A 57,671-nucleotide genomic window follows, 5' to 3' on the forward strand; every position below is an offset into this window, starting at 1 on the left:
CCGGCCGGGATTACGGTGCCGAAGTACTCCTTGAAAAGTTCAGGGTAGTCACGCAGTGCGGTATCAGTATCGACGAAGATGACGCCCTGGCTTTCCAGGTCCTCACGGATCTGGTGGTAGACAACCTCGGACTCGTACTGGGCTGCCACACCGGCAACGAGGCGCTGCTTCTCAGCCTCTGGAATGCCCAACTTATCGTAGGTGGCCTTGATGTCGTCCGGGAGGTCTTCCCAGGTCTGGGCCTGCTCCTCAGTGGACTTCACGTAGTACTTAATCTGGTCGAAGTCGATGCCAGACAGATCCGCACCCCAGGTGGGAACGGGCTTCTTATCAAAGATGTTGAGTGCCTTCAGGCGCTGGTTAAGCATCCATTCCGGCTCGCCCTTCTTGGCGGAAATATCGCGTACTACATCTTCGTTCAAGCCGCGGCGAGCAGAAGCACCAGCCGCGTCCGAGTCGTGCCAGCCGTACTCATATGCACCAATGGAATCAATAATTTCATCATCGGTCATCTTGTTCTCGGGTGCCGATTGTGCCTGGGTCATGACTCGCTCCTTTCAGTATTTGTATTAACGGGTGTCAAGGGGATGTTCGTGGTACAGATCCCGTGACCGCCAGCAATGGAGGCCAAAGGCTGTACGTGTTTGCCTAATAGAGCAGAAAAGACTTCTTGTTCCGCCTCACACAGCTCCGGATGCTCGGCCGCCACATGGGAGACCGGACAATGATGCTGACAGATTTGCACTCCCTGACCAGCGCGGTCCACCGTGGCGGCATACCCGTGCCCGTCCAAGACCTCAGCCAGCTTACGGGCCACGCCCTCTACAGATTCGCCCTCTTCTATCAAGGGACGCACGTCTGCAACGAGTCGCTCGAAGCGGACCTTGGCAAAGCGCTTAACAGCCTCAGACCCGCCGACGGCGCGTAGCGCCGTCAAGGCATCAGAGGCCAAATCATCGTAGGCGTGGCCGAATTGCGCTCGGCCACGATCAGTGAGGCGGAAGTGTTTGGCTGGTCGCCCGCGACCAGAGCCGCTACCCGCTGAATTGCGGGTAACTGGGCGGCGGCGCACAACCTCAGTCAGTTCCTCTTCCACCAAATTGTCTAAGTGCCGGCGGATTCCGGCAGCAGAAAGGCCAAGGCGTTCACCCAAGTGGGAAGCGGTAACGGGCCCGTCCTTCAGCAGCAACAGCATCACTTGCCGGCGGGTATCGCCATCCGTAGTGCGGGATTCCTTAGCCGCCTTGTGCGTAGTTTCTACGCGCTGAGGTGTGCTCATGCCGGGACCTCCCTTCGTACTTCGCTCACTTACAGCCGCCCTGCAACCGACTCCCGTAATTCCGCGAGTCGCACCGCAGTCCAACTGTGCCTCCTTTATTAGACAACACTAGTGTTCCTTAATTCATTCCGGAATGCCACCATTGGCCATTCTTCGGCGTGGCACGGGGGTGGCTAGCTCCCCTCATCGCCGCAACCGGCAGTGCTGCGCGCGCTAAAAGGGCGGGCCTGCTGGGGTTGGGGCGGAGGATTCGCGTAAGGTCTTATCCCATGACAGGCAAATTCCGCGGCTTTCTTTCCGGCGTCAAGGCCGAGCTGCCGCAGCTGGGCACCGCTGGTTCTCGGTCTGCGCAACTACACGCCGAGGACACCGGAGCCGCGGAACCTGATTCTCGTTTTGATTTTGTCCCTGCCAATGCGGATGGCCTAAAGCGCACCACCACCGCACAATGGCGGACATTTTTTATCCTGCGCTGGGTGGGCACAGTGGGTTCTCTGCTTATCGCCTTCGGCGCGTTGGGAGCCGGCGCTCTCCCAGTAGTGGGAAACCCTTATGACAACGTACCTTTTGGCTCCCTCATGTCTCGCATGCTGCAGACCTCTTCTGCCATAGTCATGGTGGGAGTGGGCCTGTTGGTGGCCGCCTGGGTTTTCCTGGCCCCTTTTGTAGGCACTCCGCTGCGCCAACCCCAGGAAGGTGCCCTCACCCCAACGCGCGCCCGCCGGCTCGTCACCACACACCAGCTGTGGCGCACGTGGGCCGGCTGGGTCATCCCGCTGATATTTACCGCCCCGCTCTTTACCCAGGACATCTACTCCTACTTGGCCAACGGTTCCATCGTGATGCAGGGCATGGATCCGTATTCTGCAGGACCAGTGCAATTGCTTGGCGCGGGTGATGAGCTCGCCCGATCCGTACCGTTCATCTGGGCTAACTCCCCCTCCCCTTATGGCCCCGTAGCGCTCGGGCTCGCTGGAGTGGTGAGCGCAGTTACCTCAAATTCCATCCTCTTGGGAGTAATCGCCCACCGGCTCTTATCCATCGCCGGCATAATGGTTGCTGGGTGGGCAATTAGCTGTCTCGCGCGGCGCTGCCGGGTATCTCCAGAATCTGCCCTATGGCTCGGCATTCTCAACCCACTCACTATCTTGCATCTGGTGGGCGGAATCCATAATGAGTCCATCATGTTGGGCCTGCTCCTAGTGGGTATGGAGCTGGGCCTGCGGGGCGTCGACAAGCTGGAAAAGTCTACGCGCGGTGCCTACCTAGCACTAATAGCTTCTGGATTTTGTCTGTCCTGCGCCGGAATGGTCAAGGTAACCGGCTTTATTGGACTAGGTTTTGTAGGGATGGCCTATGCCCGCCACCTGATAGACAAGGACGGTGCACCACGCTGGAAGGCCTTGGCCTACGCCATTGCCCTGCAGCTAGTTATTTTAATTGCAACCATTGCCCTCATTAGCGCCTTGACCGGCATTGGCCTGGGGTGGATCACGGGACAAGGCGGCGCGGCCTCCATCCGCTCGTGGCTTTCTACCTCCACCGCCGTAGGCGTGGGCACCGGATTCATCGGAATGCTGCTGGGTCTAGGTGACCACACCGAAGCTATTCTCACCGTAACCCGTACCTTTGGCGTGCTGGTGGCAGTAGCTTTCATGGCCCGCATGCTCTTTGCAACGTTGCGCGGCCGCATTCACCCTGTGGGAGGACTCGGCACCGCCTCCTTAGTGCTGGTTATCTTCTTTCCCGTCGTCCATCCGTGGTACATCCTGTGGGCGGTACTGCCTTTGGCCGCATGGGCCAACCGGCTTATATTCCGTTTCTGCGTCGTGGCTTATTCGGCAGCTATGAGCTTCTTTGTACTGCCGCGCGGCCTCGGGTTGCCGCCCAGCACTATCATCGTCATCTACGTGTCGGCAGCCTGCACTTTCGCCGTCATCGCCACCCTGTGGTGGGTTGCAGTGCGGCGCAGCGGAATCCGTGTCCTAAACTAATCCCACGTGAATTCCATTTCAGCCGATCGCCCAGCCCTCACCGTGGACAACGTGGTGAAAAAATATGGCTCCACCACCGCCGTTAACGGTCTAAGCCTTAGCGTTGCCACAGGTGAGGTCTTTTGCCTCCTTGGCCCCAATGGCGCCGGAAAGTCCACGACGATTGAGATGTCAGAGGGTTTTATCCACCCCACCAGCGGCACAATCGACGTCCTCGGGCTAGACCCGAGTTCCGCACCGGACAAGGTGCGCGAAAAGGTCGGCATCATGTTGCAAGGTGGTGGTTCCTACTCCGGCATCCGTGTTCTGGAAATGCTAGAACTTTCCGCTAGCTACAGCACCCATCCCCTCTCCCCGCACTGGCTACTGGAAACGCTCGGGCTTGAAGGAGTAGCCCGGACTCCCTATCGCAGACTCTCCGGCGGGCAGCAGCAGCGGCTTTCCCTCGCCCTAGCAATCATCGGTCGACCCGAGCTAGTTTTTCTCGATGAGCCCACCGCTGGCATGGATGCACAATCCCGTTTGGCGGTCTGGGACCTTGTTCGAGCCCTGAAGCGCGATGGCGTCACCATTGTTCTTACCACCCACCTCATGGATGAAGCGGAGTCACTAGCGGACCGAGTGGCAATCATGGATCATGGCGAGCTGGTAGCCCACGGCTCCCCCGCGGAACTTACCGCCCAGTCGGATTCGGCAGGGCTTAGTTTCAGCACCGATATCGATGTTGATGTGGAAGCTTTGGCTGAGGCTGGAATTCGAGCGACCAAATCCCGGCCCCTGCATTACCGCTTGACCCAGGCCGGCACACCGGAGACGATTGCCGCGCTGAGCACCGAACTTGCCCGCCAAGGAGTCCTGCTGCGGCGTTTAGACGCAGCCCACCGCAACTTAGAGGAGGTCTTCCTTGACCTTACCGGGCGCCATTTGCGCAGCTAGCTGCGCCCTCCGCCAGGATCGAATTCAATCAACTGCGTTGCGGAAAGAAGCCACCACATGAGCACTACCTTTAACCCTGGAACCTTTACCCCCGCCCCCAAACGGGCTAGCGCCGGCGCCATGTTGCTCGCGCAAGGAAAGATGGAAGCAAAACTCATGCTGCGCCACGGCGAACAGCAATTGCTCAGCGTCATCATTCCGCTGGCCCTGCTCATTGGCGCGGCCCACCTAGAGTCGCTCACTGGACATGGCTTGCACGAGGTTTTTCCCATGGTGCTTGCAGTAGCGGCCACCTCCGCAGGCTTTACCGGTCAGGCCATTTCACTTGCCTTTGACCGGCGCTACGGGGCCCTTAAACGTACCGGCGCGTCCGGTGTGCCCGCATGGGCCATTATTGGCGGCAAGATCCTCGGCGTGCTCACCATGGTGGTATTCCAAATCCTCGTTTTGGGCATAGCTGCCTATATCCTGGGGCTCCGTATCAGCCTGGGCGGGGTGCTGCTCATGTTGCTTTCGTTATTTTTTGGCGTTGCGGCTTTTACCGCCATGGGGCTGCTGCTCGGCGGCACCCTCAGCTCTGAGGTGGTACTCGCACTGGCCAATCTCATCTGGTTCCTGCTCCTCGGCGTAGTCGGATGGACCCTCTACTCCCAGGGCCTGGGCGATAATGGCATCCTCAACGCGGTGCCGACCGTCGCCCTAGCAGGCGCGCTTACCGACGCCTCTAATTCCGTCTTCCCCGGCCTCGAGCTCCTATCCTTGTTGGCGTGGCTTGCGGTGGCGTCGTTCGCTGCGGTCCGTTGGTTCCGCTTCGATGGCTAAATGTGACTTTTGTCCGGTTCCTTTCGAAACGAGAGGAATTTTTATGCCCGAAATCTCCCGACTAGTAGGATGCTATGCGTGAATTACTGGACGAAGATCAAGCGCTTCTTTAAGGAAGCCGCCCCTACACTGCAACAACAGCGCCTCATCGCGCTCATCCTCCTCTTGTGCCAGGGTGGCATCACCGTGTCTGGTTCCATTGTCCGCGTGACCGGCTCGGGATTGGGTTGTCCCACCTGGCCGGAATGCCAACCAGGCTCCCTTGTCCCTATGGAAGGCGCTGCGCCTGCTCTCCACCAGGCCATCGAGTTTGGTAACCGCCTGCTTACTTTCGTCGTAACCGCAGCGGCTATCGCCGCCGTCGTTGCCATGCGCATGGCGCGTCGCCGCGCAGAGCTCAAGGTGTACGCATGGCTCAACGTCGCTGGCATCGTACTGCAAGCGGTCATCGGCGGTATCTCTGTCCACCTAGACCTCCGCTGGTGGTCCGTGGCGTTGCACTTCCTACCTTCGATGCTCTTGGTATGGCTGGCGGCAATGCTTTATTCCCGCATTGTGGAACCCGATGACGGAACGCCACGCGCTCGCTTCCCTCAAGCGATTCGCGTCCTCGCAGCGGTCGCTACCGTTGCCTTGAGCATTGTGCTCATCACCGGCACGATGGTTACCGGTTCGGGCGTCCACTCTGGCGATTCCGGGGTGGGAATGGAAGGCCGCCTGCAGGTAGATACCGAAGCCATGGCCGTCACCCACGCCATGTGCATGTACGTCTACCTGGCGCTTACGGTTATTACCGTCTTCCTGCTTTACAAGAACCGCGCTCCTCAAGACGCTAAGAAGGCTGGCTGGGTCCTCGTTGTATGCATCCTCATTCAGTGGGCTGTAGGCGTTTACCAGTTCTACATGAGCATTCCGCGCTGGACTGTCCCCTTCCATATTGGCCTCTCCTCCTTCGTCACCGCGTATACCGCCCTGCTATGGGCACACGGTGTACGCCGCACCGACGGCACCGCGGATCTCATCACCGGCTCTCCCCGCGGCGATGAAAAGTACGCGGCGCGCCAAACCTCTCTTGAACAAGAGCGAGCGACTGCTTAGCCCATAATGCTTACGGCCGGCCGAGGTACTGCACTCGGCCGGCTTTTTGCGCTAGCCTGGCTATATGCACGCAATTCAGGTCACAGAAACCGGCGGGCCAGAAGTACTTCGCTATACCGAAGTTCCCGCCCCCACCCCTAATGACGACGAGGTTTTGGTGGACGTCATTATGGCGGGCGTCAACTACATCGATACCTATTATCGTGAGGGTATCTATAACGCGGCCACCCCGTTCATTCCCGGATTCGAAGGCACCGGACGCGTTGTCCACGACCCCCAGGGGGAAATTGCCGAGGGCACGATGGTGGCCTGGAACCAGGCTTTTGGCTCCTACGCCGAGCAGGTCTGCGTCCCACGCGAGGGACTAGTGGCGGTCCCGGATGATTTCCAGCCAGAAGTCGCTGCCTCTATGTTGCTGCAGGGCATTACCGCACACTATTTGGCGCATGGCGTTTATCAACTGGGTGAAGGCGCTTCCTGCCTGATTACTGCCGGCGCCGGCGGTGTAGGCCAGATCCTCACCCAAATGGCATCGTCGCTCGGCGCTACCGTTTATACGGTGGTCTCCACGGACGAAAAGGAGGAACTCTCCTACGCAGCCGGTGCGGATAAGGTATTTCGCTATAGCGACGGACTCGCCGAGCAGGTCCGTCGCTACAACGGTGATAGGGGTGTTGACGTGGTTTACGACGGCGTCGGCAAGGCTACTTTCCACGAGTCACTCGAAGCAGTACGCCCGCGTGGCACCGTCGCACTATTCGGCGCCGCCTCTGGCCCAGTTGAGCCTATCGACCCGCAGCTGCTAAACAAGCATGGGTCTATCTTTCTCACCCGGCCTTCCATCGGCGCATGGACAGCCCAAGAAGGCGAGTTCCAGATGCGTGCCCAGGCGGTCGTCCAAGCTGTTATCGACGGCGACTTGAGCTTCAACGTCACGGCATCTTATCCACTGGAAGATGCCGCTGCGGCGCACCGCGACCTCCAGGAGCGCAAGACTACCGGTTCCATCGTGCTGCGCGTTCAAGCTGGCGATAAAGCCTAAACCCACCCACAAACGCCGAAAGCGCGGGAACGCATTTGCCTTCCCGCGCTTTCGCCTTCTTATCCTTGGGTATCCGGGCGCAGTTAGAATAACGTGGCCGACCAGCCGAGCATCCGGCCTAGTGGCTCCCAGCCCAATACTGCGTCGATGGACAACCCGATAAAGAGCACCGATAGATAGTTATTGGAGTAAATGAACAGGCGCATCGGCTTAACCTTGGCGCCGTTTTTGACTCCCTTATGCAGGCGGATAGCCATCCACAGGAACACCGCGCCGGAGGCAAGAGCTGCGACCAAGTAAATCCACGATGCAGCGGGGACGATAAGTAGGGTCACGATAACCGTGCCCACGGTATACCACACGATCTGTCGAGTGACTTCCTTCTCATCAGCCACTACGGGCAGCATCGGCACGCCGGCCTTGCGGTAGTCTTCCTTGTACTTCATGGCCAGCGCCCACGTGTGTGGCGGAGTCCAGAAGAAAATGATGAGGAAGAGCACGATTGCCTGCCACCAGCGGTCAGGCTCTGCAGCAGGAGCGTTATCCCGGATAACCGCCCAGCCGACCATCGCCGGCATGCAGCCGGCCAAACCGCCCCAGACGATATTTTGAGCATTGCGCATCTTCAAAAACTTGGTGTAGACGAAGACATAGAAAAAGTTCGTCAAAATCACGAAGAAGGCCGCCAGCCAGGAATGAGCTAGGACGCCCAACCACAGCACGGAAAGGATGAGCATTACCCAAGCGAAAATTGCTGCGTTTCGCTTAGAAATCTTGGCCCTTACCAACGGGCGGGCTCTCGTGCGCTGCATTTTTTGATCCAGCTCGTAGTCCACGACGTTATTAAACGTGTGGGCGGCAGCAGCGCCCATCCAACCGCCGAAAATAGTCGACACGATAAGCCAGATATTGTCTGAAACGGCCTCCACGCCGCGTTGCGCTTGGAGCATCGCCGGGATTGCGGCCACGAGGAGGAGTTCAATGATCCTCGGTTTCGTTAGCGCAAAATAGGCCTTGATGGTCTCCAAGGGATTCCTCCACTATCTGAACGTTGGTGAACTGTGTCCCGCGCACTTCCTGCGCGCGGTCACCCCTAGCGGTCGCACATGCCCTTGAAAAAGTTCCAGTTCTCTCACTCACAGTTTCGGCGCCGGGGCGAAAGACAACAGGCCTATGGCCGCTAGATTCAGTGCGCGCTCTAGCGCCTACGCGCACTCCACTTAGCCATGCCAGCATACCGTTTATGCCTAGCTTTCTATAATTGCGCACCGCCGGTTAAAAAATTACTAGACTAAATGAAGTTAAGTACTTTTTGCCTAGACGTAAGCGAGGCTTTCCAGTGTCGAAAGATAAGTTGTCCCCAGAACTCCAAACTATGGTCGAGCGCCGTTACCCGGAGGATTGGTCGGAGTTTGACACCCGCGCCGTCGACACCGTGCGAGTACTAGCCGCTGATGCTGTACAAAAATGCGGTTCCGGCCACCCAGGCACCGCAATGTCCCTCGCCCCCCTCGCCTACACCTTGTATCAACGCGTCATTAACCACGATCCCGCCGATGTGCACTGGGCCGGCCGCGACCGCTTCGTTCTATCGGTTGGTCACTCTTCCCTCACCCAGTACATCCAGCTCTACCTGGGCGGCTTTGGCTTGGAGATGGACGATCTCCAGCAGCTGCGCACGTGGGGATCGCGCACGCCTGGCCACCCTGAGGTGCACCACACCGATGGCGTGGAAATCACCACTGGCCCCCTTGGCCAAGGCCTTGCTTCCTCCGTTGGCATGGCCATGGCGGCACGGAAAGAGCGCGGCCTTTTCGATCCAGAGGCACCGGCCGGCGAGTCTCCCTTCGACCACTACGTCTACACCATTGCTTCCGATGGTGACCTGCAGGAGGGCGTTACCGCTGAGGCTTCTTCCCTGGCGGGTACGCAAAAGCTGGGCAACTTGATTGTCTTCTGGGACGATAACCGCATCTCTATTGAGGACGATACGAATATTGCTTTCAACGAAGACGTCGTCGCCCGCTACAAGGCCTACGGCTGGCACGTCCAAACGGTCGAATCCGGCGAAGACGTCGTAGCCATTGAGGAAGCCGTCAAGGCGGCCCAGGCAGAGACCGAGCGCCCGTCCTTCATCCGCGTGAAGACCGTCATTGGCTACCCGGCCCCGAATAAGATGAATACCGGCGGCGTTCATGGCGCTGCACTGGGCGACGACGAGGTAGCTGCCACTAAGGAGGTCTTAGGATTCGATGCGGAACGCAGCTTCCACATCGACGACGAGGTCATCGCGCACACCCGCAAGCTGCGCGAGCGCGGCGCCGAGAAGCACGCCGCGTGGCAGAAGAAGTTCGACGAATGGGCTGCAGCTAATCCGGAGAATAAGGCACTCTTTGACCGCATGCAGGCGCGCGAACTACCTCAAGATTTCGACGCTGAATTGCCAGTGTGGGAACCAGGCGAGTCTTTGGCCACCCGCAAGGCTTCTGAGGCCACCATCCAAGCATTGGCCGCTTCCCTTCCTGAGATGTGGGGTGGCTCTGCTGACCTTGCCGGCTCCAATAACACCGTGATTAAGGGCGCGGACTCCTTCGGCCCCGCAGCCATTACCACCAATATGTGGTCGGCTCAGCCATATGGCCGCAACCTCCACTTTGGCATTCGCGAGCACGCGATGTCTGCGATCATGAACGGTATTGCTCTGCACGGCAATACCCGCGTTTACGGCGGCACCTTCCTTATTTTCTCCGAGTACCAGTACCCGGCTGTCCGCCTGGGCTCGTTAATGTCTACCGATACCTACTATGTCTGGACCCACGACTCCATCGGCCTAGGCGAGGATGGCCCAACCCACCAGCCGGTAGAAACCCTTTCTGCCCTTCGCGCTATCCCGAACCTGTCCGTTATTCGCCCGGCCGATGCCAACGAAACCGCACAGGCTTGGGCCGCAGCTCTCGAGTACAAGGCCGCACCAAAGGGCCTGGCACTGAGTCGCCAGGGGCTTCCGGTACTGGAAGGCACCAAGGAAAAGGCTCATGATGGTGTGCGCCGCGGCGCTTATGTTCTCGTGGAAGAGTCCAAGGAAACGCCGGACGTGATCCTCCTCGCTACCGGCTCTGAGGTGCAGCTTGCCGTCGCCGCCGCTAAGGAACTGGAGGCCGCCGGAACAGCCACCCGCGTTGTCTCCGCACCGTGCCTTGAGTGGTTTGATGAGCAGGATGACGCATACCGCGAGTCCGTGCTGCCTAGCGAAGTGCAGGCCCGCGTCTCCATCGAAGCCGGCATCGCTATGCCGTGGCACAAGTACACCGGTTCTTTCGGCCGGACCATTTCCATCGAGCACTACGGCGCCTCTGCTCCTGCGGGCGAACTCTTTGAGAAATTTGGCTTCACCACTGCAGCGGTTGTTGAAGCGGCGCAGGAATCGCTGGCTGCCGCGAAGAAGTAAACCTCCAACACTGGATAAGGAGTAATCATGAACCACATTTCCGAACTTGGCCAGCTGGGAACCTCAACCTGGCTCGATGACCTTTCTCGCGAGCGCCTAGTTTCGGGCAATCTCAAGGAGATAATTTCTGCTAAGTCCATCGTGGGAGTTACCACCAACCCGGCAATTTTCGCCGCGGCGATGACCAACGGCACCGCCTACGATGCCGAGCTTTCCACGTTGAAAGAGACCAAGGCCACCGCCGATGAAGCGGTGTACGCATTGGCCATCGAGGACGTCAAGAATGCCTGCGACCTCTTTGCGGATATCTACTCCTCTACTAATGGTGCAGATGGCCGCGTGTCCATCGAGGTCGACCCACGCATTTCTGATGATGCTACTGCCACCCTTAAACAAGCGCGTGAGTTGTGGTCCAAGGTTGATCGTCCCAACGTGATGATCAAGATTCCGGCCACCACCGGTTCCCTTCCTGCCATCGAAGATGCCTTGGCGGAGGGAATCAGCGTCAACGTCACTCTTATTTTCTCCGTGGATCGCTACCGCGATGTCATTGAGGCTTTCCGTACCGGTCTCAAGCGTGCCGCCGAGGCAGGCAAGGACGTCTCCACCATTCACTCCGTGGCTTCCTTCTTTGTTTCCCGGTTGGACACCGAAGTGGATAAGCGCTTGGAAGCTATTGGCAGCGAGAGTGCTCTGGCGCTGCGCGGTAAGGCGGGCGTCGCCAATGCACAGCGCGCCTATGCTCTCTTCCAGGATGCCTTGCTTAACGACGCCGACTTGCCCGAAGGCGCCCACCTCCAGCGTCCACTGTGGGCTTCTACCGGTGTAAAGAATCCGGAGTACCCAGCCACCTTGTACGTATCGGAGCTGGCTGGCCCGCACACGGTCAACACCATGCCGGAAAAGACCATCGATGCGGTTCTCTCCGAGGGCAACCTCCACGGCGACGCCCTGTCTGATAGCCGCGAGGCTGCAGAAGGCGTCTTTGCCCAGCTAGAAGAGGTCGGCATTGATTTCGATGATGTCTTTGCAGTGCTGGAGCGCGAGGGCGTTGATAAGTTTGTCGCTGCGTGGGAGGAACTGCTTGCTTCCATTAAAGAGCGACTCGCGTAAACTAGCCGTGTGACTTGTGCCCCGCCGAGAATTCGGCGGGGCATTCTGCCGCTAGAATATTAGCGAGCTTAAAGCCCATAAACTCAGGAAGGACTCTTCGTGACCGACTCAGCCGCTTGGGTCAACCCCTTGCGCAATGCCAGCGACAAGCGATTACCGCGAATCGCAGGACCCGCGGGCATGGTCATCTTCGGCGTTACCGGTGACCTAGCATATAAAAAACTACTGCCCGCAATCTACGACCTAGCGAGCCGTGGCCTCCTGCCCGCTGGCTTTACCCTTGTGGGTTATGGTCGCCGTGACTGGGACAAGGTCGCATTCTGCGACTACGTTCGCTCAGCCGTCATCGCTAGCTCACGTACCGAGTTCAATGAAGATGTCTGGCAGCATTTATCCCAGGGAATCGAATTTGTGCAAGGCTCTTTCGACGATGCTGGATTCGATCGCCTCTCGGCGCGTTTGGGCGAGCTAGATCGCGAGCGCGGCACCGGCAGCAACTGGGCATACTACCTTTCGGTTCCCCCGGAATTCTTCTCCAATATCTGCCACCAGCTGGAGCGGGTGGGCATGGCCAACTCCGTCGAGGACTCGTGGCGCCGAGTAATCATTGAGAAGCCCTTCGGCCACGATCAAGAGTCTGCCCGCAAGCTCAATGAGATTGTCAACGCCGTCTTCCCCGAGTCCGCGGTCTTCCGCATTGACCATTATTTGGGCAAAGAAACGGTGCAAAACATCATGGCTTTGCGCTTTGCGAATCAAATTTTTGAGCCCATGTGGAACGCCCACTACATCGATCACGTCCAAATCACCATGGCCGAAGATATTGGTCTGGGCGGCCGCGCTGGCTATTATGACGGCATCGGTGCGGCTCGAGACGTCATCCAGAACCACCTGCTGCAGCTTTTGGCTCTAGTTGCGATGGAAGAACCGTCCTCCTTCGAGCCTGAGGCCCTGCAGGCAGAAAAGGTCAAGGTGCTGCGCGCTACCCAAGCCGTGCATCCACTCAATAAAACGACTGCTCGCGGCCAGTACTCCGCGGGTTGGCAAGGCTCCGAGTTTGTCAAGGGCCTGCGCGAAGAAGAAGGCTTTGATCCGGAGTCCACGACGGAGACCTATGCAGCCTGCACCTTGGAAGTGAACTCTCGCCGCTGGGGAGGAGTACCCTTCTACCTGCGCACCGGCAAACGCTTGGGCCGCCGCGTGACCGAGATTGCGCTGGTATTCAAGGCTGCGCCAAATCAACCATTCGTTGACGGCCAGACCGATGCGCTGGGCCGAAACGCCGTCGTCATCCGCGTACAGCCGGATGAAGGTGTCACCATGCGCTTTGGTTCCAAGGTGCCCGGCTCCACCATGGAGGTCCGCGACGTCAATATGGACTTTGCTTATGCCGAGGCCTTTACCGAGGAATCTCCGGAAGCATACGAGCGCTTGATTTTGGATGCCCTCCTCGATGAATCCTCGCTCTTCCCCACCAACGAAGAGGTGGAACTTTCCTGGTCGATTTTGGATCCCATCATCGATTACTGGGCCGAAGCAGGTCAGCCGGAGGAATACCGCGCTGGCACATGGGGCCCAGAATCCGCCGATAGAATGTTGCGCCGCCGGGGCCACTCCTGGCGCCGCCCATAGGAGGGACGCAGACAATGATTATTCCATTGCCCAACACCACTACGCGTGAAATCTCCAAGAAGCTAGTAGAGGCCCAGGAGCATTACACCCTTACTACCGGCCGAGTACTTACCCTAATCGTGGCTGCCCGCGAGGACGATGATCTGGAAAACATTCTGGCCTCCGTGCGCGATGCCTCCCACGAGCACCCGTCGCGCGTTCTGGTCGTCGTGACGGGCGACCCGCAGGCAGATACCCACCTTGACGCGCAGCTTCGCGTGGGCGGTGAAGCGGGTGCTTCTGAGATGGTCATCATGAAGTTGCACGGCGCTTTGGCAAACCAGGACGAGGCAGTCGTTACTCCACTGCTGCTTCCCGACACCCCTTTGGTCGCCTGGTGGCCTACCTTGTGCCCGCCTGACCCAGCTTCCAGCTCGGTGGGTAAACTGGCTCAACGCCGCATCACCAACGTTGCCTATGACGGACGCGTCACTGGCGAAGATCTGCGCACCTTATCCGCCGGTTACACGCCGGGCGATTCCGATATGTCCTGGGCCGCCATCACTTTGTGGCGCGGCGTCGTGGCCTCCGCATTGGACCGCCATCCTCACGAGCCCGTGCAGTCCGTCGAGGTGGCGGGCCCTGCGGGCCACCCAGCTCCAGACTTCGCGGCTGGATGGCTCCTCGATCGTTTGGCAGTCCCCGTCCACCGCACTGTGACCGACTCTCAGGAGCCGCACTTCCCAGTGACCCACTTGCGGTTTAATCGGGAAACGAGCCACGTCGACGTTGATGTCGTCGACGAGCGCACGGTGCGTGTGTGCGTTCCAGGTTCCCCGGATTCGTTGGTGAGCCTTAGCAAGCGCTCCCAAGCTGAGGTTCTCTCTGAAGAATTGCGCCATCTGGATGCCGATAAGACTTATGCGCAAGCGCTCCGTGCGCTCGCCCAAGTAGACTACAGTAAGCTCTAAAACGGCTTAACTCCGATTCTTTGCAAAGGATAGCGATACCTCATGGTAACTCTTCACCGCGTAAGCGATGTGGATGAACTTATCTCCCAGGCGGCGCTGAAATTCGTGGATACCGTAGCCCGTATCCAGGCCGCCGGTGGCGGGCTCCACCACGATGGGGTCGCGCGAGTTGTCCTAACCGGCGGTGGCGCTGGAATTGGCGTTCTCCACGAGCTAGCTCGTTTGGATTTCGCGGCACAGCAGCAAGGCGAGAATTTTCCAGCCCAGCGCATCGATTGGTCGCGTGTTCACGTCTTTTTCGGCGACGAGCGTAATGTGCCCGTCTCTGACGCAGATTCTAACGAGGGTCAAGCACGCAGTGCCCTGCTCAATCACGTAGATATTCCGGACCAGAATATTCACGGTTTTGATCTGGGCGCGGTGTCCATGGAAGCCGCGGCGAGTGCGTATGAGCCAGAACTGAAGGAATTTGCCCCGAACGGATTCGACCTCCATCTGCTGGGCATGGGAGAAGAGGGCCATATCAATTCCTTGTTCCCCCATTCTGAGGCGGTTCGGGAGCAAGAAGAGCTAGCTGTTCCCGTTCACGACTCTCCCAAGCCGCCGAGCGAGCGCATCACCCTTACTCTTCCTGCAGTCAACAAGTCTGATCGTATCTGGCTTCTTGTTGCAGGCGAGGCCAAGGCGGAAGCTGCCAAGCACGTCGTTGAAGGCGCTGAGCCCGAAGAATGGCCGGCTGCAGGCGTGCACGGGAAGGAAGAAACCATCCTCTTCCTTGCCGATGACGCTGCCTCCGAGCTGTAGTCACGTCAGCCTAGTGCGCAGCCGAGCTGAACTTGTGGCTCGGCGCCACGCAAAAAGCGCCGGTACCGCTTCCCCACCACCAGTTCCCACAGGGAACCAGGAGGTTGGAAGCCGATACCGGCGCTTTCGCTATTCCAGCTGGTGGCTTAAGCGAATGCCTGGATGAGGTTGAGGCCTACGATGCACGCAAGCCAGATAATTACCATGACCACGGTGTAACGATCCAGGTTCTTTTCCACGACGGTCGAGCCGGAAAGGTTCGACTGCACACCACCACCGAAGAGGCTGGACAGGCCGCCACCTTTACCCTTGTGCAGCAGCACGAAGATGGACATCAAAATAGCTGCGATGACCAAGATGATTTCCAGTGCCAAGACCATGAGGATAATCCTTATTTCTAACGTGCGCCCTGCGGGTAGCGCTCGCCACCCGCTAGCGCGGAATCGTACTTTTAGGCTTCGCGTACAGCAAAGCAATCACATCGGCTCACTCTACACGATGGCGCGGGCTGGAACCATTCCAACCCGCGCCTTAGCGCGAACCTGTGACAGGTGATAACTCCTGTTAGCTCAAGGCATTAGCTGCGTTGGCAGCCAACTTGGCAAACTCCTCGCCGACCAAGGAGGCGCCACCGATCAGGCCGCCGTCGACGTCAGGCTTGCTGACGATCTCTGCAACGGAATCAACCTTGACGGAACCACCGTAGAGAATGCGGATACCTGCAGCAACCTCCTCACCTGCGAGCTCCTTTACGAGCTCGCGGATGGCGGCGCAGACTTCCTGGGCATCGTCTGCGGAGGCAACCTTGCCGGTGCCAATCGCCCACACTGGCTCGTAGGCGATAACAGTCTTGGCAAGCTGGTCTGCGCTCAGGCCAGCCAAAGAATTGCGGGTCTGGTTAACCACGTAGTCCACGTGGGTACCGGCCTCGCGTACAGCCAACGGCTCGCCTACGCACACGATAGGGCTGATGCCATTGTCCAATGCTGCGGCTGCTTTCTCTGCAACGAGCTTATCGGTCTCGCCGTGGTACTGACGGCGCTCCGAGTGGCCCACGACCACCCAGCTGCAGCCGAGCTTGGCCAGCATCTTGCCAGATACTTCACCAGTGAATGCACCGGACTCGTGCTTAGAGATGTCTTGCGCACCGTAGGTGACCTGCAGCTTGTCGCCCTCTACCAACGTTTGGATCGTGCGAATGTCAGTAAACGGGACCATATAGGCCACGTCGACCTTCTCGTAGTAGTCCTTTGGCAGGGAGAAGGCGAACTTTTGAACGGAGCCGATGGCCTCGACGTGGTCAAGGTTCATCTTCCAGTTACCTGCAATAAGTGGGGTACGTGCCATGAATTTTTCCTCTCTTTTTGGCAAGTTGATCAGGCAGTTTTAGGCTTCCAGGACAGATACGCCCGGAAGCTCCTTGCCCTCGAGGTACTCGAGGGAGGCACCGCCACCGGTGGAGATGTGGCTGAAGCCGTCCTCGTCCAAGCCAAGCATGCGCACGGAGGCAGCGGAGTCGCCGCCACCGACGACGGAGAAGGAACCGTTGTTTGCGGTGGCGTCGATAATAGCCTGCGCTACACCAGCAGTGCCCTTGGAGAAAGCTTCCATTTCGAATACGCCCATCGGGCCATTCCAGAAGACGGTCTTGGAAGAAGCAAGAACCTCTGCAAACTTTTCCACGGACTTTGGTCCAATATCCAGGGACATCCAGCCTTCAGGAATGCCATCGAGCTCGACCACCTGGGTCTCTGCATCCGCTGCGAACTTGCTTGCAGCAATGAGATCAACCGGAAGCACCAGCTTGTCGCCAAAGCGCTCGAGCAGGTCCTTGCAGTTTTCGATCTGGTCTTCTTGCAGCAGGGACTCTTGGACGTTATAGCCCTTGGCGGCCAGCAGGGTGTAGCACATGCCGCCACCAATGATGACCTTGTCAGCCTTGCCAGCCAGTGCTTCAATCACACCGAGCTTATCCGAAACCTTGGCGCCGCCGAGGACAACTACGTACGGGTGCTCCGGCTCCTTAGCTACAGTGGAAAGAACCGACAGCTCTTTTTCTACGAGCTTGCCTGCGTAAGCCGGTAGGCGCTTAGCGACGTCATACACAGATGCCTGCGCACGGTGGACAACGCCAAAGCCATCAGAAACAAAAGCGCCGTTATCGGCTGCCAGAGCAGCGATCTCGTCGGCGAACTGGCCGCGCTCAGCCTCCTCCTTGGAGGTCTCACGGGGGTCGAAGCGGACGTTTTCAACCAACATCACGTCACCGTCGTTGAGGCCGTTGGCGCGCTCATGAGCGTCTTCTCCGGTGACGTCGCCGGCTAGGGCAACGTACTGGTCAAGCGCCTCAGACAGCGCTTCAGCTACTGGAGCCAAGGAGAACTTAGAGTTTACCTCACCCTTTGGACGACCCAGGTGTGCGGAAAGAATGACCTTTGCGCCACCTTCTACCAGTGCCTTGATGGTCGGAAGAGAAGCGTTAATACGTCCGGGATCGGTAATGTTTCCCTCTTCATCAAGTGGAACATTGAAGTCAGAGCGGACGAGGACGTGGCGGGACTCGACGCCCTCCTTGAGAAGATCGTCAAGTGTCTGGAAAGCCATTAATTACTCCTTAAATAATTCGGACGGGTTAAAAGGCTATAGATATAAGAATACCGGCCGCGACGCAGCGCCGTTAAGGCTTGCATCTGGCCGGTTCCTCATTGCTAGAACTCTAGTTTAGAGCTTGTCTGCCACCAGGTTGGTCAGGCGAACGAGCTGGGAGGTGTAGCCCCACTCGTTGTCGTACCAGCCCAGAACCTTGACCAGGTTGCCATTGGAAACCTTGGTCATTCCGGAGTCGAAGATGCAGCCGTGCGGGGAGGTAACAATGTCGGTGGAAACCAGCGGATCCTCGGTGTATGCGAGGGTGTCCTTGAGCTCGCCCTCAGCAGCTTCCTTCAGGGCGGCGTTGATTTCCTCAGCGGTGACATCGCGGGAAGCGGTGAAGGTCAGGTCGGTAGCGGAACCGGTAATAACCGGAACGCGCATTGCGTAACCATCCAGCTTGCCGTCCAGCTCAGGCAGAACCAGAGATACGGCCTTAGCAGCGCCAGTGGAGGTAGGCACCATGTTTACTGCAGCGGCACGGGCGCGGCGCGGATCCTTGTGCGGAGCGTCCTGGATGCGCTGGTCACCGGTGTAAGCGTGAACGGTGGTCATCAGGCCCTTCTCAATGCCGAACTTGTCATTGAGAACCTTTGCCATCGGCGCCAGGCAGTTAGTGGTGCAGGATGCTGCGGAGATGACGTTGTGGTTTGCCGGATCATAGGTGTCAGAGTTGACGCCGTAGACGAAGGTGGCGTCTACTTCCTTGCCCGGAGCGGAGATAATGACCTTCTTGGCGCCAGCCTCGAGGTGAGCCTTAGCATCGTTGCCGTTAGTGAAGCGGCCGGTGGACTCGATGACGAGGTCTACGTTGTACTCACCCCACTTGAGCTGCTTCGGGTCCTTCTCTGCGGTTACCACGATGCGGTGGCCGTTAACAGTAATGGACTCATCGTCGTGAGTAATTTCGCCATCGAAGCGGCCCAGTACGGAGTCGTACTTCAGCAGGTTAGCCAGCGAGCCGTTGTCAGTCAGATCGTTTACTGCAACAACTTCGAGGTTGTTGTCACCCTGAGCGACTGCACGGAAAAAGTTACGGCCGATGCGGCCAAAGCCATTGATACCTACGCGGATAGTCACTGTATTTCTCCTCAAAGAGTCGAGTAAATGTGTGTACGGGCATGTGCGCGGGTTCTTCAATGAAGTCTGTGTTTGAGAAGCGCCCGAGCGTTTTCCCTTACATTGCCGATACTACCGAGCGTTTTTTGTCAGCGCAGGCTCCCAGCGGCCGTATGAACTAGTGGATGACAGACTATCCAAAAGCGCGTACACTTTTTCCGATCCTTTTTATTTCCCACATACAAACCCGCTGGATAGGCCCGAACACGTGGGGTTGTGTTGGGTTTACCCCGTTAACGTGAGATATATCACTGTTGAGCTTCAGGGGTTGCGTCCGACTCTGTCCGATCGGACATTGAGAAATGCTGCCGCTAACCCCTATCAAGACGACCGTATTGTTTCCGTGACGCCCACCGCACGATATGCTTTCCTTACTCACTGGCCCACAAAGCGTTTAAGGCAACCCTGCCTGCTCTAGCGCCACCGTTGGTCACCGTGAGAATGCTTCATGTGCCCGTAATTTCCTACGGGCAAGACCACCGTAGAAATCAAGGACTTCTCTTGTTCGAAATAAATACCTCTGCTGTGGGTGACAGCCTCGGGCTTACCGCCCTGGTGGCGATTCTCCCGCTCATTGCATTCTTTATCATGCTGCTAGGCGTTAAGGCACGCGCGCATACTTCTGGCGCCGTTGCCCTGGCAGTATCTCTCATTATTGCCATCGTCGGCTTCTCCATGCCGGTAGATATGGCCTTGTCCTCCGCCGTACGTGGCGGTCTATTCGGACTCCTGCCCATCGTCTGGGTCATCATTACTGCAATTTGGTTCTATGAAATCACCGTAGCTTCCGGGCGCTTCGAGGATCTGCGCAAGACCTTTGATCTTCTGGGTGATGGCGATATTCGCATTCAGGCTATCCTCATTGCCTTCTGTTTTGGCGGTTTGTTGGAGGCCCTCGCTGGCTTCGGCGCCCCCGTAGCCATTACCGCGACCATGATCATGGCCCTTGGTGTGAAGCCACTGCGCGCGGCAACAGTAGTTCTGATTGCTAATACCGCTCCGGTTGCTTTTGGCGCGGTTGGTATCCCGGTAACCACTGCTGGCGAGGTAGCCGGTCGCAGCGCCGAGCAAACCCACGACATCGCAGCGCTTATTTCCTTGCAGGTGCTGCTCATCGCCGCCATCGTGCCATTTCTTATCGCCTTCATCTTGGACGGCTTCCGAGGTGTCAAGGAAACTGCCCCAGCCGCTGCCGTGATTGGCATTTCCTTCGCGTTCGCTCAGTGGTTGGCCGCGACTTTCTTTGCGTACCAGCTCACCAACGTCATCGCCTGCATCGTCTCCTTGGGCTGTGCTTTCGCCTTCCTCCGGGTATGGAAGCCGAAGGGCGTCAAGGAGTTGCGCGAGCGTCTCGAGCTGCCTGCCGCCGAGTCCACCACCGACCTCAACGGACGCCGTATCTGGATGGCGCTGCTTCCCTACGCCGTAGTGACCGTTGTCTTTGCCGTGGCAACCGCTGCCCCCGCTATCTTCGGATTCCTCAAGCTCCACTTTGCCTGGCCTCTGCTCGATGACGCAATTGTCGACGCCGACGGCAACCTCATGGATACCAGCTTCAGCTTCAATGTCTTTGGCAACCCAGGTACGCTCCTGCTGCTCTCGGGCATTATCGTTGCGGTTGTCTACCACTTCTTCAATGAAAATGGCCGCTACAGCCTAAGCTTTGGGCAACCAGTGAGCGCTTTTGGGAACGTCGTCAGCCGCATGAAGTTCTCGGCTCTTACCATCATCCTGGTGCTGGCCTTGGCCTATACGATGAACTACTCCGGCCAGACTATTGCTATTGGTGAGTTCGTCTCTTCTGCCGGCAGCATCTTTGCGCTCTTCGCCCCAGTCCTGGGCTGGATTGGTACCGCGGTTACTGGCTCCGATACATCTGCTAATGCCCTCTTTGCCAACCTGCAGGTAGCAGCGGCAGAACGAATCAGCGTAAACCCTGACCTCATGCTCGCGGCCAATACCGCAGGCGGCGTCGTGGGCAAGATGATCTCCCCGCAGTCCCTTGCAATTGCGGCTACCGCCGTCAATATGGAGGGCAAGGAATCTGTCATCCTGAAGAACGTAGTGGGCTACTCCGTGGCCTTCCTGGCTTTTGTCTGTGTCATCGTGTTCTTGATGACCAACGTCCTAGGGTTCCTGGTTCCCTAGTTCTTTAACGCTTCTGGCTAGCCGGTTGCGTACCTGCTAGCTGCCAGGAAGGCAGTAAAAATCTCCCCGCAGCTGCGCCTACCGCTTTGGTATCCGCACTGCGGGGAGTTCTTTTAATGTAGGTGATTCCGAGCGTCAGGATTCGTTGAAGAGGTCATCTGTAATCGCTTGGTTGGTATCGGGGATATCGAGCTCCTCGGCTCGTTTATCGGCCATCGACAGCAAGCGGCGAATACGCCCGGCTACTGCGTCCTTGGTCATAGGAGGCTCAGCCAAGCGGCCCAACTCTTCGAGCGAAGCCTCGCGGTGCTGAACTCGCAAGCGGCCCGCGTCTGCCAAGTGCTCAGGAACATCGTCACCTAATATCTCCATGGCGCGGTCAACGCGCGCTGCCGCGGTAACCGCGGCGCGGGCAGAACGCCGAAGATTGGCGTCATCAAAATTGTCCAAACGCCGAGACGTATCGTGCGCCTCCCGCTTAACTCGCTTCTTTTCCCAGCTCAATCGAGTCTCCTGAGCGCCCATACGCGTAAGAAGCGCCCCGATAGCATCACCATCGCGTACAACGACGCGATCTTCACCGCGAGTCTCCTTAGTCTTCGCAGAGATACCAAGGCGGCGGGCGCAGCCCACCAGTGCCAACGCTGCCTCCTGGCACGGGCAGGTAACTTCCAGCGCCGAAGAGCGGCCTGGCTCCGTGAGGCTGCCATGGGCAAGGAAGGCCCCGCGCCATGCTGCTTCGCTATCGGCCACGGTGCCGGAGATGACCTGCGGCGGCAGCCCCACTACCGCATGGCCGGAGCGGGTGATAAGGCCCAGCCGACGGGTCAGCTCTTTCGCGCCGGTGGAGATGCGAACCGTTACGCGAGTCTTCTTGGTGGTTCCTGCCGGGCCGACGACATGGCTATCGGCAGTGATCCCATAGAGGTCATCAAGAGCGTTGATGAAGCGCCGTGCAATGGCGTGGCTTTCTAGCTCTAACTCATAGGACATGCTGTCACCGGAAATATCTAGCTCGCCGGCGAATCGCAACATCGCCGCGAGTTCGGCAGCACGAGCGGACTGGCGTGGCACAACGACAGCCGTCAATTCTTCTTTGACCTGGTCGGTCAATGGTGTGGTCACCTAGTTCGCCCCATTTCTATTCTCACAGTCACAAAATACGCATAGCGGCTAGAGCCATTGCTCCCAGCCCAGTGCGGTGAAAGGATTTCTGACATCATACCGCGCACGCTTGGTCGCCGTGCAGTCGGTCGAGCGCGAGCGGCTGCACGATAGCCTGAAGAGTAGGTGCCAGTTCTAATCACTAGTGCTGCGATAGTCCGAATATAGGTCCAGAAGTGCTGTAGACAGCTTTTCAGGGTCGTGCTTATTGATGCTGCGACCATTGGCATCAACTTGGCTCACGTCCGCGAAGGTAGCGCGAGCGCCTAGGGACTGCGCGGCGCGCTGAATATAGACGCGCTCACTATCGGTAGGCAAAGCCGTCTCGTCCACCAAAATGCGGTCAATTCGCAGATCAGGGGCGTGTTGAGCGAGCACATGCAAATGACGCTCTGCGGAGAAGCCATGAGTTTCGCCCGGCTCGGGCGAAAGGTTCAATACGACGACGCGCAGCGCATCGGAAGCAGAAATCGCATCCACTACCTGCGGCACGAGAGTATGCGGCAAAACCGAACTAAACCATGAGCCTGGTCCGATAGTAATGAGATCCGCGTGCTGGATGGCATCGAGGGCATCAGGATTCGCTTTGGGCCGTTCGGGCACGATGCGCACGCGACGCACCTGGCCCGGCGTGGAAGCGACGGCAACCTGGCCGCGGACCTGGCGCATGACACGGGGGTCGTCGTCAAGCCCGGCTACGTCCGCTTCAATCTCTAAGGCCTGGTTGACTACTGGGAAGACTCGCCCCTGGGAATTAGTAAGTTCTGCGATGGTATCCAGGGCAGCTTGATAATCGCCGAGCACATCCGTCAAACCCGCAATCATCAGATTGCCCACCGCATGCCCTGCCATCGCGCCATTGCCACCGAAACGGTGTTGCAAGGTTCGTGCCCACAAGTCCCCCACTGGGTCACTATTAGCCAAGGCGGCCAGCGCCATGCGCAAGTCACCCGGTGGAATGATTTCTAGCTCGCGGCGCAAACGACCAGAGGAGCCGCCATCATCCGCGACCGTAACAATGGCAGAAATATCGGCCGCCTCGCTAAAGCGTGCGGACAGAAGGGTTTGATAGAGTCCATGGCCGCCGCCAAGGCAAACCATGTGTGAAGGATTGGTCATAAAAGCGTTAAAACTCCTGTGCTCTAGCCTCGAGCGATATCCCTATGCAAGGTGCTGACGTCTAATGTGTCATTGTCCCGCAGGCGCGCCGCAATAGCCTCTGCGACGGCAACGGACCGGTGGTGACCGCCCGTGCAACCGACGCCAACCGTGATGAAGTTCTTGCCCTCATGACGGTAGCCATCCAGCATGGTAGAAAACATCTGCAAGAAATTGTCCACGAATTCCTGCGCCGCTGGCTGCGAGAGCACATAGTGGGCAACCGGTTCATCCGTGCCGCGATATCCTCGCAGTTCTGGAACCCAATAGGGGTTGGGCAGGAACCGCACGTCTACCACTAAGTCGGCATCGCGGGGCGAGCCATTTTTAAATCCAAAGGATTCAACAGTGACATGCTGCTTTTCATTTTGCATCTCACCAAAGGCGGCCTCAATGGCACGGCGGAGATCATGAATAGATAGGTTCGTCGTATCGATAATGATATCCGCATGGGAACGCACATCTGCCACTGCCCGGCGCTCGCGTTGGATTCCGACTTTGAGCGTGTCCCCCTCCTGCAGCGGGTGGGTGCGCCGCACCGAATCGAACCGGCGGATAAGCACATCATCGCGAGCATCCAAAAAGAGCACGGTGGGCTTCATATTTAGTTCCGTAAGCTCATTCATAATCTCCAACAGAGACCCTGGGAACATGCGCGAGCGCACATCCGTTACGGCTGCTACCTTGCCCACTGGAGTTTCCTCTTGGTTGCACAGCTTGAGCAGGTCAACAATGGCGCGAGGCGGAATATTGTGGGCCACGTAGTAGCCCTTGTCCTCAAATACTTTGGCAGCGGAACTCAACCCGCCGCCGGACATACCGGTTATCAAAATGGGTGGAGTTTCGAAATGCGTCATGCTCTTCAGTCTAGCGCTTCAAGATTCGCTACCTCTAGGAGAATGCCACTTAAGTGCCCGCAGAATCATGCAAACTCTCGTACACGGTCTGGGCCAGTTTGGGACCAAAACCGTTTACCTCACAGATCTCTTCCACAGTGGCGGCCTTGAGCTTTTTCACCGAACCGAAATGCTTGACCAGATCGGTGCGCCGTTGCGGACCCAATCCCGGAACGGAATCGAGTACCGAGGAACGCATCCGCTTTGAGCGCTGCTGCCGGTGGTAAGTAATGGCGAAGCGGTGGGCTTCATCCCGAACTTGCTGCAGGAGGAAGAGCGCTTGCGAGTTTCGCGGCAAAATCACCGGCTCATCATCGCCGGGAACCCAGATCTCCTCGAGGCGCTTGGCCAAGCCCACCAGGGTTACATCCACGATGCCTAACTCATCAAATACCTCTTGAGCCGCGGCCACCTGGGGCGCACCGCCATCCACGATAAAAAGCTGCGGTGGATACGCAAAGCGACGCCCCGCTTCGGCAGATTCTTCCGCCACCTTCTCCTCTGCAAAGGAAGACTCTTCTACTTCCTCATCCGGATGGGCCAGCTTATCTTGCTTATGGCGCTTAAACCGACGGCGTGTGATCTCTGCGATAGAACCGACGTCATCCGAGCGGCCATCACCTGCCGCTTCCTTGATGCGGTAGCGCCTATAGTCCGACTTCTTGGGCAAACCATCTTCAAAGACCACCAGGGAAGCAACCACATCTGTGCCTTGAATATGCGAGATATCGGTACATTCAATGCGCAATGGGGCTTGCTCCATGCCTAGGGCTTCTTGAATATCCTGCAATGCCGCCGAACGTGCGGTGAGGTCTCCTACCCGCTTGAGCTTATGCTGACGCAACTGCTCCTTGGCGTTTTTCTCCACCGTGGCCATAAGCTGCTTTTTATCGCCGCGCTGGGGAACACGCAGGTCCACCTGGGCACCGCGCAGCTCCTCCAACAACTCGATGACCTGCTCCGGTTCATCCGGCAGGGCCTGAACCAAAATTTGGCGCGGAATAACCTGCACGCGGCGAGATTTCATGTGCGATTCTTGGTCCACCCCGCGCCGCTTCACGTCCGCGGCAAGCGCAGCATCTTCGCGCGCCTCTTGTTTCTCGCGCTCTACTGCATCGGAATAGAACTGGATGAGGAAGTTTTGTACCAACGCGGGCAGCGCGGGATCAGGTTTTCCTTCGTCCAAGGGCTCTGAACTCGCCTGATCGCCGGCGCGTTCGACTACCCAACCGCGCTGACCGCGAATGCGCCCATCGCGAACATGGAAAATCTGTACCGCTGCCTCAAGTTCATCGGAGTTAAAAGCAATGAGATCAGCATCCGTGCCGTCTGTGAAGACCACGGCCTGCTGTTCCATAATCTTGTCAATAGCGCCCAAATCATCGCGCAGGCGCGCCGCGCGCTCGAACTCTAGGTTCTCGGCGGCCTGCTCCATGTCCTGCGTTAGTTTGCGGCGTACTGAACCGGTGTTGCCATTCATGAAGGACACGAGATCGTTGACCGTCTCGCGGTGGTCTTCCTTGCTTACTCGGCCAATGCAGGGTGCATCGCATTTGCCGATGTATCCCAAAAGGCACGGACGCCCTAGCCGCTCATGCCGGTTATATACTCCCTTGGAGCAGGTACGCATGGGAAAGACACGGGTAAGCAAGTCCAAGCTTTCGCGCACGGCCCAAGCATGGGAATAGGGGCCGAAATAGCGTACGCCCTTGCGCCGCGGTCCACGGTAGAAGAAGGCGCGAGGGACCGTCTCTCCGACCGAAACCGCGAGCATAGGATAGGTCTTATCGTCGCGGTACATGACGTTGAAGTGTGGATCAAAGCGCTTGATCCACGTGTACTCCAACTGCAAGGCTTCCACCTCGCTGGCAACTACCGTCCACTCCACCGAGTTGGCGGTGAGGACCATTTGGCGAGTGCGCGGGTGCAGTTGCGTGATGTCCTGGAAATAGTTAGACAGCCGAGCGCGCAGGTTCTTGGCTTTGCCCACGTAGATAACGCGGCGGTTTTCATCGCGGAACTTATAAACGCCTGGGTCGGTGGGAATGGTTCCCGGAGCCGGGCGGTAGGTGGTGGGGTCAGCCAATTGTTAATCCTGGGGCATGTACTTGGCTTCCACGTCGCGGAAGCGGCGGACGTTGTCAATGACGGTGTCCTTATCGCCGGACTGCAACGCCCAGACGGGAACGAACTCGAACTCGGGCAGCTCAAGGCGTGCCATACGTTGGCCTACGGGGAAGGAAAGTCCGTAGACCACCTGCCACGGATAAAAGCGGGTGCCCACGATATTGCGGACTTCTACCCCATCCTCATTGGCGCGCAAGCGGGGACGGTTAAGAGCGATCCAGGAGAGAACGGAAATGAGAACACCAACGCCAGGGAAAGCGAATTTGTCGATGGTGGTCACGTGCGCACCGGTAAAAGACACATCCAAGGTGACTCCCATAAAGATATGGATGGCCAGAACGAGAATCACCCAGGCGATAGCCACCTTGCGCAGGAAGGGCGAGGTCGCCGTGAACTCCCATGGTTTAGACGTGGTCTGTGCGAAGGGATCGGCGCTGGTATAGGCCAATACTTCGGCGTCGCTAAGCTGGCGGCTGTGCTGCGGATTCTTTGGGGCCTGCGCCTCGTTCATGTGCATACTCCTTTGGGGCGCGCCCCGCCGGCCACCTTGGTGGTCAAGCGTTGGGCGCTGACGCATTGCTAGAGGTTATTTTTGTGCTGCGTTTAGTGTACGCAACTGCAGCGCGGTGTCTAAAGCCGCGATCATAGCTTCGGCGCCCTTGTTTTCTACCGAATCTGCAAAACCGGCGCGGTCAATTGCCTGCTGCTGGTCGTTAACGGTCAAAACGCCATTACCTACCGGGGTGGATTCATCGAGTGAGATACGGGTCAGCGCCTGGGTGACGGAGTCGCATACGTAGTCAAAGTGGGGGGTGCCGCCACGGATAACGCAGCCTAGTGCCACCACGGCATCGTAGGAGCGGGCTGCTGCTTGGACCATAACGCCAAGTTCCAGGGCACCTACCACTCGGTATTCGGCAACCTCAGCACCATTATCGGTAGCAGTCTGCACCGCCTGGGCATGGAGCTGGTCGCAGATTTCTGCGTTCCACGTAGCAGTAACCACAGCAACGCGCAGTCCACTGCCATCAACCTGGGCAATATCAGGCAGGCCTTCTTTACTCATCGCAATCCTTTCAATCGCACGTTAAAGTTCTACTTATGTTCGGCGTCCCACTGGGCGACCTGCGGAAGGTCGTGGCCCATGCGGTCGCGCTTAGTACGCAAGTAGTCAATATTATCCGCGTGGGCAGGGGTTGCCAGCGGCGTGTGGTGGCTGGCGTCCAACCCAAAGCCACCTAGCCCCTCGCCCTTATGCGGATTATTGGTTAAGAGGTTTGCGGATTCTATGCCGAGATCGCGAAGGATCTGCCCGGCCACGGAATACTCGCGGGCGTCCTCGGGCAGTCCCTGCTCCAGGTTGGCATCGACGGTGTCCATGCCCGAATCCTGCAGGCGGTAGGCCTCCAACTTATGCAAAAGGCCGATGCCACGGCCTTCCTGACCGCGCAGGTAAATGACCACACCGCGGCCCTCCTGGCTGATAAGGCGCATGGACTCATGCAGTTGGGGCCCGCAATCGCAGCGCCGTGAGCCAAAGGCATCACCGGTTAGGCATTCGGAATGGACACGCACCATGACGTCGCGTGCGCCGCGCAGTTCGGAAGGTTCCCCTGCGACCAACGCAACGTGTTCCTGCCCGTCTACCTCATGGCGGTAACCGATGGCGGTGAAGTGACCATATTCGGTGGGTAGCTCAGTGGTAACTTGGCGGGTGACCTGCGTTTCATTATGGCGGCGCCACTCGATGAGCTGCGCGATAGAGATCATGGAGAGCCCATGCGTATCGGCAAAGCGACGCAACTCTGGCGAGCGCGCCATATCCGTGGGGTCATCCTCAGAGACGATCTCGCACAGCACACCGGCCGGACGCAGGCCCGCCAATCGGGCGAGATCAATGGATGCCTCCGTATGACCGTCACGCTCCAGTACGCCGCCCGGGCGAGCACACAGCGGTACCACGTGGCCAGGGCGGGTGAACTCTCCTGGAGTGGTGCTCGGGTCTGCCAGGCGGCGGATGGTTTCTGCGCGCGAGGTGGCAGAAATACCGGTACTACCTGTTGCTGCATCCACGGTCACCGTGTAGGCGGTGCCGCGTACATCTTGGTTGACCGCCAGCATCGGCGGTAGGTTCAGCCGATTGCAATCGTCTGGCAATAAGGGTGCGCAGATATATCCAGAGGAATAGCGCACCATGAAGGCCACGAGTTCCGGGGTGGCTAGCTCCGCGGCGAAAATCAGATCGCCTTCGTTTTCGCGATCCTCATCATCGATGACAACAACCGGCTTACCAGCGGCGATATCCGCGATGGCCTGGTCGATGGAATCTAGACGGATGGAATTATCACTCGCGCTCATAAGGTAGCAGTCTAGTCCTTAGCCTCAGGGGGTTGAGCTTCGGGGTGAAGCATCTTTTCTACATACTTGGCCAGCACATCCACCTCGAGATTTACCTCTCCTCCCACCGGCAAGGCGCCATGAATGGTATCGCGCAAAGTGGTGGGGATAAGAGATACCTCGAACCAGTCTGGGCCCACGGCGCTCACGGTCAGCGAGGTGCCGCTCACGGCAATGGAGCCCTTTTCCACGACGTATCGGGAAAGCTCCGACGGCAAGCTAAACCGCAGCACATCCCAGTTCTCGGAGTTAGTTCGGCTCTGCAGCGTAGCGGTGCCGTCCACGTGGCCTTGCATAATGTGCCCGCCCAGCCGGGTGGTGGGAAGCAGTGCCGGTTCGACGTTGACCGGATCGCCCTCGGCAAGGCGCCCCAGTGCGGTGCGATCGAGGGACTCCTGCATCACATCCGCACAAAAAGTATCCGCTGACAGATCCGCCACGGTAAGGCATACGCCGTTAATGGCAATGGAATCACCCAGTGCGGCCCCCGCAACGGTACGCGGGGCGCGAATGCTCAGGCGCAGCGCGTCTGCGTGCGGCTCCATTGCATCCACGGTGCCCAACTCTTGTACTAGCCCAGTAAACACTTCCAACCTTTCTCGCTCACTACTATGTCCAGCGTCTAGCGCACGTACTCAATAAGAACGTCGTCACCTAGCGCCTTCATTCCCACCCTGTGGAAACGGGTGGCCTCTGCCAGTGTCTGGGTCACGGGGTGCGCGAGCACGCCACGGCCCTCGCCCAGCAACAGTGGTGCAATATAGGCGGAGATGGCATCCACCAAGTCGGCCTTGAGGAAGCTGCTGGCTAGGCCTGCGCCTCCTTCCACGAGGATGTCGCGGGCACCGGTGGCGTAAAGCTCGTAGAGAGCTTCTTCGATGCTGTCGTACTGCTCGTGCCCCAACTCGCGCAGGTGGCTTGCTGCATCGCCCGCCGATGCCAAATCACGCTTGCCAATGACCACCCGGCGTGGCTGGTGCGCGCGCAAGCTGCCGTCGCTAAAGCGCGCGGTGAGCGAGGGATTATCAGCCAGCGCCGTGCCGGTACCTACCACGATGGCATCGCGGTGCGCCCTATCGGCATGCACCCAGTCGCGCGCTGCCTCGCCCGTAATCCATTGGCTGGTTCCATCGGCCGCGGCCGTGAAACCGTCCAGCGTTTGCGCGAATTTCAAGGTGACGTGGGGCCGTTGGGTGCGCACGGCGAATAGCCATGGCACCAAAGCATCCTCGACGTGCGGGGGCTTTTCTAGCTTGGCGACGTCCACTCCAGCCTGCGCCAACACTTCTGCGCCACCCGCTGCCTGCGGGGTGGGATCGGCGTGGAGGTAGTACACGCGAACCACGCCGGCATCGATAAGCGCCTGCGCGCAGGGACCCGTGCGGCCGGTATGCGCGCAGGGTTCCAAGGTGACCACGGCTGTAGCGCCGCGTGCCTTATCTCCGGCCTCCTGCAACGCCATGACCTCGGCATGTGCGCCTCCCACGGGCTGGGTGGCGCCAACACCCACAATTTCCCCAGCTGGGGACACAATGACCGCGCCTACCGGTGGGTTAGGGCTCGTGGTTCCACGGACTTCAGCACCCGCGGCCATCGCGCGCAACAGCGCTGCGGAGATGGTTCTGTCTTGTAGCTCCGCACCCATTAGGCACCAGCCGCTAGATCACGCAGCTGCTGCACGATGCCGGCGGGATCGTCCGATTTGAATACGGCTGAGCCTGCCACGAAAGCGTCGCAGCCCGCCTCGGCGGCTGCCTCGATGGTCTCTGGTGAAATGCCGCCATCAATCTCGATGATGGTGTCAAGGCCCTGCTCATCAATGCTGCGGCGCAGCTTATGGACCTTCTCTAGCATTTCTGGCATGAACTTTTGCCCGCCGAAGCCAGGCTCCACAGACATCACGAGCACCTCATCGAAATGGTGCAGCTTATCCAACCACGGCTCGATGGCGGTGCCTGGCTTGATGGAAAAGGCCGCACGCACGCCCAACTCGCGGATGCGCTGGGCCAAGTCCACTGCCGCCTGGTCATCGGCGACGGCCTCCACGTGGAAGATAATCGTATGCGCGCCCGCCTTGGCATAGGTCTCGACCCACTTTTCGGGTTCCTCAATCATGAGGTGGACATCTAGTGGCTTATCGGTGCTGCTATGGACCGTGGCCGTGATATCTGGGCCGAAAGACAGGTTGGGCACAAAGTGCCCATCCATAATGTCCACATGGACCCAGTCTGCGGTATCAATCGCCGCTAGCTCCTCGCCCAAGCGAGAAAAATCAGCGGCCAAGATGGAAGGGGAAATAATCGGTGCGGACATGCCCACCAGTCTATCGCGATTAGTTGGCTGCGCGGCGAAGGGCCGCAAAGAACATGGCGTCGGTACCGTGGCGATGCGGCCACATCTGCACGGATTTCTCGTGGCCTACATCGCCCATATCAGGAATGAGAGCATGTGCGTCGAGTTCTTCGGCGCCGAGTTCGCGCACGGCGCGGTCAACGATGCCCCGGGTTTCGCGCAGATCTGGCGAACAGGTGGAGTAGATGACCACGCCACCTGGACGCACCAGGTTTAATGCGGAAGACAAGAGCTCGAATTGCAGCTGGTTGAGCTCGGTGATGTCAGACTCGGCCTTGCGCCACCGCGCCTCGGGGCGGCGACGGAGGGCGCCGAGACCGGAACAGGGGGCATCGACAAGCACGCGATCAAAGCCCTCTCCCACGCCGGGATTGCGGCCATCTGCCACATGAACGTCCACGGGCAAATCGCTAACTGTCTTTTCAATCAGCGCCGCTCGGTGTGGGGATACCTCCACTGCATCGACGTGCGCGGAGTCGATGCGGGCAAGCGCCCCCATCAAGGCCGCCTTACCGCCGGGGCCGGCGCAGAGATCCAGCCACCGGCCGGTGTCCTCGCCCTCGAGGGTCGCCTCGCATACCGCGCGAGCAATCAGCTGCGAGCCCTCGTCCTGCACGGCCGCCAATCCTTGGCGCACGGGTTCCAATTGTCCGGGGTCACCGGATTCCATGTACACCGCATAAGGGGAATAACGCCCCTCCTCATTGCCGGTCATCAGGGCCAATTCCTCGGCTGAGATTTCGCCGGGGCGCGCCACTAGATGCACCGAAGGTCGATCCGAATCCGCCGCCAGGGCAGCCTCCAACTCCCCTAGGCCCAACACGCGGCTAAACGATTCCGCAATCCAGGTGGGGTGGGCATGCTTAAAGGCGATGCCGGCGATTTCTCCCTGTGGGGCGAGCTTGTCCAGCCAGACCTTAGCCGGCGTCCGCGTAATGGTGCGCATGATGCCATTAGCAAAGCCCTTGGCCTTGACTTCACCAGAGGCTTCTACCAAACGAACGGTGGTATCAACCGCCGCGTGTGGCTCCACGCGGGTATAAAGAACTTGATAGGTGCCCAGGCGCAAGGCATCAACCACGGCTGGGGAAATATCCTCAAGGCCGCGCGAAGAGCACTCTGCGATGACGGCATCGCCTACGCCAAGGGTGCGCAACGTGCCGTAGGTGATTTCGGTGGCGAAGGCGGCATCGCGCCCCTTGAGCTTTTGCTTGCGCAGCGCCTTGGGCAAAATGAGGTTGGCAAAAGCATCATCCTCGCTTACCCTGCGCACCACGTCGAAGGCGACCGCACGCGGCGCATCCACGCCCGCGGCCAGCACGGCCTGAATCAGTCCGTTTTCCTGGCGCTTTCCGGGACGTTGGCCCTTAGCAGCAGCCTGCCTGCCCCTGTGCTGCCCACCGCGGCTACCACGCTGCTGCCGTTGCGGGCGGCCACCTCGGCTCTTCGCACCAGTGGATTTGTGGGAGTTCTGCGGCTTACCCGCCGGCGACTTATCCCCGGACTTGCTGCGGGAACGGAAACCACCACTCATTGAAACTTCACCTCGGCATCCTTGCCTAGTCCGCGGGCCCAATCGGCCGCATTCATCATCTTCTTTCCCGGAGGCTGGATTTTACCCAGTTGGACTGGCTGCGTACCGGTACCGATGAATACGGCGTTCTTGGCAATGTGCAGCTGCCCTGGTTCTAGTTCCTGTGGAACCGCCACCTCTTCTATGAGGCTGACTGGTCCAATCTTCACGCGGGCCTCGTCCCACATGGTCCATGCACCCGGCCCAGGCGTGTGTGCGCGAATATGCCGATCGATGGCAAAGTCCGGTTGGGACCACTCCACGCGAGCCTGCGCGGTAGAGATTTTCGGCGCATAGGTAGCCTCCCCCTGCTGCGGTTGCGCCTCCAGCTGCCCCGCCGCTAAGCCATCCATGGTGGCCACGAGCAGATCGCCACCGGAATAGGCAAGGCGCGTCAACAGGTCATCAGCAGTATCGGTGCCTTTAATTTCCTCCGTCACGGTGCCGAGCACTGGGCCGGTATCAAGGCCCTCCTCAATGCGGAAGGTTGATGCGCCGGTAACATCATCGCCTGCAGCAATGGCAGCCTGCACCGGTGCCGCACCGCGCCATGCCGGAAGCAAAGAAAAGTGCAGGTTTACCCAACCATGCTGTGGTAATTCCAGCAGGTCCTTAGTCACCAGATTGCCGTAGGCCACCACCGGAATCGCTTCAGGCTGCAATTCCTTTAAGCGTGCACGCAGCGCCTGACCGTCCTCCGAATCAGGGCGCAGGGTGGTAGGAGTCAATACTTCAATGCCATGTGCTTGGGCGAGCGCCTTCACTGGGCTCGGATGAAGAGTGCGGCCGCGGCCCTTCTTCGCGTCTGGGCGAGTGATTACCGCCACCACCTCGTGCGACGAGGCAAGCAGCTTTTCCAAGGCTACAACAGCTGGCTCAGGGGTACCGGCAAAAATAATCCGCATGCGGGGAAACTCTCCTCTTAATATCGTTCAAAATACTAGGCTACAACGCCGCAACGCTGCCGCCACAGCGAGTGGGCTACGAGGCGTTAAACCACCCGGATTCACGGATGGCGCGCATGGCCTCCTTGCGCACTGGCGCCTCCAGGCGTTGTAGGAAGAGCACCCCATCGAGGTGGTCCGTCTCATGCTGAATGCACCGAGCCATCAGTCCTGAGGCCACCATGGACACAGGGCGCCCCTCTATATCCTGGCCAGACACAAAAACCTGGTTGAACCTCGTGGTTTGCGCGCTAATTCCCGGAATGGATAAGCATCCTTCCGGGCCTGTTTGCTGCTGCTCTCCCACCGGAGTCCAGACCGGATTGACAAGTGCCCCGCGCAGCCCAGATTGAGTATGCGAGCAGTCGTAGACGAAGATTCGCTTCAAAATTCCCACCTGATTAGCCGCTAGCCCTACTCCCCCGGCTTTATCCATGGTCTCGAGCATATCGCTCGCCAGAGCGCGCAGGCCAGCATCAAATCTACTAATTTCCTCCGCGCGGCTGCCCAAGACTGGGTCGCCGTAGATACGCAGCTCTCGAAGGGACATGGCAATCACACCTTTCTCATGGCACCGAGCCCAAGCCGGCCGGCGGTGGCGGCTTCCTTCGTCGAGATTAGCGCATGAGCGCCTATGGCCCCGATATGGCTAACCCACGTGGATAGGGTCAACCACAATGCGCAAAGGAAGGTCATCCTTGCGGGCGCTGCGTGCGGCGTTGGCGCTGCGCAAAGCCCGCCCCAATTGGGAACGCGGCCCCAGCGGGGTGCGCACGACCAACCGCTGCGGTGGGCCAAAGCGCTGGCTATCGTAGTCACCAGGCAGGCTTTGCCCCGGCGGAAGGGGAACTGGTCCTAATACCTCCGCGTGGTCTGGAAGATCCACAAGCTCGGCAAAGCCATCCAGGGATGCATCCGCACCGTCGATGGCAGCAAAATGCACCGCGGGTGGGAAGCGCACCTCGCGCCGGGCAGCAAGCTCTGCCGCGGCCGCGCCCACCATATCCCAACGCAGGAAATGCTGGACTACGGTAAGCGACTCATCGGCGGCTAGGATTACTCGACCCCCCTTGAAATGTGGCTGCACCAAGGTAGCCGCCTGTGCCCACTTCGCTAGGGTGTCCTCCGTGGCGCGTAGGTCTTGCCGGTTGAGTAATGCTCCGGCATCCAAGAGCAACGCCGCGCCATAGGCACCATCGTTTACTCTTGGTTCCGCACCAGGGGTGGCAATGACCAACGCCGGCGCATTGTCCACCGCATCGAGCACCTTGTTTCCGCCCGAGACCACCACCCGCGTATTGGGAAAGGCCCGGCCCATTTCTTCCGCAATACGCTCCGAGCCCAACACGATGGCCCGCAGGCGCGGAGACCCGCATTCGGTGCACCGATGCCGTGCCTCAAGGCGACCACACCAGCGGCAGGTAGGCATTCCCGCTTCCTCGGAGCCTGCGCTTGCCGACGCCCCCTTGGGCGGCAGCCCCAATGGCCCATTGCAATGCCGGCAGCGAGCCGGCGCTCGGCACTGGCCACAGGCCAAAATGGGCGCATAACCCTTGCGCGGTACCTGCACCAGCACCGGCTCTCCCCTATCCAGCGCTTGGTGGGCAGCTTGGAAGGCCTGCGCCTGTACTTTTGTCGTACCGCCCTGGAGGTCGCGGGCGATAGATAGACCGAACGACCCCACCGCCTCGATAGCCGGGCACCGCGCCGTTATGGTTTGCTCTTTGGCCACCACGTCGTGCGCCCATCCTGATTCCACGAGGAGCTGTGTCTCCGCCGTCCGCGAATGGTTGGCCAAAACCATGCTGCAGCCTTCGAAAGCGGAGCGGGTGGTAAGTACTTCCCTCGCATGAACATAGGGCTTGAGGTTGTCGACCAAATTATCATTGCCATCATCGAGGATCACCGCCAGTTGCAGGTCTTTGACCGGGGCAAAGGCGGCGGACCTGGTGCCAACGACCACCCGCGCTTGGCCTACTAGTGCAGAAAGATAGCGGCGATAGCGCGCCTGCGGGCCCATGCTATTAGTCAGCACTGTTATCTGCTTTGCCCCAAGTACCTGGCGAAGCGCGGCGTCTAAAGCATCAACGCTCTTCTGGTCTGGGGCAACGAGGAGAACCCCTCCTCCGCCAAGCGCCACTTTGGCAGCGAGTGCAGCCAGCGCATGTGCCCAATCATCGCCCGGGGCGATATGCCAGGCGGCACGGGCGAGCTTGCCGGCCAGAATCGAATCAACGAAAGCCTCACCATGTTGATAGGCCGACCATCCTGATAGGTCGGGCTCGCTCGTGGTGCCGAGCTCCTCCCACGGGGTCTCTAAATCGGATTCTTCCGCCTTGGCGTGCCGCGGCGGGATGGCGGAGCGGATAATGTCTGAGCGCACGCCGCCGTAGCGGTCTGCCAGGGCGTCGACCAGCCGGGCCAGCTGCGGCGGATAAACCTGGAAGGGTGAGATGATGCGCTCGATAAAGCGCAGGTTGCCGCCAAATTCAGAATCATGCCGGCGTTCTAAGACAATCGCGTCCACCAAGCGCCCGTTGAAGCGGATGCGCACCTTAATCCCCGGTTGGACTTCTTCCGAGTCTGCCTCTTCTACGAGGTAATCAAATCCTCGGTCTAGGTGCGCAACCCCTAAAAGAGGCAACACCCGCGCAACCGGCTTCCGGGTGGCGGGTGTTTTCTTAGGCATAGGCCTCGATTCTACAGACCAGCGGCAGCACGCAATGCTTCTACTCGGTTCAACTGCTCCCACGGCAGCTCAATGTCGGTGCGGCCAAAGTGTCCGTAGGCCGCAGTTTGCGCATAGATGGGGCGCAACAGGTCGAGCTCGCGGATAATAGCGGCCGGTCGCAAGTCAAATACCTGATTCACCGCAGCCTGGATATTTGCATCGTTCAGGCTTTCCTTAGCGGTACCAAAGGTCTCCACGTACAAGCCGACCGGCTTGGCACGGCCGATTGCGTAAGCCACCTGGACTTCAGCGCGATCTGCCAAGCCCGCGGCGACGATATTCTTAGCCACCCAGCGCATGGCATAAGCAGCGGAACGGTCCACCTTGCTCGGGTCCTTGCCAGAGAAAGCGCCGCCGCCGTGGCGAGCCATGCCGCCGTAAGTATCGACGATGATCTTGCGGCCGGTAAGGCCCGCGTCGCCCATTGGTCCGCCGAGGATGAAGGAACCGGAAGGGTTGACCAACAAGGTCGTGTCTTCGGTGTAGTACTTCTCCAAGCCGGCGTCCTTGATAACCCATTCAAGGACCTCGCTACGCAAGGGACCTTCCAACCAAGCACTATCGACCTCGGCATCGTGCTGCGTGGAAATCACCACGGTATCCAGGTGGGACGGCTCATTGTCGTCGGTGTAGGCAAAGGTCACCTGAGTCTTGCCATCCGGGCGGAGGTGATCGACGATTCCTTCCTTACGTACCTGCGTCAGGCGGCGGGACAGGCGGTGCGCCAAGGCGATGGGCAGCGGCATGTACTCAGCGGTCTCATTGGAGGCATAGCCGAACATCAGACCCTGGTCGCCTGCGCCAGCGGTATCGTTTTCGGCGTCATAGTCCTCGTCATGGGCGCGGGCTTCAGTAGAGTTGTCTACTCCGGCGCCAATTTCCTGGGACTGCTCGCCGATGGCGATATTCACACCGCAAGTGTTGCCATCAAAGCCGACTTCGGAAGAAGTAAAGCCGATGGACTTAAGGGTGTCACGCACCAGCGCCGGAATTTCTACGTATGCCTCGGTGCGAACCTCGCCCACCACGTGGACCTGGCCGGTGGTTACCAACGTCTCAACGGCCACGCGGGATGCCGGATCCTTTTCCAGCAGGGCATCAAGGATGGCGTCAGAAATGGCGTCACAAATCTTATCGGGATGGCCTTCCGTAACGGACTCGCTGGTAAAAAGACGAGTTGCCACTGCAGCGTTATCAGTCACAAAAACTTCCTTTGTTCTCACTGTTGATTCGATGCTGTGGGTTTTCTACGCCCAAGCCTAATATGTCGCAAGCCTAGACCAAGCGGTCTATAAACGCAATTTTAGTTGTCTACCCCTGAAATATTTCATTCACGGCCGAAAGGATCTGAGCGGCGACAACCTGCTTCGAGCCATGCTCCACGCGTTGCGGCGCGGAATCCGGACGCAAGATCCACCCCTCATTGGACTTTTGGCCAAAAGTCTTTCCGCGCCCGACCTCATTGGCCATGAGCACGTCGCAGCCCTTACGCGCGAACTTTTCCTGGGCATAGTCCAAGGCGGACTTCTGAGCATCACCAGTTTCGGCGGCGAAGCCCACAATTACGCACTCGGCAGGGATTTCCGAGCGCTCGCGCGCAGCAACGAGCCCTTTGAGCACATCCGGGTTTTCCACTAGATGGAGCGTCGAGAGTGCATCGTCTGCCTGCCCCTTCTTCATCTTTGTTTCGGCGACCTCCGCCGGACGGTAGTCAGAGACTGCAGCGGCCATGATAACCACGTCCGCATCGCGGGACTCCTCGCGCATGGCGTCTTCCAACTCACGGGTGGAGACAATGTGCCGGAGCTTCGCGCCGCTCGGCACAGGAAGCTGGGCGGTATTACCCGCAACGAGGGCGACCTCGGCCCCCATCTGGGCGGCCCATTCCGCGAGCGCGAATCCCTGCCTACCTGAAGAGCGATTGCCCAAGTATCGGACCGGATCCAGCTCTTCCTGGGTACCGCCGGCTGATATGACGACCTTCTTGCCCTGCCAGGTGTGCTGCACTCGATAGCCTGCCAGTTCAGTACGAATAATCTCCGCAATCTGCTCCGGCTCCGGCAAACGACCTGGACCAGAATCCTTGCCAGTAAGGCGGCCGTGGGCGGGCTCAATGACGGTGATACCGCGGCGTCGCAAAGTAGCCACGTTGTCCTGCGTAGCGGGATTATGCCACATCTCAGTGTGCATGGCCGGGGCCACAATAACCGGGCACGTCGCGACCAACACGGTGGCGGAGAGCAAATCGTCTGCCCGGCCTGCAGCCAAGCGCGCGATAAGGTCTGCGGTGGCGGGCGCAATGACCACTGCATCCGCACGCTGTCCTACGTTGACGTGCTGCACCTCATCCACGGCCTCAAACACGCTCGTGGAGACGGGGTGGCCGGATAGAGCCTCAAACGTAGCCGCGCCCACGAAGTTCAGTGCACTTTCCGTGGGGACAACACGGACGTCATCGCCCGCCTCTTTGAGATTGCGCACGAGGTGGCACGCCTTGTAGGCGGCAATGCCGCCGGCGACGCCCAGAACAATATTGCGAGAGGAATCTTTATCAGTCACACCGCACGATGGTACCTGCCGACATAGAGAAAGGCTCCACCCGCCGCGACCAAGAAGTACACCCCAATTCGGGAATGCACTTCCGTGGCGGCGCGTAGAGCCTTAAAGCTATTACACGCTTAGTGCTAGCTACTTGCCTTCCTCGTGGTCAAGCAGGCCAGCATCAATCTCGCGCAATGCGATGGACAAAGGCTTTTCGCCTGGCTCTGGGGTAACCAGCGGGCCTACGAACTCGAAGACACCTTCATCCTGCTCTTGGTAGTAGCTATTGATCTGGCGTGCGCGCTTAGCGGCAAAGATGACCAAAGCGTACTTAGAGGAAACCTTGTCCAGAAGCTCATCGATCGGGGGATCAGTAATACCGATCGGATCATCAAATACTGGTTCCGCCTTTGCGGCTTCAGTGTTAGAAGGGGTGGTCACGTTAGTCACATGCACCTTTACTTTGATTGAAGATGGTCAAAAAGGAGGTCTATGCCCGCAGGATAGCACTAATGGCAGATACTGCCTCGTCCAGATCCTCGTTCACAACGACGTGATCGAACTCGTCCTGTGCGGCTAGTTCCTCATGCGCAGTTTGCAACCTACGGTCAATGACGTCTTGCGGCTCGGTACCACGGCCGGTGAGCCGCTCCACAAGTACCTCCCATGACGGGGGTGCCAAAAAGACCAGGTCTGCCTCCGGCAGCGCTTTCTTAACACTCCGAGCACCCGCGAGGTCAACCTCAACGAGTACCGGCCGGCCAGCGGCCAAAGCTTCCTCTACCGGCTGGGCGGGCGTTCCAGAGCGCTGCAATCCGCCGTGGATATCAGCCCATTCGAGCATCTCCCCGGCATCGATTCGCTGCTGGAAGGTTTCTGGGGTGACGAAGAAGTAGTCGACACCGTCCTGCTCCCCGGGGCGGGGCTGGCGCGTGGTCATAGACACGCTGAAGTACAGCCCCTCGACGTCACTGCGCAGACGCGAAACTACGGTGGATTTTCCCACTGCGGAAGGCCCCGCCAGAACGACGAGGCGCCCGCGTGCAGTTGCGTCAGCCATGGTTGTGACTATTCGCCGTAACCGAAACGCTCGAGGAGAGCACGACGCTGACGCTCACCCAGGCCGCGCAGACGACGGGTCTGAGCAATCTCCAGGTCCTCCATGATTTCCTTAGCCTTGACCTTGCCAACCTTCGGCAGAGCCTCGAGGAGTGCAGAAACCTTGGTCTTGCCGATGATCTCATCGGTCTCGGCCTTTTCGAGCACGTCCTTCAGGTCGGTCTCGCCGCGCTTGAGCGCAGCCTTGAGCTCGGCGCGAGCCTTGCGGGCCTCAGCGGCCTTTGCGAGAGCTTCCTTGCGCTGCTCATCAGTCAACTTTGGAAGGGCCACGGGTTTCCTCCGATTCATTAGATTGATTCTGTTACGTCTAGTACTTGGTACCAGATTACGGCTGCCTAACGCAGTTAATACACCGCGGAAAGTTATTAATAACCTTCGAGCAAACCGACTTCTGGCAATCCTAGCACTACTCATTGAACGGCGACGATTAGCGGGTCCAAAAGCACGCCTATTTTAGCACGTCACCGCACATACCTTAAACAAAGTACCAGGTAAACGGCGCGGCCGATAATCAGCCACGCCGCCCCTATTAGTCCCGAAACTCTGCCGCCACCTGATCAACCACTTTGCGCAGGTCAGCAACGCCAGGACCCTGCTCCAGCACTGCTCGGGACACATTGGCGAATCCCAGCGATGGATGCGCAGAAACAATGCCGTGCACCTGCTCTGGACCAGCGCCCTGGGCGCCAACGCCGGGCAGAAGAACCGGACCATTGAGCGCATCGAGGCGCGGCGGGTGGTCCAACGTAGCGCCGACGACTACGCCGACATCGCCAGGCTTGCCAGCCTTGTGCGCCTCGACATTGAACGCGGCGCATTCATCGACGACGCCTTGAGCGATGGTGCTCTCCTCGCCCACCGGGACCGACTGGATGGCACGTGCCTCCGGGTTGGAAGTAGCCGCCAGGACGAATACCCCGCGGCCGGTTTCTTCGGCCTTGGTGAAAACGGGCCCCAGTGCGCCAACGCCTAGATAGGGCGACACGGTCACGGAATCTGCGCGCAGCGGCGAACTATCGCCGAGCCACGCATCTGCATAGCCGGCCATGGTGGAGCCAATATCACCGCGCTTGGCATCGGCAACAGTAAGGCACCCCGCGTCCCGCAGGGAAGCCAGGACTTCTTCGAGGACCGCAAAGCCCTGGGAGCCAAAGCGCTCAAAGAAAGCAACCTGTGGCTTTACCAAGGCGGCGGTATCGCTAAAGGCTTCAACGCAGCGCATGCTAAAGGTTCGCAGACCATCAGCGGTGGGCTCCAACCCCCACTTTTCTAAGAGATATGGGTGTGGGTCGATGCCAACGCACAGGCGCCCGCGTTCCTGACCGGCTTCTTCTAGCCGCTCGCCAAATCCTTTAGTGTTGTGGGCCATGCTCAAGCTCCTGGAGTGCGCGTACCTGCAGGTTTCCAATGCGCATCGCTTCGATGCCCTGGACAGCTGCGGTTACGCCTTGCACGGTGGTCACCAGTGGGATTTCCATGTGCACGGCGGCGGCGCGGATATCGTAGCCATCGTGGCGTGCACCGGCAGAGCCAGCAGGCGTGTTGAGAATCCAGTCGATCTCGCCATTGAAGATCTTATCCACGATGGACTCTTCGCCGTCCTTGGCCTCAGAGACCTTGGCAGCAACCTCGCACTCGATACCGTTGCGGCGCAGCATCTGCGCCGTACCGGCGGTGGCGACAATATTGTAGCCCATGTGAGCCAAGCGCTGGATCGGGAAAATCAGGGTGCGCTTGTCGCGGTTCGCAACGGAAACGAAGACGGTACCCTCCGTGGGCGGCACGGCAAAAGCCGCGATTTCGCCCTTGGCGTAGGCCGCGCCAAAGTTGGTAGCCAAGCCCATGACCTCACCGGTGGACTTCATTTCCGGCGACAGCAGCGTATCGAGCAGGCTGCCATCGGGGCGGCGGAAGCGGTTGAATGGCAAGACTGCTTCCTTGACGGCAATCGGGTGCTCGAGTGGCAGAGAACCACCGTCATATTCGGAAGGAATCATGCCTTCGGCGCGCAGATCCGCGATGCTCGAGCCCATCATGACGCGAGAGGCTGCCTTAGCCAGTGGTACGCCGGTGGCCTTGGAGACAAACGGCACGGTGCGGGAAGCACGTGGGTTGGCCTCAATGACGTAGAGGATGTCATCCTTCAGTGCGAACTGAACGTTCATCAGACCCTTAACGCCAATGCCTTCCGCCAGCAGACGGGTGGAGGTGCGGACCTTTTCAATATCCTCTGGTCCCAGCGTCATCGGCGGCAGAGCACAGGAAGAGTCACCCGAGTGGATGCCGGCTTCCTCGATGTGCTCCATGACGCCGCCCAGGTAGACCTCGTTGCCGTCGCACAGGGCATCAACATCAATCTCGATGGCAGAATCCAGGAAGCGGTCCACCAGAACCGGGTGGTCCGGAGACAGCTCGGTGGCACGCTCGATGTAGTCTTCCAACGCCTTTTCGTCGTAAACGATTTCCATACCGCGGCCGCCCAGCACGTAGGACGGACGAACCAGTACTGGGTAGCCGATGGAGGAAGCAACCTCGCGGGCCTCCGCGAAGGAAGTGGCGGTGCCGTACTCCGGTGCTGCCAATTCTGCCTCGTCGAGGACCTTGCCAAATTCGCCGCGGTCCTCGGCGGAATCAATCGCTGCCGGGCTGGTGCCCACAACCGGAACGCCTGCCTCCTCCAAGCGGGCAGCAAGGCCCAGCGGAGTCTGGCCACCCAGCTGGACAATCACGCCAGCAACGTCACCAGAAGCGGCCTCCGCGTGGTAAACCTCCATGACGTCCTCGAAGGTCAGCGGCTCGAAGTAGAGGCGGTCTGCGGTGTCATAGTCGGTGGAGACGGTCTCCGGGTTGCAGTTGACCATGACGGTCTCGTAGCCCTGCTCCGAAAGCTCAAGGGCCGCGTGAACGCAGGAATAGTCAAACTCGATACCCTGACCAATGCGGTTCGGGCCAGAGCCCAAAATGATGACCTTGCCCTTGGAGCCTTCCGGTGCCGGACGAACCTCGGTCTCGGCATCCGGGTCAAGCTCATAGGAGCTGTAGTGGTACGGGGTCTGTGCTTCGAATTCGCCGGCACAGGTATCTACGGTCTTGTACACGGGGCGGATACCCATGCGCCAGCGCAGGCTACGTACGCCATCCTCGCCGTTGAATTCGGGGCGAAGGGCGGCAATCTGGGCGTCGGAAAGCCCAAAGACCTTGGCCTCGCGCAAAAGCTCCTCGGTGAGCACTGGGGCGTCGATAAGCTCCTGGCGGAAGGCCACCAACGTAGCCAGCTCAGCGATGAACCAGGGATCAACGCCAGAGGCCTCATGTACCTCATCTACAGAAGCGCCGAGGCGAAGGGCCAGGTCGATGTCATACATGCGGCCCTCGGTTGGGCGCTCCAGGTCCTTGAGCACCGCCTGCAGGTCGGTAGCCCGCTCTCCGGCGAAGTACTGATCCGGCTTGGTCCAGAAACCATTCGGCTTGTTTTCCAAAGAACGCATGACCTTATTGAGGCCCGCGATGTAGTTACGGCCGATGCCCATGGCCTCGCCCACAGACTTCATGGTGGTAGTCAAGGTGTCATCGGCACCCGGGAACTTCTCAAAAGCAAAGCGCGGGGCCTTGACAATGACGTAGTCCAAGGTGGGCTCGAAGGCGGCCTTGGTCTCGCCGGTGATGTCGTTTTGCACCTCGTCCAAGGTGTAGCCGATGGCGAGCTTGGCCGCCAGCTTAGCAATTGGGAAACCGGTGGCCTTGGATGCCAGCGCGGAGGAACGGGACACGCGCGGGTTCATCTCGATGACGATGATGCGGCCGTCATCCGGGTTGACCGCAAACTGGATATTACAGCCGCCAGTATCGACGCCGACCTCGCGGATGATGGCAATGCCCAAGTCACGCATCTTCTGGAACTCACGGTCAGTGAGGGTCAGCGCCGGGGCGACGGTGACGGAATCGCCGGTGTGCACGCCGAGGGCGTCGACATTTTCGATGGAGGCAACAACTACGACGTTGTCGTCGCCATCGCGCATGAGCTCGAGCTCGTATTCCTTCCAGCCCAGGATGGATTCCTCAATGAGCACGTTGGCCTCAGGGGATGCGGCCAAGCCGCCGCCGGCAATGCGATCCAAGTCCTCATTATTGAAGGCCAGACCGGAGCCCAAACCACCCATGGTGAAGGACGGGCGGACTACGACAGGCAGGCCAAGCTTGTCGACGGTCTCGTGGACCTCATCCATGTTGTGGCACACAGCGGAGCGGGCGGACTCACCGCCGATGGAGGCGACGATGTCCTTGAACTTCTGACGGTCCTCGCCGCGCTCGATGGCGTCAATATCGGCACCGATGAGCTCAATGCCGTACTTGTCCAAAATTCCTTGGCGGTCCAGCTGAACTGCGGCGTTCAGCGCAGTCTGGCCGCCCAGGGTAGCCAACACGGCGTCGATGGGATTGCCCTCTTCGCGCTCCTTAACCAGGATCTTTTCGATGTATTCCGGCTCGATAGGCTCGACGTAGGTGTGGTCCGCAAACTCGGGGTCGGTCATGATGGTGGCCGGATTGGAGTTGACCAGCGTTACGCGCAGGCCCTCTTCCTTGAGCACGCGGCAGGCCTGGGTGCCGGAGTAGTCGAACTCGCAAGCCTGGCCGATGACGATTGGGCCGGAGCCGATGACCAGGACGTGGTTGATGTCGTTGCGCTTTGGCATAGTTATTCTTCCTTTTCCTGGTTGTCTACTTATTTGGGGTGTGGTTAGCCATCAGTTCTTCAAACTGATCGAATAGAGGGTTGGCATCGTGCGGGCCCGCAGCGGATTCTGGGTGATACTGCACGGAGTAGGCCATGCCGTTGCGCAATGCCACGCCCTCCACGGTGTTGTCGTTGAGGCAGATGTGAGTGACCTGCGCGGGGCCGAAGTCGGTGGCGAACTCGGCGTCGTTGCTGTTTAGGTCATAGCCTTCCGGCGCCTTCAGCGCGAAGCCGTGGTTCTGGGAGGTGATGTCGATCTTGCCGGTCACGTTATTGCGCACCGGCACGTTGATGCCACGGTGGCCGAACTTCATCTTGTAGGTGTCCAGACCAAGCGCGCGGCCCAGGAGCTGGTTGCCAAAGCAGATGCCGAAGAACGGGATCTTGGCTTCGAGCACCTGCTTGATGATGCCCACCATTTCGTCGGCGGTAGCCGGGTCGCCCGGGCCGTTGGAGACGAAGACGCCATCCGGGTTATAGGACTTCACCTTGTCAAAGGAGGTATTTGCGGGCACGACGATAGTTTCGATGCCGCGCTGAGAAAAGTGGCGCGGGGTTGCGGTTTTCACACCCATGTCGAAGGCAACGACGGTGTACTTCTTCTCCCCTACGGCTTCAACCGTGTACGGCTCGTCGGTAGAAACCTCCGCGGCGAGATCGGCGCCTTCCATAGAGTCCTGGGACTTAACTTCCTTGAGCAGCTCCTCTACTGGGCGTTGAGCATCTTCGCCGGAGAACAGGCCGGCGGCAATGGAGCCGTAGTTGCGCAGGTGGCGAACCAAGGTGCGGGTATCGATGCCGCGAATGCCGATGACCCCCTGCTTTTCCATCTCTTCGCTCAAGCTGCGCTCTGCGCGCCAGTTGGATACGCGCTGTGCAAGGTCGCGGATAACGAGGCCAGCAACCCAGATGCGGTTTCCGTGGGACTCGTTGTCCTCATCATTCCAACCGGTATTGCCAATGTGCGGCGCGGCGGATACCACGATCTGGCGGTGGTAGGACGGGTCCGTCATGGTTTCCTGGTAGCCGGTCATCGCCGTGGTGAATACGGCCTCGCCCAAGGTGGTGCCGGTGGCGCCAAAGCCATAACCACGGAAGGTGCGCCCGTCCGCGAGAACGAGGATTGCTGGGGTTCTATCAGTCACGTCGTGGCCTTTCTCTGCCATATAGGTGGTTTCAGTGTGCAAGGTTAGTCTTCTTCGGAGGCTGCCAAGTCAAAAGTGACGGCGCCTCGCAAAATGGTGTGGGTAACGCGGGCACCAAATTCTTCGCCAGCGTACGGGTTGTTTTCGGACTTGGAGGCCAGCGTGGAGGAATCAGAAACCCAGTGGTGATCTGGGTCCACAATGGTCAAGTTAGCTGGCTCGCCTTCTGCGATGGGACGGCCGTGGCCCGGCAGGCGGGTGATTTCTGCAGGGCGCTCGGACATGATGCGGGCAACAAAACGCCAATCGGCCAGGCCAGTCTCGACGAAGATCTTGGCGATGACGGCCAAAGAAGATTCCAGGCCCAACATGCCAGGGCGGGCATTTTCAAACTCGACGCACTTGTCTTCGGAGCCGTGCGGGGCGTGGTCGGTGGCAACGCAGTCGATGGTGCCATTGAGCAGCGCCTCGCGCAGGGCCTCGGTATCGCGCTGTTCGCGCAGCGGCGGGTTGACGCGGAAGAGGCCATCGTAGGTGCGCAGCTTGTCATCGGTCATCAACAGGTGGTGCGGGGTTACCTCGGCAGTGAGAGGAATATCCTGCTCCTTTGCCCACTTCAGTAGCTCCACGGTGCCCTGGGTCGAGGCGTGGCAGATGTGTACGCGGTTGCCGTAGTCGCGCGCCAATAGGGCGTCGCGGGCCACGATGGACTCCTCCGCCACGCGCGGCCAACCGCGCAGGCCTAACTTGGCTGCGGTCTCGCCTTCATGGGCGGAAGCACCGCCGGTCATGCGGTCATCCTCGGCGTGCTGAGCCAACAGCACGTCCATGCCCTTGGCGTACTCCAAAGCACGACGCATTAGCTGCGGATCCTGGACGCACTTGCCGTCATCGGAGAACATGCGCACCTTGGCGTCCGAACGAGCCATCATGCCGAACTCTGTAAGGGTCTTGCCTTCCAGGCCCTTGGTAATGGAGCCCACTGGATGGACGTCGCACAGCGCCAGTGCTTGGGACTTGGCCCATACGGACTCAGCGATGATCGGCTGGTCGGTCACTGGGTTGGTATTAGCCATGGTAAACACTGCGGTGAAACCGCCTTTGGCGGCAGCCTTGGAGCCGGTCTCGATAGTCTCGGTATCCTCGCGACCGGGCTCGCGCAGGTGCACGTGCATATCCACCAAACCTGGCAAGAGCACGTTGCCCTCGCCGTCGATGACCTGTGCATCCTCGGCTTCTGCCGTAGCACCGATGGTAGCGATGATGCCGTCCTTGACCACGACATTGGTGGGCTCGCCTTCGCCGTACAGGCGCACATTCTTAATCACCAGTGGGGATTCCGCCGGCGCGGAAAGGCGACCGGTTTCCGGGTAAGTAGTCATTGTCTCTCCCTAAAGTTGAGTGTGGGTCGCGGTTTTAGATGCCGGCGTTTTCGCCATTGGTCAGCAGGGTAAACAGCACCGCCATGCGGGCGTGCACACCGTTGTGTACCTGCTGTAGGACCGCAGTTTTGTCCAAATCTGCGACGCCGTAGTTGATCTCCATGCCGCGCAGCATCGGACCTGGGTGCATGACGATGGCGTCCTTGTGCATGGCCGCCGCGCGCTCCTTGGATAGGCCAAAGAGGTTGGCGTATTCGCGGTGGGAGGGGAAGAACCCGCCGTTCATGCGCTCTTGCTGTACGCGTAACATCATGATGACGTCGGCGTCTGCGACTTCCGCATCAAAGTCATACGACACACGCACCGGCCAATTTTCTACCCCAAAGGGCATGAGGGTGGCTGGGCCTACGAGGGTTACCTCAGCGCCGAGAGTGGTGAGCAAATCTACGTTGGAGCGCACGACGCGCGAGTGCAGGCAATCGCCCACAATCTTTACCTTCAGGCCGGCAAAGCCTTCCTCGCTGTGCAGTCCAAGGCGTTGGCGCATCGTGACGGCGTCGAGCAGCGCCTGGGTTGGGTGCTGGTGCGCGCCGTCGCCCGCGTTGATCACCGAAGGTCCCTTACCGTTAGGGGCTACCCACTGGGCCAACTGCTGCGGCGCACCAGAGGAAGGGTGGCGCATGATGATCGCATCGGCGCCGATGGCGGCCAAGGTAAGACCCGTATCCTTCAGAGACTCGCCCTTCTTTACCGAGGAGCTGGAGGCTGACAGATTAATGACGTCCGCGGACATCCACTTGCCGGCGGTTTCAAAGGAAGAGCGGGTGCGGGTGGAGTTTTCATAAAAGAGGGTATAGATGGTCCGGCCCCGCAGGGTCGGCAGCTTTTTTACCTCGCGGCCTTCCAGGGCCTCGCGGAAGCGATCCGCTTCATCCATCAGACCGATAATCTCGCTTCGGTCTAGCTCTGCCATATCGATGAGGTGCTTCATGGCTATGCCTCCCCCGCTTCGGAGCCAGCTCCACTAGTAGTAGCGGCGGCTCGGGTCAATACGACCGCATCTCGGCCGTCAATCTCGCTGTTGTATACGGTGACATCTTCTTCTCGCGCGGTGGGCAGATTCTTACCCACATAATCGGCGCGGATAGGAACCTCGCGGTGGCCGCGATCTACGAGGACGGCCAGCTGAATGATGTCGGGACGGCCCACGTCACTCAACGCGTCCAAGGCGGCGCGGATAGTGCGGCCGGAGTACAGCACATCGTCGACCAAAATAACGGTGGAGTTATCGATGCCGCCGGTGGGAATCGTCGTCGGTTGGAGTGCGCGATGCGGCTTATTCAAAAGGTCATCGCGGTAAAGAGTGATATCGAGGGAGCCCCATGGGACTGCAACCCCGGAAAATTCTTCAATCTTGTGCGCTAGGCGCTGTGCAAGTGGCACGCCACCAGAGGGAATGCCAAGCAGAATGACCCGCGGTGCATCTGCGGAATCGAGCGCCGTTTTTTCAATGATCTGGTGCGCGATGCGTGCAACGGTACGCGAAACGTCATCAGAGCTTAAAAGCTCTAGCTTGTTCGCGGTAGCGTCAGTTCCACTCATCGTGACCTCCTTCCCCGCCTCACGGTGCGGTCTTTAAAGGATGCCGGTTGATGGTCTCAAAAATGTCTATGCTGTTAGACACAAAATACTCTAGCACCTTCCCCACCATTTGGGTGAGGGCGAAAAGAAGGAGGCACATCAAGCAGTGAGTTTTTCCGCCGAACACCTAGTCCCCGCCCCGCGCGAGGAGGGTGTCCGATTCTTTGTGTGCGGAGGCTTGGTTTACAAGTAATCCGCGAATCGGTTGGGGTAAGCCACGGCTAGTTGGTTGATAGCTTGTTTCCACCCGGTGGCTTTCGCTACTTCATTTATGTGCGTCGTCTTCAATCCTCCGCAGACCGACTGAATTAGGCTCCCTCAACGCAATAGTGCCCCCCGGAGGAGCCGTACGTCCTTTTGCTCACATTTCAAAGCTCTTCACAAACTTCAAAGAATTCAAAACCTTCATAAACTTCACAAGACTTCAAAAGCCCTGTGGCTTATAGTGAGAGCATGAAGCCAAAGCACACCAATCCCTTTACAGCCACCCTTGGCGCCACTCCCCCGTTGCTGGTTGGTCGCAGCGATGCCATTGATGATTTCGGTTTTGCACTCGATGAGGGACCCGGCGCCCATGAGAGAATCTCTCTCATCATTGGCCCCCGCGGCATCGGGAAAACCGTCCTGCTCAACGCTTTCGAAGATGAAGCACTCGCGCGCGGCTGGCTTACGCTCAGCGATACTGCAACAACTGGTTTTGTTGAGCGCTTCCGCAGCAGCATTATCCAACGCCTGTCCCAGGACAGGAAGCAACTCAAGGGGCTCAACGTCTCCATCCTCGGCATTGGTGGCGGCCTTAATTGGGATACCCGCGCTATCGCGGAATCAACATACTCGCTACGCAATGCGCTTAAGGATCTGCTGGCTTATAAACGCGAACTGGACCGGAAAGCCCGCCAGGAGCCCGGCGGAGTGCTCGTAACTCTGGATGAGATGCACCACCAACGCAGCCAAGAGCTCATAGAGTTCGGGGCCACAATACAGCACCTCATCCGTGAGGGTGAAGACATTTCCGTAGTCATGGCGGGCATCCCATCTTCAATCAGGCCGCTGCTTTCCGGGAAGCTAAACAGCCACGGCGATGCCAATCCAGTCACTTTCCTTCGCCGCGCAAACCGCATTGAGCTAGGTAGAGTCTCCGATTCGGATGTTCGTGAAGCATTGGAAGAGCCCCTCCACAGCGCCGCAACCTCATGGTCACAGGACGCTCTTAAAACCGCAGTCGAGGCATGTCATGGTTACCCATTCATGATTCAACTCGTTGGCCAATGCTCATTTAGGGAAAAAGAACGCATTTCGGATGACGGCTCCGAAATTTCCATTGACTCTGCTCAGCGAGCAGTCGCAACTGCGCAGCGCAAGCTCGGCCAGCTTGTCCACGAGCCGGCACTATCGGACCTCTCGAACGTCGACCGAAGCTTCTTGGTTTACATGGCCCAAAATGATGGCCCCACCAAAATATCGGATATCAAGGCTCGCTTCAATAAAACAGATTCTTATGTGGGCAACTACCGCCGCCGGCTTCTCGACGCCGAAATGATCACCACCACCGGCCACGGCGAAGTCGACTTCGCTTTGCCATACATGCGCGACTACCTACGCGAGCATGCAGCAAGCCTCATCGCTGAGGACGTTGATTCTCAGTAGCAGGAACGCCCTACTCCCCCGTGCGTTGCACGGCGTACCTACACCCCACACCCCGACCCCTAAAATTCGCGCAGAGACACCATCCCGCCCCAAGTTATGCACCCAGCTCGCTAGCGGGCCGCGATGTCCGCCACCGTTAGAGTCGTCGCAGTGGTGGAGGGACGGGGCGTTGGCAAGCTCCGCCGGGCGATGGGGCGTGTACCGAGCGCGCGCAGGAGCGGCTTACACCGAGCAACCGTAGAGAGCTGCTTTTCGACGATATCCTGTGAGGTGATGAAGCTAAGAGGCACCATGAGGAGCTTGTCGTCAAACTGCACCACTAAGCATCGCTAAGAAATTGATAGCCGCAGTCATAGAAATAGTAGCGATTGGCTCGGACGAGCTCGGTCGCGGCCGGGACTGCAGCCACTGTATGACCCGCTCGATTTCCGCAACGAGGTGGAGTTTTAGAAAGTAGAATCGATGACTACTTCCAAGCCCCACGCAAATGGCACCGGCGATAGTGCTGCCGGGTCGGCGTCGATAAGCAGTGCAGCCACCAAGTCCGAAGGCCCCGCCTGGAGTTGGGTGCTCGCACTGTTTGGGACAGCCATGGGCGCCGGCATCCTCTTCCTGCCTCTACAGGCGCTCATCTGAAAGCGCCAACTTCACCGCAGACAGCTGATAATCCAGCGGGTCCGCCAGCATCTGCGTGGCCACCTCCAGCTGCTTTTGGTACAGCGGCACCGGCGTGCGGCGCAGCGTGGATTCCAGCCACAGGCAGGTGTGGCGAAATTACGGTGACTCATCTGGGCGGACGGTAACTTTCGCTGGGTCAAAGACCTCAATGTCATCGAGTGCGGTAAAGAAAGTGGCGGTGGTATCGCGTACGTAGTCGCTCACGCCGCCGCCCGGATACGGAAGCCGTCGGTGGTGCGCGCGACGTTGCTGACCAGCCAGTGCTCGTCACGGCAGGAAATGATCACGCCGGAGGCGAGCTGAGAGAAATCGGAGAGACTCATGGACTCCGAGGTAGCAGCTGGGGTGGGCTCCACTGTGGTTTGTCTCGCTCAGATGCTCGAGCCTAGTGATTACTAATGCGTTTTACCGCTGCCCGTCCTCAGATGGGCAGTCCACTAACACGTATGTGCACCACTGGACTTGCGGAATGGGAAACTGCGGCCCGGCTCAATCGGCCGTCGGCCACGTCGAGTTGTGAGCCGAGTGACGGACAAGACCCGCGACATTCCTGGACGGGCGGAAAGCATCAGTTCAGTTAGGTAAACTAGCAAAGGTTGACCTTTATCCCCGATTAGTACATGGATTGAGACTACTTAAGTGTCTGAAGAACCAACCCTGTATCCCGATACGCCGGTAGAGCCTGTAACTCTCGAGCGCATCGGCGAGATCTTTGCATCTGAGAACCTGGAATACCGCCTCGAAGAGCAGCCAGTGAGCGAGGAAGAGACCGTGCAGATTCTGCGCACTGGTTTTTCCAACGTCGCCATCGCCATGCAGGTGCGCGATGATGTGCTCGTGGCGGATTCCGTTTGGCGCGGCAATGTGCCTTCTTCTGAGGGACCAACCCTGTTGACGATGCTCAACCAGTGGAACCAGCAGCACTTCGCGCCGACCCTGCGCTTCTTTGAAGCTGCCGAGAATAACCTCGCCGTTTCCGGCGTGCGCGAGATCAACATTGCCCACGGTTTGTCCCGCAACCAGATCGGCGCCTTCGTGATGTCCACGCTGGATTCTATGCTGCAGTCCTTCGCCTTCGTGGAAGAACACTACCCACAGCTCGTGACTTGGGAGGAGCACAACCATGACTAATGCCTCTACCGAAAACAACCTGCCGGAGATTACCCTTGACCGCGTTGTCGAGGCCATGCGCAGCTTCGATATCGAATTGACCAAGATGGACAGCGATATTGAGGCAGCGACCGCCAATCTCAACGGTCTGCCCACTATGTTCGCGGTTCTTGATTCCGTGGTTATTGTCCGTTGCGATGTGCCTACCGACGCCGCCTATTCCAAGGCCGACGCCGGCCTCTTTCTCGCGGCTAACCAGATCAACTCCGTCGCCTTCGGCGCCCGCGCAGTTATCTCGGAGCACGATGACATGCTGGTAGTACGCACCGAGCGCGATATCCCTGCCGCTGCCGGCATGACCGATGAGCAGCTGCAGGCAGCCTTGAAATCTGCAGTAGACGGCGTAATCCGTGGACAGGACGCCATGGTCTCTGCTGCGGAAGAAATGGCCAAGCTTGGCTCCGAAACTGCTGGCAAGGCCGGCGCGGAAGGCAATAGCTCCGGTGCTGGAGATGCCACGAGTTAACTAACGCCGCCTAAGAAGCAAGCTCCCTTAGCCTTCCATTCCTCATGCGGGATTGGGCGGCAGAAAGGGAGCTTTTCTTGTGGACATTCACTCGGAGTCGAGAATGCGCTGGCGTTCTTGCTCAGGATCAAAATCCGGTGCAGGCCAAGAAAGCTCTAGGTGGCGCAACGCGTCCACGATGAGGAATTTCAAGGCCATGCGGGCGTATTTCTTATTGTCCGTGGGGAGGACATACCACGGTGCCCAGATTTCATCTGTTCGGCGAATGGCATCTTCATAAGCGGCCATGTACTCGTCCCAATATCCGCGCTCCTCAATATCGGATGGATCGTATTTCCAATATTTGTCCTCGCGTTCGGTGCGCTCCAGGAGGTTTTCTTTTTGGAACTGCGGAGAGATATGCAGAAATATCTTTAAAATCTTAACGTTGCGGCCGGCAAGGCCCTGCTCATAGTCCCGTATGGCTGCAAAACGGCGATCCACTTCGTCTTCGTCTACCCATTTATGTACCCGCTGGATGAGCACATCTTCATAATGGGAGCGGTCGAACGCCACAACCTGGCCCGGCAGGGGGTCATGTTTGCGAATGCGCCACAAAAAGTCGTGCGCCAATTCCTCGTCCGTCGGTTTGCCAAAGCCCACAGTTTTGGTGCCTTGCGGGTCAAAGACCGAAAAGACATTACGGATGGCGCCGCCCTTGCCGGAGGTATCCATCCCTTGCAAAACCACCAGTAAAGACGGCGCGCTACCTTCATGCGCGCGACCATTAGCAAAAAGACGCTCTTGGAGTTCATAAAGCTCTTCGTCGTAACGTGCAAAGCGAGCAGCAAGGTCGGCCTTAGAGCCACTAAAACCTGGCGTAGCGGCAGGGTCTACATCAGCGAGGCGGAAGTTCTTCCCTGCTCTCAGGCCCAGCGCATCATGAATCTTGAATTTGCCCATGCCTGCCATGGTACAAAATACCGCCCGCCGCCAGCCTGGTGTTTCTACCAAGCCGACCGCAGGCGGAAAATTGGCTCACGATAAAAGGGCGCGAGTACTACTCGACGGTGCTACTCGGCCGAGTCTTCCGCAGATTCAGAATCCTCATCAGTCGCGGTTGCGTTGCTCGCAGTCTCTGCCGATTCGGCTGGTGGAACGGCATCCGTCGTGTCCTTAGCCGCAGCAGCATCGTGTTCTTCTTCCTCTAGGCCCTGGTGCTCTGCAGACATCGGGCTTTCGGCGGAGCGGGACTGCGCCACATCGTCCAATACCGCGTGGATATACGGTGCTGCCTGCTCATTGGAGTACTGAGAGGCGATTTCTACGCCTTCTACTACAGCGGTGGCGGTAGGAATATCGGGATTGAAGAGTAGCTCCCAAACCGAAACGCGCAGGATAGCGCGGTCTACTGCGGGAATACGGTGCAGTTCCCAGTCCTCAGAAAGGTAGCGAGCGATGGTGTCATCGATGACATCCAGCTCTTCAGCGACGCCCTTGACAATCACCTGCGTGTATTCGGCCACAGGTGCTACCGCATTGCGATCCTCACGTGCCAAGGCGATGCGATCCTCCACGATGGCAACGGGGTCAACGTCCCTATTTTCCGCTTCGTAGAGGATATCGGCGGCACGACGACGTGCACGGTACCGCGCGGTGTGCCGCTTGTAGTTGATATCGCGCTTAGGGGTGTTATCAGACACAGTCAGATGCCCTAGTTGTTAACGCGGGAGAGGTACTCGCCGGTGCGGGTATCAATCTTGAGAACGTTGCCGATCTCAATGAACAGCGGAACCTGGATTTCAGCACCGGTTTCCAGGGTGGCAGGCTTGGTGCCGCCGGAAGAACGGTCACCCTGCAGGCCAGGTTCGGTGTGCTCTACCTTGAGGTCTACGGAGATAGGCAGTTCTGCAAAGAGTGCCTCATCCTCGTAGAAGGAAACCTGAACGCGCATGTTCTCCAGCAGGAAGCGAGCGGCATCGCCGAACTTCTCCGGCGGGAGCTCGAACTGCTCGAAGGTCTTTTCATCCATAACAACGTAGCTGGTGCCATCGTTGTACAGGTAGGTCATATCGCGGCGGTCCACGGTTGCGGTCTCTACCTTTACGCCAGCATTCCACGTCTTGTCCACGGTCTTACCGGAGACAACATCCTTGAGCTTGGTACGCACGAAGGCTGGGCCCTTGCCCGGCTTCACGTGCTGGAACTCAACGATCTGCATCAGTTTGTTGTCGATCTTCAGAACGAGGCCGTTCTTGAAATCAGTAGTATCAGCCATTGCGGTTAAACTCCCGAAAATTGTGGACTAAAGGTTGAAAACAATGTTTAAGCCTACCGGACAACTGCCCCTTGGGGTATTACCGGTCCCCCGTTTCTGCCCCACAGTATTCTGCGGAGTGGCTTTCGGGGCCTTTCGCCTGCCCAAAGCGGATAGACGCGCGGACAATCAATGGTTTTTATCCAGCAATAACTCGCTGTACGATAAGACTTTGCTTTATTGATTTTTCACATATCTACCAAGGATTTTTGCGATGTCTCTCAAGAAGCTTTACGCCGCGGCTACCGCTACTGGCGCAACCGTAGCAGCACTCTCCGCGCCGCAGGCCATGGCGGCAGACGCCCAGACTGTGATGTTCGGCGATTCTGTCTTTGCCAACCCAACCTATGGCCAAATTGGTACTACCTCGAGCCTGTCCCCTTCGGCAAGCACTACGCTCTCTTCTGCCACCCACGGCATCGAAGACGCTCCTGGCGCACCGTCCCCACAGGGTTGCCCGCAGGGTCAGAGTAATGTTGGCCGCGAATTGGGGCGCGTTTCAGGTCAGCACGTAGCCAACTATGCATGCTCTGCGGCGAAGGCCGCCGGCCACTCCCACCGCAAGGACTTCCAGGAACAGATCAACGGAGCCATTGCCAATAATGATCTCAACGGTGCCACCAAAAATGTTTTAATTCAGTTCGGCGCCAATGATTTCCAGGAAATCGTGCGCCCATCTCTTTCTTCTTCCAACCCCTACTACGACGGAATGAAGCATTCGATCCAGCGGATTCGCCACGCCGCCCCGAATGCCCGCATCAGCGTTGTAGGCTATCCCGCTATCTCCGCCCGCAATGGCGCGGTATGCCCGCTGCGCACCTCCGCACCGGGTTCCTCTGAAGCCGGGTTCAACATGGACTACGCGGGCCTGGTTCGCACCGGTGAGGACCAAGTCAATAGCGCCATGTACAAGGCAGCACGCGCAAACGGCGTGCAGTACTACAACCTACGTGCCGACTCCATTGATCACGGCATGTGCGCGCCGGACAGCACTCGCTGGATTTCCGGCAAGTGGGAGTACTCCGTACCGCACAACCTCTTTAATCACCTCACGCACCTGGGTAACCGCAACGTCGCCCAGCTGCTTAACTCCAAGGTGCTGGCTCACTAGGCGGGCAGTTCAGTAAATTCCTTCGTCGCGGCAGTAATGATCTTCGGTGCGCCATCGGTAATGATGAGGGTATCTTCGATGCGCACGCCGCCCTTGCCTGGCACATAAATTCCCGGCTCGATGGTCAGAGTCATGCCGGCGACGAGTTCGCCCTTACCCGTCTGTGCCGCGAACGGGGCCTCGTGAACGTCTAGGCCCACGCCGTGGCCTGTCGAGTGCACAAAGTAGTCGCCGTAGCCCGCGGCGGAGATGACATCGCGGCAGGCGGCGTCGACGTCGGCAAGCTTAGCGCCCGGTACCGAGGCTGCCACGCCCGCCTTTTGGGCGCGGAGCGCCACATCATAGATTTCCTTGGCAAAATCATTCGCCGTGCCCACGACGTAGGTGCGGGTGCAATCGGAGTTGAACCCGCGCAGGTGCGCACCGAAATCGATGGTCACAAGGTCGCCGTCCTCGATGACCCGGTCATCGGCACCATGGTGCGGCATCGCCGAATTCGGGCCAGAAGCGACAATGGTATCGAAGCTCACCCGCTCCGAGCCGAGCATGCGCATCCGATATTCCAAATCGGCGGCCACCTGGCGCTCGGTGCGGCCGGCACGCAGCTCACCAGCGGCGAGTAGATCCTCCAGCGCCTGATTAGCCAGCGCGGCAATCTCTTCCAGCTTTTCTAGCTCGAGCGAATCCTTGACCAACCGAATTTTTTCAATGACCCCGGCGATGGGAACCAAGGTAACCGACTCTGGGGCGGACTCTTCCAGGTCCTTCAGCTCAGAGACCGAGAGGTAGTCGGCTTCAAAACCGACTCGAACCGGCCCCTCGACATCGGCAAACTGCTGCAGGAGTACCTTTCCTACCGCGCGGCCTTGGATAGCCTCCAGATCGGGAACCTCTCGGGCGATCTGCGTGGTGTACCGGCCGTCGGTAGCAACCTGCGCGGTAAGGTCTTTGCGCAAAAGTAGCCCGCCATTCGAGCCGGAGAATCCCGAAAGGTAGCGCACGTGCGTGAGGTGGGTAACCAGAACGGCATCGATGCGCTGGCCGGCTAGTTCCGCGGCAAGCTTGCGGCGCCGGTCACTAAAACGGGTATCTGCCAAAGCCATGATTTCATCCTTCTGGGTCGACTGCGGTGTAGAAAGTATCCACCCAGTATATCGACCCTGCCACCGCAGATGGGCGGATTTCTTTCTAGCCGGCTGCCGCCCAGCCCGTTCGTGGGGGCTTATTGGCAGAGATAGTCCACTGCCGCCACGTAGCCGAAGACACCCAACCCCGCGATGACGCCGCTGGCAATAGGGCTGAGATAGGAGTGACGGCGGAAGGACTCGCGCGCATGCACATTAGAAATATGCACCTCTACGAAT

54 protein-coding genes (2 of these 54 running past the window's edge) are annotated in these 57,671 nt (G+C 58.9%); 15 read left to right on the forward strand and 39 right to left on the reverse strand.

Going from position 1 to position 57,671, the window contains the following annotated elements; genetic code table 11:
* Positions 1 to 545 carry the beginning of a Fe-S cluster assembly protein SufB gene (sufB, locus tag QP971_RS02045; protein ID WP_005324837.1) on the reverse strand. 895 nt of this gene lie to the left of the window's left edge, so only the first 545 of its 1,440 coding nucleotides appear in the window; it begins with the start codon at positions 543 to 545; its stop codon lies beyond the left edge, outside the window.
* Positions 542 to 1,279, reverse strand: coding sequence for a helix-turn-helix transcriptional regulator (locus QP971_RS02050; protein ID WP_049378173.1), 738 nt, complete (start codon positions 1,277 to 1,279; stop codon positions 542 to 544). The genes sufB and QP971_RS02050 overlap by 4 nt, the downstream gene beginning before the upstream one ends.
* A 269-nt stretch (positions 1,280 to 1,548) precedes the next feature.
* Between QP971_RS02050 and mptB the strand changes: the two genes are divergently transcribed.
* From mptB to QP971_RS02075, 5 genes are all read left to right on the forward strand, one after another.
* Positions 1,549 to 3,273, forward strand: a complete 1,725-nt coding sequence (gene mptB, locus QP971_RS02055; RefSeq protein ID WP_049378174.1) for a polyprenol phosphomannose-dependent alpha 1,6 mannosyltransferase MptB — start codon at positions 1,549 to 1,551, stop codon at positions 3,271 to 3,273.
* 6 nt (positions 3,274 to 3,279) lie between these two features.
* Positions 3,280 to 4,209: an ABC transporter ATP-binding protein gene (locus QP971_RS02060; protein WP_049378175.1), complete on the forward strand. Its 930-nt coding sequence runs from the start codon at positions 3,280 to 3,282 to the stop codon at positions 4,207 to 4,209.
* 57 nt (positions 4,210 to 4,266) lie between these two features.
* A complete protein-coding gene (locus tag QP971_RS02065) occupies positions 4,267 to 5,031 on the forward strand; it encodes an ABC transporter permease (protein ID WP_049378176.1) in 765 nt (254 codons plus the stop codon).
* A gap of 69 nt (positions 5,032 to 5,100) precedes the next feature.
* Positions 5,101 to 6,129, forward strand: coding sequence for a COX15/CtaA family protein (locus tag QP971_RS02070; protein WP_284788238.1), 1,029 nt, complete (start codon positions 5,101 to 5,103; stop codon positions 6,127 to 6,129).
* Positions 6,130 to 6,193: 64 nt separating this feature from the next.
* Positions 6,194 to 7,171, forward strand: a complete 978-nt coding sequence (locus QP971_RS02075; protein WP_284788240.1) for a quinone oxidoreductase family protein — start codon at positions 6,194 to 6,196, stop codon at positions 7,169 to 7,171.
* Between the two features lie 83 nt (positions 7,172 to 7,254).
* On the opposite strand, the gene QP971_RS02080 is transcribed toward QP971_RS02075, so the two are convergent.
* Positions 7,255 to 8,199 carry a heme o synthase gene (locus QP971_RS02080; protein ID WP_179386531.1) on the reverse strand — a complete coding sequence of 315 codons (945 nt, stop codon included), beginning with the start codon at positions 8,197 to 8,199 and terminating at the stop codon, positions 7,255 to 7,257.
* A gap of 347 nt (positions 8,200 to 8,546) precedes the next feature.
* Between QP971_RS02080 and tkt the strand changes: the two genes are divergently transcribed.
* The 5 genes from tkt (at position 8,547) to pgl (ending at position 15,118) form a co-directional block, all read left to right on the forward strand.
* Entirely contained in the window at positions 8,547 to 10,619 is a 2,073-nt protein-coding gene (gene tkt, locus QP971_RS02085) for a transketolase (RefSeq protein ID WP_284787083.1), read from the forward strand.
* 27 nt (positions 10,620 to 10,646) lie between these two features.
* Positions 10,647 to 11,732, forward strand: coding sequence for a transaldolase (gene tal / locus QP971_RS02090; RefSeq protein ID WP_269952993.1), 1,086 nt, complete (start codon positions 10,647 to 10,649; stop codon positions 11,730 to 11,732).
* Between the two features lie 99 nt (positions 11,733 to 11,831).
* Entirely contained in the window at positions 11,832 to 13,364 is a 1,533-nt protein-coding gene (gene zwf / locus QP971_RS02095) for a glucose-6-phosphate dehydrogenase (RefSeq protein ID WP_284787065.1), read from the forward strand.
* A 14-nt stretch (positions 13,365 to 13,378) separates the two neighbouring features.
* A complete protein-coding gene (locus tag QP971_RS02100) occupies positions 13,379 to 14,314 on the forward strand; it encodes a glucose-6-phosphate dehydrogenase assembly protein OpcA (RefSeq protein WP_284810730.1) in 936 nt (311 codons plus the stop codon).
* 42 nt (positions 14,315 to 14,356) lie between these two features.
* On the forward strand, positions 14,357 to 15,118 hold the full coding sequence (pgl, locus tag QP971_RS02105; RefSeq protein ID WP_225746914.1) for a 6-phosphogluconolactonase: 762 nt from the start codon (positions 14,357 to 14,359) through the stop codon (positions 15,116 to 15,118).
* A 146-nt stretch (positions 15,119 to 15,264) separates the two neighbouring features.
* On the opposite strand, the gene secG is transcribed toward pgl, so the two are convergent.
* From secG to gap, 4 genes are all read right to left on the reverse strand, one after another.
* Complete coding sequence (gene secG, locus QP971_RS02110; RefSeq protein WP_005324856.1) at positions 15,265 to 15,498, reverse strand: preprotein translocase subunit SecG; 234 nt, start codon at positions 15,496 to 15,498, stop codon at positions 15,265 to 15,267.
* A 184-nt stretch (positions 15,499 to 15,682) separates the two neighbouring features.
* Positions 15,683 to 16,465 (reverse strand): triose-phosphate isomerase, encoded by a 783-nt coding sequence (gene tpiA, locus QP971_RS02115; RefSeq protein WP_005328415.1) that lies wholly within the window; start codon positions 16,463 to 16,465, stop codon positions 15,683 to 15,685.
* A 39-nt stretch (positions 16,466 to 16,504) separates the two neighbouring features.
* Positions 16,505 to 17,722, reverse strand: coding sequence for a phosphoglycerate kinase (locus QP971_RS02120; protein ID WP_284810732.1), 1,218 nt, complete (start codon positions 17,720 to 17,722; stop codon positions 16,505 to 16,507).
* Between the two features lie 117 nt (positions 17,723 to 17,839).
* Positions 17,840 to 18,847 (reverse strand): type I glyceraldehyde-3-phosphate dehydrogenase, encoded by a 1,008-nt coding sequence (gap, locus tag QP971_RS02125; RefSeq protein ID WP_049378190.1) that lies wholly within the window; start codon positions 18,845 to 18,847, stop codon positions 17,840 to 17,842.
* 540 nt (positions 18,848 to 19,387) lie between these two features.
* Here gap and QP971_RS02130 point away from each other — a divergent pair.
* A complete protein-coding gene (locus QP971_RS02130; protein ID WP_419127098.1) occupies positions 19,388 to 21,034 on the forward strand; it encodes an L-lactate permease in 1,647 nt (548 codons plus the stop codon).
* A 135-nt stretch (positions 21,035 to 21,169) separates the two neighbouring features.
* On the opposite strand, the gene whiA is transcribed toward QP971_RS02130, so the two are convergent.
* From whiA to pyrR, 25 genes are all read right to left on the reverse strand, one after another.
* Positions 21,170 to 22,159, reverse strand: a complete 990-nt coding sequence (gene whiA, locus QP971_RS02135) for a DNA-binding protein WhiA (protein WP_284787062.1) — start codon at positions 22,157 to 22,159, stop codon at positions 21,170 to 21,172.
* Between the two features lie 174 nt (positions 22,160 to 22,333).
* Positions 22,334 to 23,317, reverse strand: a complete 984-nt coding sequence (locus QP971_RS02140) for a gluconeogenesis factor YvcK family protein (RefSeq protein WP_049378195.1) — start codon at positions 23,315 to 23,317, stop codon at positions 22,334 to 22,336.
* A 23-nt stretch (positions 23,318 to 23,340) separates the two neighbouring features.
* A complete protein-coding gene (gene rapZ / locus QP971_RS02145) occupies positions 23,341 to 24,222 on the reverse strand; it encodes an RNase adapter RapZ (protein WP_193393084.1) in 882 nt (293 codons plus the stop codon).
* Between the two features lie 40 nt (positions 24,223 to 24,262).
* Positions 24,263 to 26,338 carry an excinuclease ABC subunit UvrC gene (gene uvrC, locus QP971_RS02150; RefSeq protein ID WP_049378199.1) on the reverse strand — a complete coding sequence of 692 codons (2,076 nt, stop codon included), beginning with the start codon at positions 26,336 to 26,338 and terminating at the stop codon, positions 24,263 to 24,265.
* Positions 26,339 to 26,341: 3 nt separating this feature from the next.
* Positions 26,342 to 26,890: a PH domain-containing protein gene (locus QP971_RS02155; RefSeq protein ID WP_049378201.1), complete on the reverse strand. Its 549-nt coding sequence runs from the start codon at positions 26,888 to 26,890 to the stop codon at positions 26,342 to 26,344.
* Between the two features lie 75 nt (positions 26,891 to 26,965).
* The gene (gene ribH, locus QP971_RS02160; RefSeq protein ID WP_284810735.1) at positions 26,966 to 27,445 is read right to left on the reverse strand and encodes a 6,7-dimethyl-8-ribityllumazine synthase; all 480 of its coding nucleotides are present in this window, start codon (positions 27,443 to 27,445) and stop codon (positions 26,966 to 26,968) included.
* A 29-nt stretch (positions 27,446 to 27,474) separates the two neighbouring features.
* Complete coding sequence (locus QP971_RS02165) at positions 27,475 to 28,737, reverse strand: bifunctional 3,4-dihydroxy-2-butanone-4-phosphate synthase/GTP cyclohydrolase II (protein WP_049378204.1); 1,263 nt, start codon at positions 28,735 to 28,737, stop codon at positions 27,475 to 27,477.
* 11 nt (positions 28,738 to 28,748) lie between these two features.
* A complete protein-coding gene (locus tag QP971_RS02170; RefSeq protein WP_049378207.1) occupies positions 28,749 to 29,363 on the reverse strand; it encodes a riboflavin synthase in 615 nt (204 codons plus the stop codon).
* Positions 29,364 to 29,398: 35 nt separating this feature from the next.
* Positions 29,399 to 30,421: a bifunctional diaminohydroxyphosphoribosylaminopyrimidine deaminase/5-amino-6-(5-phosphoribosylamino)uracil reductase RibD gene (gene ribD, locus QP971_RS02175; protein WP_284810737.1), complete on the reverse strand. Its 1,023-nt coding sequence runs from the start codon at positions 30,419 to 30,421 to the stop codon at positions 29,399 to 29,401.
* Positions 30,421 to 31,089 carry a ribulose-phosphate 3-epimerase gene (rpe, locus tag QP971_RS02180; protein WP_284810739.1) on the reverse strand — a complete coding sequence of 223 codons (669 nt, stop codon included), beginning with the start codon at positions 31,087 to 31,089 and terminating at the stop codon, positions 30,421 to 30,423. Before rpe ends, ribD begins: the two co-directional genes overlap by 1 nt.
* A 19-nt stretch (positions 31,090 to 31,108) precedes the next feature.
* A complete protein-coding gene (locus QP971_RS02185) occupies positions 31,109 to 32,662 on the reverse strand; it encodes an RsmB/NOP family class I SAM-dependent RNA methyltransferase (protein WP_284810741.1) in 1,554 nt (517 codons plus the stop codon).
* Positions 32,659 to 33,606 (reverse strand): methionyl-tRNA formyltransferase, encoded by a 948-nt coding sequence (gene fmt / locus QP971_RS02190; protein WP_284810742.1) that lies wholly within the window; start codon positions 33,604 to 33,606, stop codon positions 32,659 to 32,661. Before fmt ends, QP971_RS02185 begins: the two co-directional genes overlap by 4 nt.
* A gap of 76 nt (positions 33,607 to 33,682) precedes the next feature.
* Complete coding sequence (gene def, locus QP971_RS02195) at positions 33,683 to 34,195, reverse strand: peptide deformylase (RefSeq protein WP_284810743.1); 513 nt, start codon at positions 34,193 to 34,195, stop codon at positions 33,683 to 33,685.
* Between the two features lie 99 nt (positions 34,196 to 34,294).
* The gene (locus QP971_RS02200) at positions 34,295 to 36,334 is read right to left on the reverse strand and encodes a primosomal protein N' (protein WP_284810745.1); all 2,040 of its coding nucleotides are present in this window, start codon (positions 36,332 to 36,334) and stop codon (positions 34,295 to 34,297) included.
* An 11-nt stretch (positions 36,335 to 36,345) separates the two neighbouring features.
* On the reverse strand, positions 36,346 to 37,578 hold the full coding sequence (gene metK / locus QP971_RS02205) for a methionine adenosyltransferase (protein WP_284810747.1): 1,233 nt from the start codon (positions 37,576 to 37,578) through the stop codon (positions 36,346 to 36,348).
* A gap of 109 nt (positions 37,579 to 37,687) precedes the next feature.
* The gene (gene coaBC, locus QP971_RS02210) at positions 37,688 to 38,935 is read right to left on the reverse strand and encodes a bifunctional phosphopantothenoylcysteine decarboxylase/phosphopantothenate--cysteine ligase CoaBC (RefSeq protein WP_284810749.1); all 1,248 of its coding nucleotides are present in this window, start codon (positions 38,933 to 38,935) and stop codon (positions 37,688 to 37,690) included.
* 129 nt (positions 38,936 to 39,064) lie between these two features.
* A complete protein-coding gene (rpoZ, locus tag QP971_RS02215) occupies positions 39,065 to 39,367 on the reverse strand; it encodes a DNA-directed RNA polymerase subunit omega (RefSeq protein ID WP_005324891.1) in 303 nt (100 codons plus the stop codon).
* Between the two features lie 40 nt (positions 39,368 to 39,407).
* Positions 39,408 to 39,977, reverse strand: a complete 570-nt coding sequence (gene gmk / locus QP971_RS02220; RefSeq protein ID WP_284810751.1) for a guanylate kinase — start codon at positions 39,975 to 39,977, stop codon at positions 39,408 to 39,410.
* An 8-nt stretch (positions 39,978 to 39,985) separates the two neighbouring features.
* Positions 39,986 to 40,306, reverse strand: coding sequence for an integration host factor, actinobacterial type (mihF, locus tag QP971_RS02225; RefSeq protein ID WP_005328460.1), 321 nt, complete (start codon positions 40,304 to 40,306; stop codon positions 39,986 to 39,988).
* A 259-nt stretch (positions 40,307 to 40,565) separates the two neighbouring features.
* Positions 40,566 to 41,405, reverse strand: a complete 840-nt coding sequence (pyrF, locus tag QP971_RS02230; protein WP_284810753.1) for an orotidine-5'-phosphate decarboxylase — start codon at positions 41,403 to 41,405, stop codon at positions 40,566 to 40,568.
* Positions 41,389 to 44,730 carry a carbamoyl-phosphate synthase large subunit gene (carB, locus tag QP971_RS02235; protein ID WP_284810755.1) on the reverse strand — a complete coding sequence of 1,114 codons (3,342 nt, stop codon included), beginning with the start codon at positions 44,728 to 44,730 and terminating at the stop codon, positions 41,389 to 41,391. Before carB ends, pyrF begins: the two co-directional genes overlap by 17 nt.
* A gap of 25 nt (positions 44,731 to 44,755) precedes the next feature.
* Positions 44,756 to 45,937: a glutamine-hydrolyzing carbamoyl-phosphate synthase small subunit gene (gene carA, locus QP971_RS02240; RefSeq protein WP_284787080.1), complete on the reverse strand. Its 1,182-nt coding sequence runs from the start codon at positions 45,935 to 45,937 to the stop codon at positions 44,756 to 44,758.
* A 23-nt stretch (positions 45,938 to 45,960) separates the two neighbouring features.
* The gene (locus tag QP971_RS02245; RefSeq protein ID WP_284810757.1) at positions 45,961 to 47,298 is read right to left on the reverse strand and encodes a dihydroorotase; all 1,338 of its coding nucleotides are present in this window, start codon (positions 47,296 to 47,298) and stop codon (positions 45,961 to 45,963) included.
* A 34-nt stretch (positions 47,299 to 47,332) separates the two neighbouring features.
* Complete coding sequence (locus tag QP971_RS02250; RefSeq protein ID WP_049378228.1) at positions 47,333 to 48,289, reverse strand: aspartate carbamoyltransferase catalytic subunit; 957 nt, start codon at positions 48,287 to 48,289, stop codon at positions 47,333 to 47,335.
* Between the two features lie 2 nt (positions 48,290 to 48,291).
* A complete protein-coding gene (gene pyrR / locus QP971_RS02255) occupies positions 48,292 to 48,900 on the reverse strand; it encodes a bifunctional pyr operon transcriptional regulator/uracil phosphoribosyltransferase PyrR (RefSeq protein ID WP_049378229.1) in 609 nt (202 codons plus the stop codon).
* 492 nt (positions 48,901 to 49,392) lie between these two features.
* Here pyrR and QP971_RS02260 point away from each other — a divergent pair, with 492 nt between their 5' ends.
* Positions 49,393 to 50,586: an ATP-binding protein gene (locus QP971_RS02260; protein ID WP_284787048.1), complete on the forward strand. Its 1,194-nt coding sequence runs from the start codon at positions 49,393 to 49,395 to the stop codon at positions 50,584 to 50,586.
* 446 nt (positions 50,587 to 51,032) lie between these two features.
* Here QP971_RS02260 and QP971_RS02265 read toward each other — a convergent pair whose 3' ends face one another.
* The gene (locus QP971_RS02265) at positions 51,033 to 51,179 is read right to left on the reverse strand and encodes a hypothetical protein (RefSeq protein ID WP_162531647.1); all 147 of its coding nucleotides are present in this window, start codon (positions 51,177 to 51,179) and stop codon (positions 51,033 to 51,035) included.
* Positions 51,180 to 51,464: 285 nt separating this feature from the next.
* A complete protein-coding gene (locus QP971_RS02270) occupies positions 51,465 to 51,620 on the reverse strand; it encodes a hypothetical protein (RefSeq protein ID WP_193393077.1) in 156 nt (51 codons plus the stop codon).
* 283 nt (positions 51,621 to 51,903) lie between these two features.
* On the opposite strand from QP971_RS02270, the gene QP971_RS02275 reads away from it, so the two are divergent.
* Entirely contained in the window at positions 51,904 to 52,395 is a 492-nt protein-coding gene (locus QP971_RS02275) for a YbjN domain-containing protein (RefSeq protein WP_049378231.1), read from the forward strand.
* A complete protein-coding gene (locus QP971_RS02280) occupies positions 52,388 to 52,900 on the forward strand; it encodes a YbjN domain-containing protein (RefSeq protein WP_284787046.1) in 513 nt (170 codons plus the stop codon). The genes QP971_RS02275 and QP971_RS02280 overlap by 8 nt, the downstream gene beginning before the upstream one ends.
* An 87-nt stretch (positions 52,901 to 52,987) precedes the next feature.
* On the opposite strand, the gene QP971_RS02285 is transcribed toward QP971_RS02280, so the two are convergent.
* From QP971_RS02285 to efp, 3 genes are all read right to left on the reverse strand, one after another.
* Positions 52,988 to 53,842, reverse strand: coding sequence for a PPK2 family polyphosphate kinase (locus QP971_RS02285; RefSeq protein ID WP_284787045.1), 855 nt, complete (start codon positions 53,840 to 53,842; stop codon positions 52,988 to 52,990).
* A 110-nt stretch (positions 53,843 to 53,952) separates the two neighbouring features.
* Positions 53,953 to 54,582, reverse strand: a complete 630-nt coding sequence (gene nusB / locus QP971_RS02290; protein ID WP_239273210.1) for a transcription antitermination factor NusB — start codon at positions 54,580 to 54,582, stop codon at positions 53,953 to 53,955.
* A gap of 11 nt (positions 54,583 to 54,593) precedes the next feature.
* Entirely contained in the window at positions 54,594 to 55,157 is a 564-nt protein-coding gene (efp, locus tag QP971_RS02295) for an elongation factor P (protein WP_023021466.1), read from the reverse strand.
* A gap of 253 nt (positions 55,158 to 55,410) precedes the next feature.
* Between efp and QP971_RS02300 the strand changes: the two genes are divergently transcribed.
* Positions 55,411 to 56,307: a GDSL-type esterase/lipase family protein gene (locus tag QP971_RS02300; RefSeq protein WP_284810759.1), complete on the forward strand. Its 897-nt coding sequence runs from the start codon at positions 55,411 to 55,413 to the stop codon at positions 56,305 to 56,307.
* On the opposite strand, the gene QP971_RS02305 is transcribed toward QP971_RS02300, so the two are convergent.
* Both QP971_RS02305 and aroQ read right to left on the reverse strand, forming a co-directional pair.
* On the reverse strand, positions 56,304 to 57,410 hold the full coding sequence (locus QP971_RS02305; protein ID WP_284810761.1) for an aminopeptidase P family protein: 1,107 nt from the start codon (positions 57,408 to 57,410) through the stop codon (positions 56,304 to 56,306). The two genes, QP971_RS02300 and QP971_RS02305, sit on opposite strands and share 4 nt — an antisense overlap.
* Positions 57,411 to 57,529: 119 nt before the next feature.
* Positions 57,530 to 57,671: the end of a type II 3-dehydroquinate dehydratase gene (gene aroQ / locus QP971_RS02310; RefSeq protein WP_049378236.1), read on the reverse strand. Its footprint extends 287 nt past the window's final position; the window shows 142 of its 429 coding nt (coding positions 288-429); its start codon lies beyond the right edge, outside the window; the stop codon is at positions 57,530 to 57,532.

The organism is Corynebacterium marquesiae (assembly GCF_030229635.1).
In the GTDB taxonomy this organism is placed as follows: Bacteria; Actinomycetota; Actinomycetes; order Mycobacteriales; family Mycobacteriaceae; genus Corynebacterium; species Corynebacterium marquesiae.

Excerpts from the sequence above, each read along its gene's own strand:
- QP971_RS02165 (WP_049378204.1), bottom strand. The coding sequence starts at position 28,737 with ATGAGCGCGAGTGATAATTCCATCCGTCTAGATTCCATCGACCAGGCC.
- pyrR (WP_049378229.1), bottom strand. The coding sequence starts at position 48,900 with ATGAGTGGAACTGACGCTACCGCGAACAAGCTAGAGCTTTTAAGCTCT.
- fmt (WP_284810742.1), bottom strand. The coding sequence starts at position 33,606 with ATGCGGATTATTTTTGCCGGTACCCCTGAGCCAGCTGTTGTAGCCTTG.
- tpiA (WP_005328415.1), bottom strand. The coding sequence starts at position 16,465 with ATGGCACGTACCCCACTTATTGCAGGTAACTGGAAGATGAACCTTGAC.
- QP971_RS02280 (WP_284787046.1), top strand. The coding sequence starts at position 52,388 with ATGACTAATGCCTCTACCGAAAACAACCTGCCGGAGATTACCCTTGAC.
- def (WP_284810743.1), bottom strand. The coding sequence starts at position 34,195 with ATGTCCCTTCGAGAGCTGCGTATCTACGGCGACCCAGTCTTGGGCAGC.
- QP971_RS02155 (WP_049378201.1), bottom strand. The coding sequence starts at position 26,890 with ATGAACGAGGCGCAGGCCCCAAAGAATCCGCAGCACAGCCGCCAGCTT.
- QP971_RS02200 (WP_284810745.1), bottom strand. The coding sequence starts at position 36,334 with ATGCCTAAGAAAACACCCGCCACCCGGAAGCCGGTTGCGCGGGTGTTG.
- efp (WP_023021466.1), bottom strand. The coding sequence starts at position 55,157 with ATGGCTGATACTACTGATTTCAAGAACGGCCTCGTTCTGAAGATCGAC.
- rpe (WP_284810739.1), bottom strand. The coding sequence starts at position 31,089 with ATGTCCGCACCGATTATTTCCCCTTCCATCTTGGCCGCTGATTTTTCT.
- QP971_RS02065 (WP_049378176.1), top strand. The coding sequence starts at position 4,267 with ATGAGCACTACCTTTAACCCTGGAACCTTTACCCCCGCCCCCAAACGG.
- QP971_RS02075 (WP_284788240.1), top strand. The coding sequence starts at position 6,194 with ATGCACGCAATTCAGGTCACAGAAACCGGCGGGCCAGAAGTACTTCGC.
- QP971_RS02100 (WP_284810730.1), top strand. The coding sequence starts at position 13,379 with ATGATTATTCCATTGCCCAACACCACTACGCGTGAAATCTCCAAGAAG.
- QP971_RS02250 (WP_049378228.1), bottom strand. The coding sequence starts at position 48,289 with ATGAAGCACCTCATCGATATGGCAGAGCTAGACCGAAGCGAGATTATC.
- QP971_RS02285 (WP_284787045.1), bottom strand. The coding sequence starts at position 53,842 with ATGGGCAAATTCAAGATTCATGATGCGCTGGGCCTGAGAGCAGGGAAG.
- QP971_RS02245 (WP_284810757.1), bottom strand. The coding sequence starts at position 47,298 with ATGACTACTTACCCGGAAACCGGTCGCCTTTCCGCGCCGGCGGAATCC.
- carA (WP_284787080.1), bottom strand. The coding sequence starts at position 45,937 with ATGGCAGAGAAAGGCCACGACGTGACTGATAGAACCCCAGCAATCCTC.
- secG (WP_005324856.1), bottom strand. The coding sequence starts at position 15,498 with ATGGTCTTGGCACTGGAAATCATCTTGGTCATCGCAGCTATTTTGATG.
- QP971_RS02140 (WP_049378195.1), bottom strand. The coding sequence starts at position 23,317 with ATGACCAATCCTTCACACATGGTTTGCCTTGGCGGCGGCCATGGACTC.
- pyrF (WP_284810753.1), bottom strand. The coding sequence starts at position 41,405 with ATGGCCCACAACACTAAAGGATTTGGCGAGCGGCTAGAAGAAGCCGGT.
- QP971_RS02300 (WP_284810759.1), top strand. The coding sequence starts at position 55,411 with ATGTCTCTCAAGAAGCTTTACGCCGCGGCTACCGCTACTGGCGCAACC.
- tkt (WP_284787083.1), top strand. The coding sequence starts at position 8,547 with ATGGTCGAGCGCCGTTACCCGGAGGATTGGTCGGAGTTTGACACCCGC.
- tal (WP_269952993.1), top strand. The coding sequence starts at position 10,647 with ATGAACCACATTTCCGAACTTGGCCAGCTGGGAACCTCAACCTGGCTC.
- QP971_RS02265 (WP_162531647.1), bottom strand. The coding sequence starts at position 51,179 with ATGGCTGTCCCAAACAGTGCGAGCACCCAACTCCAGGCGGGGCCTTCG.
- QP971_RS02305 (WP_284810761.1), bottom strand. The coding sequence starts at position 57,410 with ATGGCTTTGGCAGATACCCGTTTTAGTGACCGGCGCCGCAAGCTTGCC.
- QP971_RS02050 (WP_049378173.1), bottom strand. The coding sequence starts at position 1,279 with ATGAGCACACCTCAGCGCGTAGAAACTACGCACAAGGCGGCTAAGGAA.
- ribH (WP_284810735.1), bottom strand. The coding sequence starts at position 27,445 with ATGAGTAAAGAAGGCCTGCCTGATATTGCCCAGGTTGATGGCAGTGGA.
- carB (WP_284810755.1), bottom strand. The coding sequence starts at position 44,730 with ATGCCAAAGCGCAACGACATCAACCACGTCCTGGTCATCGGCTCCGGC.
- mptB (WP_049378174.1), top strand. The coding sequence starts at position 1,549 with ATGACAGGCAAATTCCGCGGCTTTCTTTCCGGCGTCAAGGCCGAGCTG.
- pgl (WP_225746914.1), top strand. The coding sequence starts at position 14,357 with ATGGTAACTCTTCACCGCGTAAGCGATGTGGATGAACTTATCTCCCAG.
- QP971_RS02070 (WP_284788238.1), top strand. The coding sequence starts at position 5,101 with ATGCTATGCGTGAATTACTGGACGAAGATCAAGCGCTTCTTTAAGGAA.
- QP971_RS02185 (WP_284810741.1), bottom strand. The coding sequence starts at position 32,662 with ATGAGTGGTGGTTTCCGTTCCCGCAGCAAGTCCGGGGATAAGTCGCCG.
- gmk (WP_284810751.1), bottom strand. The coding sequence starts at position 39,977 with ATGGCTGACGCAACTGCACGCGGGCGCCTCGTCGTTCTGGCGGGGCCT.
- QP971_RS02120 (WP_284810732.1), bottom strand. The coding sequence starts at position 17,722 with ATGGCTTTCCAGACACTTGACGATCTTCTCAAGGAGGGCGTCGAGTCC.
- QP971_RS02260 (WP_284787048.1), top strand. The coding sequence starts at position 49,393 with ATGAAGCCAAAGCACACCAATCCCTTTACAGCCACCCTTGGCGCCACT.
- ribD (WP_284810737.1), bottom strand. The coding sequence starts at position 30,421 with ATGGGTGCGGAGCTACAAGACAGAACCATCTCCGCAGCGCTGTTGCGC.